Raw genomic sequence first — 57,671 nt, 5'->3', positions numbered from 1 at the left:
GAAGGCTTGCTGATTAAAGTACATAATTCAATTGAATTCGGTTGGCGTGTGCTTAAAATTTCTAAAACTTTGCTTAACGTGTTTCCAGAGTCGATAATATCTTCAATAATTAAGACATCTTTACCATGAATTTCGCCATCTAAATCTTTTAAGATTTTGACATCACGTGTAGATGTTATTCCGCCGCCATAGCTCGATACCGTCATGAAATCGAGCTCATGTTCTTTGCGAATTGCACGGCATAAATCTGCCATAAAAATGACTGAACCTCGTAATAAACCGATTAATACCAGCTCTTTGTCGCTATTGGCATAATGCGCGTCAATTTTTTTACCAAGTTCTTGAACTTTTGCATGAATTTCTTCCGCAGAAATCATCACTTTCATTTCAACAGTCATGGGAAATACCTAAAACTAAAATATCAAATTTCACAAATTAAAAAAGGTGTTGACGAGCAACACCTATAAAGTTAAATCAATTTTAAAACATATCAGACCAAGATGCATCTTTTTTGACATTAGAAAATGTAAAAGGTCTCTATTTTAATGTGCATCACGTTTTAATAGTAATGCACAAACCACAAATACAGTGCCCATCAAAATCAGTTTTTTCTTTGATTTTTTAGGCTTTGGGTTTGATTCAGAGGGTCTGCTCATAGACTTTATTCCCATAAATATAGGTGGCTTGAATATTGCGATCATCCCCCATCGTGAATAAAGCAAAAAGGGCATCTTCAATATTTTTAGTACGCTCTTGACGCAATTGTTGTAAAGCTGTGGCTTTCAGATTCAACACGATAAAATCGGCTTCTTTTCCAATATTAAAATTGCCCAATTTATCATCTAGATCTAAGGCTTTTGCACCACCAATCGTTGCGTGATACAGCGATTCAAATGCAGAGAGTTTATCCCCCTGTAATTGTTGGACTTTATACGCTTCATTTAATGTCTGTAAATGACAGAAGGATGTGCCTGCGCCAATGTCTGTTCCTAAACCTACTTTGACCTGTTTTTCCCACGTTTTATTTAATGGAAACAAACCGCTGCCTAGAAATAAGTTAGAGGTTGGGCAGAAAGCAATTGCAGAATTTGTATCGTGCATGCAATCCCATTCATGATCTTCCAAATGTACGCAATGCGCAAAAACAGAACGTTGCCCTGTTAAACCATAATGATGATAGACATCCAAATAGCCATTTTGCTCTGGGTATAATTCTTTTACCCATGCAATTTCATTTTTATTTTCACTCAAATGTGTATGCACATAGACATCTGGATATTCGGCTTTTAACTGCCCTGCTTTCTGCAGTTGTTCAGGTGTTGAGGTGGGCGCAAATCGTGGTGTAATGGCATACAGGTTACGCCCTTTGCCATGCCATTTTTCAATCAATGCTTTAGAGTCATTATAGGCACTCTGAGCCGTATCTGTCAGGGCTTCAGGTGCATGACGATCCATCATTACTTTGCCTGCAATGAGGCGCATTTGTAGCTGTTCTGCGGCTTCAAATAAAGCATCTACAGATTGAGGATGTACCGTACAGAATACCAACGCCGTGGTCGTACCATTTCTGAGTAATTCATTCACAAAAAACTGTGCAATTTTGTCCGCATAGCTTTTATCAGCAAATTGCATTTCAGTTGGAAAAGTATAGGTATTTAACCATTCCAATAATTGTTCACCATAAGCACCGACCATTTCTGTTTGTGGGAAATGGATATGGGTGTCAATAAAGCCTGGAACAATGAGCTGCTCAGGATAATGATTCACTTGAATATTGTCTGTGAGTTGCGTCTGTCCTTCTAACCATGAACCAAACCAAGTGATTTTTCCATTTTCAGAAATGAGCAAACCATCTTCGATATAACGAGTATGCTCTGGAATTTGAGCAGCTTGGGAGACAGTGTTTTGAATATCGAGAAAGCGACCACGAATCGCCATTTTCTGGGTAACAGAAGTCATGTAAAACCTATGATTTATACTTTTTTCAGTTGATTGTAGCTGAATTATGCAAAATGGTCTGAATTATTGTCAGATTAACGATGTTTGTAACCACAGTGGCATGGATGCTTTGTGTGCTACTAGTCATTCGTTACCTAAAGCATTCTTTAATGTGGGTGTCTCTATTAACTCATCCGTTTAAATAAGATTTTTGAACAAGTAAATGAGGTCAATGATGGGGCATGTTCATTAACAAATACGGATCAACTCGTTGTAAAAAGTCCAATTTTCAACTTGGGTCTTTTTCTTTATTAGGTAAAAGTTAGTCAATATTTTGAATAAAAATGATAAATATTGAGTAAATTCTATTTTCCATTTATTTAACTTAACAGATTATTTAAGTTACATTTTTTATGAATATTAATTTAATTTTAGCGGATAGACTGAATAAAAACCCATCAAAAGGTGTTGCATATGAAAGCATATTCATCGTTATTAAACTTAGATAATTATGTTGCAATTGTAACAGGAGGTGGCAATGGTATTGGCGCAGCGACTTGTAAATTATTAGCACAGCATGGCGCAAGTGTCGTTGTTGCAGATTTAAAATTAGATGCAGCACAAAAAGTTGCTGGTGAAATAAAAGCCCAAGGCGATCAGGCTATAGCGATAGAATGCAATGTATTGAAGGATGAAGATCTGGTTCGTTTAGTTGAAATGACGGTCAATCAGTATCATAAAATTAATATTTTAGTGAATAATGCGGGTGGTGGTGGTGCAGGTAGAGAAAGCCCAGAACATTTTAGCGTTGAACAGTTTGCCCGTACTTTTCAACTCAATGTTTTTAGTGGTTGGCGTTTATCTCAGCTATGCGCACCTTATATGAAGCAAGCTGGTTTAGGTTCTATCATTAATATTTCTTCGATGAGTTCAATTAATAAAAGTCCTGCAATTAGTGCATATGCATCATCTAAAGCCGCGATTAATCATATGACGGCTAATTTAGCCTTTGATTATGGCCCTGAAATACGCATTAATGCTGTCGCACCAGGAGCTATTCGTACGGATGCTTTAGCTTCAGTGTTAACGCCTGAAATAGAGAAACGAATGTTGTCTCATACTCCATTACAACGTTTAGGAGAAGCAGATGATATTGCAGGAGCTGTCTTATATTTTGCGGCACCAATATCAAAATGGGTCAGCGGACAGGTCTTATTTGTCAATGGTGGTGGTGTACAAACACTGGATTAAAATCACGTTTTAATTGAAGCCTGATTAAATCACTCAGTTTTTCTAAAAACATTATTTTAATGGTTTAGATCAAAGTGAATGATTGAATGAATATTGACCCTTTATACAGACATTTTTAGTTCTAGCAGATATAAAAAAGCCTTCCAATTGGAAGGCTTTCGGTTTTATGTGAAGGTCAATTCATCACTCAATTATAAAGTCGTTTCGTCATGTTTATTATTGTGACGAATAGACAACCAAGCAGTGATTGCTAAGGTAATAATAATAAAGCCTAAAGAGATCCAAATTGGCATGTGGAATACATCAAGTATTAACATTTTAAAACCAATGAACACAAGTATGATGCCTAGACCATAAGGCAAGTAATGCATTTTAGATGCTGCACCTGCCAATAAGAAGAACATTGCACGTAAACCTAAAATCGCCATTAAGTTTGCAGTTAATACAATGAACGGATCACTGGTCACCGCAAAAATTGCAGGAATAGAATCCACGGCGAAAATTACGTCTGAAGCTTCAACTAAAATGAGCACTAAAAATAAAGGGGTCGCCCATAACAGACCATTTTGACGAACAAAGAACTTCCCCTCTTCAAGATTTGGCGTGATACGCATATGTTTACGTAACCATTTTAAAATCGCCATATCTTCAATATTCGCGTCTTCTTCGTCTTGCCCTTTTAGGAATTTAAAGCCTGTATAAACAAGGAACGCACCGAAAATATAGAGAATCCATGAAAATTCTTGTACGAACCATGCGCCAATAAAGATGAAGATGGTACGCAGTACAATTGCGCCGAGTACGCCATAAAGCAGAATTTTACGTTGTAAAGCAGGTGGAATGGCAAATGCAGCGAAGATCATTAACCAAACAAATACGTTATCAATCGCTAAGGATTTCTCTAAGAGATAACCTGCGATATATTCCATTGTTTTGGTATTTGCAATTGCAACACCAGCAGTCTGTTGTAAGTAAAGCCATAAACCGCCAGCAAAAAGCATGGCTACAGAAACCCATGCAAGGCTCCAGTAGGCAGCAGTTCTAATTTTAACGTCTTGACCTTCTTTTTGTTTAAAACCCAAAAAGTCGATGATGAGCATAACTGCCACAATGGCAAAGAATGCGAGGTATAACCAAGGGTTACCAATGGATTCCATAAAATATCTCCAGATCTGGCAAGCAGGCATAAAAAAACCTTGACCTGTTGCCAGATGAATAAACATCTGTATCAACATGATCAAGGTCTTGCCCACATTATCTTATATTGATAATGCTCAGATACCGGCTTTTTTCAAAGCGTAATGACGATATTCTGATAGGAGGCTACTCCCCTTGTTCAACGAATTTGTTTTAAGAAATGAATGTTCTTTCTTAAGATGGTTTAAGAATCGCACAAAAACCATTAAAGAGCAAATATTAAGGCTATTTATTATTCAGCCTTTGGCTGATGGGATAAAATCTTGGCGTTGAACTAAAATTAAAGCTACAAATGTTCCCAATACGGCAAGGATACCGCCTGTCACACCAATAGAGTTGAGTCCATAACCCATTGTGACTAGACCACCAAGCAATGCGCCACCTCCAATACCGACATTGTATAACCCCGAATAGATTGCCATAGAGACATCGGTGGCATCTGAAGCGAGACTGAGTGTTTTGGCCTGCTGCGCTAAACTGAAACAGATAATAGCCATGCCCCAGAATAAACTGAGAATGCTGAAACTGACAAAACTGGTGGATAATGGCATCAGCAATAACATCGAAATGGCTAAAATTGTACAGCTTAATGGAATCGCTACTTTAGGATATTTCGTACCGAATTTTCCAAATAAATAAGACCCTAAAAAGCCTGCTGCGCCGTAAATTAACAATAATGTTGTGGTTTGAGATGAACTGAAATGGGCAATATTCAGCGCAAAAGGTTCAATGTAGCTATAAGCGGTAAATTGAGCAGTAATTACAATGACGGTGAGCGCAAATACAATCATCAGGCTTGGGCGCTTGATTAACACTTTTAAACTACTCAGTGATCCTGAGTTGACACTCGGTAATCGTGGCAATGTTTTGGCTAAAATCACACAGATCATTGCTGCACCCGCTGCGATTAAAGCAAAGGTATTACGCCATCCGTAAGCTTCACCAATCATTCGTCCAAATGGAATGCCGAGTACCATTGCCAATGCTGTACCTGTAGCGAGTAAACCAAGTGCTTGGAATCCTTTGCCTTTCGGTGCAACACGCACTGCCAAAGATGCTGTAATTGACCAAAATAATGCATGAGCAAATGCAATGCCGATACGGCTTGCCAAAAGAACATCAAAACTCCATGCAAAATAAGACAGTGCGTGGCTAACCACAAAAACAATAAACAGCGCAATGAGTAAAAAGCGCCGTTCGATATTTTTGGTTAGCAACATCATTGGCAAAGATACAGGTGCAACCACCCATGCGTAGATGGTGATCATGATACCGACATCGGTTGCAGGCATGGTAAAGCTTTGACCGATGTCGCTGAGTAATGCGACGGGAATAAATTCGGTGGTATTAAAAATAAAAGCAGCAAAAGCCAGACTAATAACGCTGATCCATTGCTGCGTTTCACTGGGTGATGGTTGTAGCGTTGCAGATTGAGGAGATAGAGATGACATGGTCAGTAATTTAAGAAACTAGCATTAAATTTTAGGCTGATTTGAATGACTTGTTAAGCAATAATTATTGAGCGAAAATTTAAACTGTCAGACAAAAATTAACAATATCTAAAGGGTGTTTGTGGCATTTTGGGTTTGCTTATATGCTGAGAGTAAAGAAAAATGTTAGAAATCAAACATAAAGATGATGGTGCAAAAGGCGAGTTTTATATTGGTGAAGATGGTTATCATTTAGCAGAAATGACGTATACATGGGCAGGGGAAGATAAATTTATTATTGACCATACTGTTGTGAGCGATGAATTACGCGGTGAAGGTGTCGGTCACAAATTATTGAACAATATAGTTGAATTTGCCCGTGAAAAGAATGTCTTGATTATTCCTTTATGCCCTTTTGCTAAGGCTGCTTTTGAGAAAGATTATAAAATCCGTGATGTGTTATTTACCTAATTTTGATTCAGTGTGTTCATGCTTTAGTAGGTGCTGAGTTGTGATTTGATGATGGGCTTTGCTACAGTGAGTTCATCATAAAATTTTTAAAATGAATGAGATTAATCATGCAATTTCAGCACGTGGACAACGCCCAAAACGGTGAATTTTATTTGGATGATGATTTAGGCAAACGTATCGCCGAGATCAGTTATATTTGGAATGGTGAGGATAAAATTATCGCTAATCATACGTGGGTAGATGACTCATTACGTGGGCAAGGTGTAGCACGTCAGTTATTGGATACTTTGGTTGATTTTGCACGTGAAAAGCAGTTAAAAATTGTTCCGACCTGTTCATATGTCGAAGTCATGTTTCGCCGTGAGAAAAGTTTTGCAGATATTGCTGCCTAAAAATAATTTTTTAAGTCTTTTAAATAAAATAATCAATAACCTAAAATAGTTAAGGTTAACATCATACAATTTAAAAAAAGTCAGTCAGTTATATATGCTTAAAAAAACCATAATCATGTTTTTATTGTTGATCAATTCATCGTCCAGTTTTGCAGCTACTTGTTTTGAATCTAATTTACAAACGTATAAATATCAACATGAAATTGAGCCTCGTTTAGCATTGATTGTTAAATCTAAACAAAGGGTTTATTTCTATTCTGCGCCACAAGAAATTTGTAAAATGGGTGATCAATTTATGATTCAAAATGATCAGGTGATTGCATATTCAAATTACAAAGACAAAGCACAACAAGAATGGTTATATGTCATGTATGCCAATAAAAATCATGATGCCGATGAAGAAGATAATTTGGTTGAAGGTTGGATAAAGTTGAAGGATTTTGATCAAAATATGGTGTTGTCATCTGAATAAAAAATTCAATAATTAAAATATGATGGATTTTGACCAATAAAAAAACCTGTACTAAGCAGGTTTTTTTATTATCTAAAATGACTTACTTCGCATTAAGTGCTGTAATCAATTTCTGATGCAATCCACCAAAACCACCATTGGACATAATCACCACAGCATCACCCTCACCTGCTTTTGCCACTACAGTATTAATAATGTCATCCAAAGTACGGGCAATCACAGCTTTATTCGGTGCAGCATCAATCACAGGTTGTAAATCCCAGTCCAGACCTTCTGGTTGATACCAAATGACTTCATCTGCCAAACGCGCAGAATGAGCTAAACCATCTTTATGCGAACCCATACGCATGGTATTGGAACGAGGCTCAATAATTGCCCATAACTTACGTTCAGCTAAACGCTTACGCGCGCCTTCAAGTGTGGTATCAATCGCAGTTGGGTGATGTGCAAAGTCATCATAAACCTCTATGCCATTTACAGTGCCAAGCAATTCCATGCGGCGTTTTACACCGCCAAAGTTTGACAATGCTTCACACGCAGTTTCAATGGATACACCGACATGTTCAGCTGCTACAATCGTTGCCAAAGCATTTGCCACACTGTGTTGCCCTGTCATATTCCATTGAACAGTGCCTTTAATTACGCCGTGTTGTAGCACTTTAAAATGTGAGCCATCGGCAGAAAGTTGCTCTGCATAGACTTGAGCTGTGTCATTGGCATCTAAAGATGTGCGAATGACAGGTGTCCAACAGCCCATTTCTAATACTTCATCAATATTGGTTTCTGTAATTGGCGCAATAATACGACCTTCACTTGGAATGGTACGGACTAAGTGGTGGAATTGTTTTTGAATGGCTGCAAGATCATCAAAAATATCGGCATGGTCAAATTCTAAATTATTTAAAATCGTAGTTTTAGGATGGTAATGCACGAACTTAGAGCGTTTGTCGAAGAATGCAGAATCGTATTCATCTGCTTCTACACAGAAGTATTGACCACCGCCTAAACGTGCGCTTTCACTGAAACCTAAAGGTACACCACCAATCAGAAAGCCTGGATTTAAACCTGCCTGATCAAGTACCCATGCGAGCATAGTCGTGGTGGTGGTTTTACCATGTGTACCTGCAACACCGAGGACATGTTTGCCTTGTAATACGTGATCTGCAAGGAACTGAGGACCTGAAATATACGGTAGACCTTCATTCAGCATATATTCCACAGCATCGATGCCACGTTTCATGGCATTACCCACGATGACTAAATCTGGATGTGGTTGTAAATGGCTGCGGTCGTAGCCTTGCATTAAAGTAATGCCTGCATTTTCCAACTGGGTGGACATAGGTGGATACACATTCGCATCTGAACCTGTCACCTTATGTCCTAAATCACGCGCCAATAACGCCAATGAACCCATAAAGGTGCCACAAATACCCAAAATATGCAGATGCATTCGTTCTAACTCCACTGCTTTTATAGACACATCACTTTATTGTTGTGGTGTCGTGGTTAATTCGATTTGAAAGCAACGATAGCAAGGGTTAGATTGAAAAGATAGTAAAAATTAGTTAGAAATAACTTTTCAATTTAAGAATAAATTTATGGCATCTTTCATATTTAAAGAAGTCTTGAATGACTTGATGGATTACTTTTTATTGAGTGACCTCAATAATTTATTGGCGTATAAAAGCGAACAGCATTTGTCTGATGATTTAATTCATGAATTTACAACAAACCAATCAGGTGATGATGTCGTTCAACAAGGCGTAATGATCGCTTTAGCTGGCATTGATAATTTGCCATACACTATTTTAGTTAAAACAGAAAATGAAAAATCTGAATTCACGGCTCAACAGCATCGTTTGATTCATTGTCAAAGTGGATATGTACTTCAAGTTAAACATAAACAAATTAGACTGTTTACGATGCCTTATTTAAAGAAATTTACAGTATTCACTCTAGATAAAATTGAACAATTGAAGACGGTAAAAATCAATTTGGAGAATGGTTGGTATACCGTAAATATTTATGCAGGATTTCTCCAAATAAGCGGTGAAGAGCAAGCTTGCATTGAATTTATTTTAGAGCATGTTGACCAACAACCATTATTTCAAGCAAACATCCAATATATGTATCACTTGGAAAATTAACAGCAGAGTTTGATCATGAGCATTTCCCTTCCCCTTCTATTACTCATAATCTCTAATTGTTTTATGACGCTCGCTTGGTATGGGCATCTCAAGTTTTTACATGGTGCGCCATTGTGGCAAGCGATACTTTTTGGATGGGTGGTTGCCCTACTCGAATATAGTTTCATGATTCCTGCAACGCGTATGCTCGATCAACATGGTTGGTCATTGGGACAGATGAAAATCACGCAAGAAGTCGTGACTTTACTGGTTTTTGTTCCTTTTATGATTTTCTTGTTTAAACAACCCTTTAAACTCGATTATTTATGGGCAGGCTTTTGTTTAATGGGCTGTGTGTTTTTTGTTTTTAGAAGTCAGTAAACCTGTATCAGGCAGATTTTTTTAAAAAATAATGAAAATATCACGTTGTATCATCTGTAAAATTTTATAGAGATGAAAAATCAGTCTATAATAGCGAGCTCTTATTCATTAAACCCTGATCTCTTCAGGATTTAAGCCTTCCTACTTCGTTTACGGAATATTTGCAATGAATGCGGCCGCTGTACAAGACGCTCCTCTAGTTGGAATTATCATGGGTTCTCAATCAGATTGGGCGACTCTCGAAAACACTGCCAATATGCTAAAACAGCTTGGTGTCCCTTTTGAAGCTGAAGTCGTTTCTGCACATCGTACGCCAGATCGTTTATTCGAATACGCTGAAACAGCACGTGAACGTGGTATTCAGGTGATTATTGCAGGTGCAGGTGGTGCAGCGCATTTACCAGGTATGTGTGCGGCAAAAACTGATTTACCTGTACTGGGTGTTCCAGTGAAATCGTCTATTTTAAATGGCGTAGATTCATTGCTTTCAATTGTACAAATGCCAGCAGGTATTGCTGTGGGTACTTTGGCAATTGGTCCTGCTGGTGCGACCAATGCAGCGATTATGGCAGCTCAGATTCTAGGTCTTACACGTCCTGAAATTGCAAAAAATGTTGCAGATTTCCGTGCGGCGCAAACCGATAAAGTTGCAAGTAAAAATATTCCAGGTCAAATCTAAAGTCAGGCTAAAACGGGACACACCTTATGAATAAAACCATCGGTATTTTTGGTGGTGGTCAGCTAGGCCGTATGATGGCGCAAGCAGCGCTACCGTTAAATATTCAATGTACTTTCTTTGAAGCCACTGCAGATTGTCCATCGGCAATACTAGGTCAAGTATTTTTAAACAAAACTGAAAATAGTTTGCAGGATTTCATTGCAAGCGCAGATGTATTCAGCCTTGAGTTTGAAAATACTCCACTGCTTGATGTAGATGTATTGACTAAGCAAAAAGATTTACATCCGCCACGTCAGGCATTGGCAATTGCACAGCATCGCCTGTCTGAAAAAGCCTTGTTTGATGAGCTGGATATTCCTGTTGCGCCGTATAAAGCTGTTACTTCGCTTGATGAATTAAAAGCATCAGTTGAGCAACTGGGTTTACCTATCGTACTAAAAACTTCCCGTGGTGGTTATGATGGTAAAGGTCAGTTCGTGTTGCGTTCAGTCGATCAGATCGATCAGGCTTGGACAGAACTTGCTCCTGCGGGTGAATTGATTGCAGAAAGTTTTGTGACTTTTTCGCGTGAAGTATCCATTATTGCAGTACGTGGTATCGATGGTGATGTGAAAACATGGCCATTGGCAGAAAACCATCACCATAACGGCATTCTTTCGCATTCGATTGTTCCTGCGCCAAACAGCACAGATTTGCAGCCTGTGGCACAAGATTACATCACCCGATTATTGAATCATTTAAACTATGTTGGTGTGTTGACGCTTGAATTGTTCGTAACCGAAAAAGGCTTATATGCCAATGAGATGGCACCACGTGTGCATAACTCTGGGCATTGGTCTATTGAAGGTGCAATCTGTTCACAGTTTGAAAATCACGTCCGTGCAGTGGCAGGTTTACCATTGGGTTCTACAGAAGTGGTTCGTCCAACGGTGATGGTGAATATCATCGGGCAGCATCCTAAATCTGAAGATGTTTTGGCTTTAACAGGTGCACATTTACACCTTTATAATAAGACAGAACGTGAAGGTCGTAAGATTGGTCACATTACGTTAATGCCGAATGATTCTACTGAATTGACTGCGTTATGCCGTCAATTGGCGAAAATTTTGCCGAATCCATTGGCATTAAGCGAAGATATGAGCATCTAAATGCAATATTGTTGGTAAAGAAAGCGGTCAGCATATTGACCGCTTTTTTATTGTTTTGAGTTCTGTATGATGGCTTTCGCTAATTTTATGGATCACAGAAACTATCAATCATCGACATTTACACAGATTAAATTAAATATTAAAGCAATAATTGTTATAAAAATATACAAATAAAAAGGAAAGAAAGACGCTAAAAGTCTAAAATAAAATGAATTCAAAGTTTATGTAGAATCTTTAAATTTAAAAATTATAATTAAAAAACATAAAAGTTATCCACATTTATTTTTGGTGATAGAGGATCTGATATTTTAAATTCAAAACTTTAAATTTAAAAATTCCTAAGCTTTGAATTTAAAAATCAACTCTGTGGGTAAGTTTTTTAAGCTTCACTTATTGGTAGGAATTGTGGATAAAAATAAAAGGTTTAGTGATATTTATTGTGGTTTTGAATTTAAAAGGTAGAGCTATATAATAAGTATCCGGTTTAAATTTGAATTCAAAATATAAGTATTGATGTTTTGTGGGTAACTTTTTTAAATTTAAAAATCGTTCCGTTGGGATTATGAATTTAAAATAGAACAATGAATTCAAAGTTTACGTTTTTACATCTGTCATTTTATTCACAGGCTGTTAAGGTAGTTACATAATTTAAATTTAAAACGATCTTGTGGATATTATGCGTTATTTATCATTATTTTGTGGATCTGCTTTACTGGCTATGTCTAACTCTAATGCTGAATTGATTCTAAACGGTCAATCCTCGGCAGGCGCTACAATGACAAAAATATCGAATCCTACATTTTCTCCCAATTCTAATTTTCAAAGTTGTATTGCCAATTTACGCTCACAAGCAATTTCTACGGGTGTTAGTGGATCAATATATGATCAATATACACAAAATTTGACGCCTGATTATTCTGTGATTGATAAATTAAATTATCAACCTGAATTTTCTACACCCATTTGGGATTATCTATCCGCTTTAGTGGATGATGAACGTGTTGAAAAGGGTCGCCAAATGCTCGCTCAGCATCGTGATGTTTTAAATCGTGTTTCAGCGGCTTACGGTGTTCCTGCGGAAACTGTTGTTGCTGTTTGGGGGGTAGAAAGTAATTTTGGTGATATTTCTGGAAAATATCCATTATTACAAGCGTTGGGAACCTTGAGTTGTGAAGGACGCCGTCAAAGCTATTTCCGTGGTGAGTTTTTTGCCACCATGCGTATTTTACAACGTGGTGATTTAAGAGAAGAGCAGCTCAAAGGTTCATGGGCTGGAGCTTTTGGGCATACCCAATTTATGCCATCCACTTATGAAGAACTTGCTGTCGATTTTGATGGCGATGGTCGCCGTGATTTGGTTTCTAGTACATCGGATGCTTTAGCATCGACTGCGAACTTTTTGAAAAAACGCGGTTGGCAAACAGGAATGCCATGGGGTTTTGAAGTCAATATTCCAGAAAGTGCATCTGTTGGTGGTGAAAGTCGTCGTAATAAAAAATCCTTGAGCTCATGGGTAAATCGTGGTTTTACTCGTATCGATGGAACACCAATTATTCAAGGTAATTTATCTGAAAACTCTCAAGCAGGTCTGATGACGCCAGCAGGTGCAAATGGCCCTGCATTTCTTGTATTTAAAAATTTTGATGCGATTTATAGCTATAACGCAGCTGAAAGCTATGCGTTGGCAATTGCTCACTTGTCCGATCGTATGCAAGGAAAAGGCGCGATTGTCACTGCATGGCCAACCAATGATGCAGGTACATCTCGAGCAGAACGCCGTGAAATTCAGAATTATTTATTGAAGAAAGGCTATGCGATTGGCGATGCAGATGGCTTGATTGGGGATAAATCTCGGGTTGCTATTCAGCAAGAGCAAATTAAATTAGGTCTGAGCCCAACAGGACGCGCAGGACAACAGATTTTAAAAGTATTTAGAAATGATCATGCGAAAAATCTAATGCAGTAAATTTGAGATTTTTGAATTTTGGATAGAAAAAGCTCGACTTCAGTTCGAGTTTTTTCTTTATGATGAAATAGATATTGTAGAAGGTAGCCATGTAACCATAATGAATAATGAGATTTTAATCAGACGATTGAGTAAAGTCGCTATAGAAACTGGAAACCACTAACAATCTATTCATAAGCTTTTAAATATGCTGTCTAGTTTTGAAAAAATTAGATTTACGCTTTCTGCACAAGTGTATGATCAGGTCTTAATATATTGCGATCAATAATTTAATTCATGATTTTTATAGAAGTACTTTAGATATAATAAAAATGTATGGGTGCATGTAGAACATGAACCGATATAGCTGAATTTTCCGCAACAGGATCATGATGCTGTTATTCAGCAATTAAAAAGGTCTGCGCCAGCCATTACTCACACAGACCTTTTCTATTTTCTCAGAATTTATTCAATTGCAGATTGATCAAGTTTAACCGCTTCTAATACATCTAAAATAACGGTTGTAACATCCTGTGTATGATCACGATCATTAAAAATTTCATAAGCCGTAATGGTCACATCTGTATCGCTAGGTAGTTGTTTTTGTTCTTCTTCAATCAGGTGTTGAATAGGTAATAAAGTCTGTTTAATTTCAAGGTGTAAGACATCTTTAAATTCAATGTTTTCATCTTCAAGTTCAATCATATGCTCATTGAAATAGGGCAATAGAACAGCATTGAGATAAGGCTGTAGTTCTGTAATATCGAAGATTGCAATATCACGAGTCTGTTCAATCGTGCTGATATGATCATTTACTTCTAAAAGAATATGATAATAGCTCATTGGAATCCCCTTAATTGCGTTATTTTACAGAAGAACAATAACATGATTTTCAATAGAAATGAGTTAAAAAAATTAAATACATAAATAAATTATGGGTTTAATTTAAAATAAAAACAGTAATATTCTGTTTATCTATTGTTTGAATTTAACATGGCTAAATCCGCAGCGGTTAAATGAAAATTTTGTAAATTCTGCTCTTTCATTGTCGGGAACATTAAGGCTTTTGGGTCTGTATTATGGTCTAAACCTAAAGCATGCCCAAGTTCATGGGCAATCGTAACACGTAGATCATCATCCGATTCAAATTCATAAACCTGTATCATTTTCCCATCAAATACGCCTTTATCAAATTGGCGTGGTTGGAAGCGATGATTAAATTGATCAACAGATTGGTTGAATTGCTGATTCACAGCATTTAATTGATTCACTTGTTGGTTGAGCGAATACACTTTTTGATTGTAGTCATCGAGCTGCTGTTTTAATTGAGCTTGTTCTATCACCAATTGATTTTTTTGTTGATCTAGTTCTAACCTAGCCGAAGCATTTAGGTTTTGCTGCGTTTGGTTTAAATTATTCACCAGTTGATTGAATTGATCTACTTTATTTTGATAATTAGATTTTTGTATATCTAGTTCACGGTTTGCTGTGTCTAATTCAGCATTAAGCTGTTGAATTTTCTGTTTTTCACTTTGTGTATATTGTTGGGTATTTTCCAGAATACGCATTTCTTGGTTTCGCGTTGTAGATTCAGCTTGGCGCTGGTCATAGATTAAATTAATACTTAACTGCGCATTGGGGTCATACACAAACAAGCTTTTCATTGTACCGACATGCCAAATATCGGCAGCTTGTTGTGCCAAGTTTTGTACTTGTTCTTTACTGAGATTAAAACGCGGATCTACTTCACCAATACGATAACGTAACCGTGTATCTAAAGGATGAGAGATTCGATCCACTACGGAATTGTGATTCAACTGTGGATACATCGTGCGTTGTATCGCAAAATATGCAGTAAAAACAATGAGGGTGAATAGAATCCAAAAGCGCATGGTTGATTTGAAAATAATTTTTGTTATCGATAATTTATCTGAAATTTAAACAATCACAAATGGTTAATCACATAATTATTGTCGTATCTAAATAAATGGCTATTTAAACAGATGATTTGGTGATATTTGAGCTGAATCTAACCATCCATAAAGTACAAAATAAATGTAACAATACTAAAAAACCTATTCATCCATTGCTATTTTTTAAATAATTTCATGTGGATATAGATTTTATTTAATCTTGGAATAAGGGTTGATATAGTGAAGGTGTCACTAAAATCATCAATAATATGCCTGAGCAAACGAATGCAAGGTCATTAAAAATTGCAGCATAGCTACTCATATAAATCCAATGCATATAAGGCATGAAATAAATCAGATATATTGGGAAAAAAGTATAAAGGTATGCTTTTCTTGCCCATTCTTTTTTGAAGCATAGCCCAATTACAATCACCAATAAGCTTAAGAGGACAATAGACATGAGGCTCAATTCCCACGTTTTCGGGTCTTGATATAGCACTTTATCGAGTAGTTCTAATTCAGGCGCTGTACTATACATATCAATGCTTGCAGCAATAATGGGCAATACAAATTGTGCAATGATCAGCGTGTAATAGACAGTCAAGGAAACCGCAGGAATATTTTTCATTTTGAAGCCCATTTTCTTTTGATTATACGGCTAGAATAAATTTCGTCCATAAAAAAACCGCGCTTTCGCGCGGTTTTTTCTCTTTCGAGTTTGGTTAAAGCGACAAATTATTTTTTGTCATCTTTAACTTCAGTGAACTCTGCATCTACAACGCCATCATCAGATTTTTGCTGTTGTTGACCTGCATCACCACCGAACTGGCTAGGATCGAAACCTTCAGCTCCGCCTTGACCTTGAGCAGCTTCATAAGCACGCTGAGAGATCGGCATGATGATGTTTTGTAAAGCTTCAGTTTTTGCTTTAATCACGTCAACATCATTTTCTTTAGTTGAAGCTTCAAGCTCAGTTACTGCAGTTTCAATCGCAGTTTTTTCATCAGCAGTCACTTGTTCACCAAGATCTTTCACTGCTTTTTGCGAGCTAGAAACTAAAGCATCAGCTTCGTTACGTGCTTTCGCAAGTTCTTCAAATTTACGATCTTCTTCAGCATTCGCTTCAGCATCTTTAATCATTGCTTCGATTTCAGCATCAGACAAACCTGAGTTTGCTTTAATCTGGATCGATTGCTCTTTACCAGTGCTCTTATCTTTAGCTGATACTTTTAAAATACCATCAGCGTTGATGTCGAAAGATACTTCAATTTGTGGCACACCACGTGGCGCAGGTGGAATGTCGCCCAATTGGAAGTTACCTAACAATTTGTTTTGCTGAGCCATTTTACGTTCACCTTGGAACACAGAAATGTCTACAGCAGGTTGGTTGTCAGCAGCAGTTGAGAATACTTGAGATTTCTTCGCAGGAATCGTCGTATTTTTCTCAATGATCGCAGTTAACACACCGCCCATTGTTTCAATACCAAGTGTCAATGGAGTCACATCAAGTAAAAGTACGTCAGTTTTGTCACCAGACAATACCGCACCTTGAATTGCAGCACCCATTGCAACAGCTTCGTCAGGGTTCACATCTTTACGCGGTTCTTTACCAAAGAATTCCTGTACTTTCTGTTGAACCATTGGCATACGTGACTGACCACCTACCAAGATTACGTCAGAGATGTCAGAAGTCGAAAGACCTGCATCTTTAAGCGCAATACGGCAAGGCTCAATCGTACGAGCAACTAAATCGGCAACTAAACCTTCAAGTTTCGCACGCGTTACGTTGATCACTAAGTGTTTAGGACCAGTCGCATCTGCCGTGATGTACGGAAGATTAATTTCAGTTGCATTCGAAGAAGAAAGCTCAATTTTTGCTTTTTCAGCTGCTTCTTTCAAACGTTGTAATGCAAGTGGATCTTGTTTCAAGTTGAAGTTTTGTTCTTTTTTGAACTCTTCAACAAGGTATTCAATCAATGCATTATCAAAGTCTTCACCACCAAGGAATGTATCACCATTGGTCGATAATACTTCGATCTGTTGATCGCCATCTAGGTCTGCGATTTCAATGATTGATACGTCAAAAGTACCACCACCTAAGTCATAAACCGCGATTTTACGATCGCCTTCTTTTTTGTCCATACCGAACGCAAGTGCAGCAGCAGTTGGTTCGTTGATGATACGTTTAACTTCTAAACCAGCGATTTTACCCGCATCTTTAGTTGCTTGACGTTGAGCATCATTGAAATAAGCAGGAACGGTAATAACCGCTTCTGTTACTGTTTCACCTAAATAATCTTCAGCTGTTTTTTTCATCTTTTTCAAGATTTCAGCTGAAATTTGTTGTGGTGCCAGTTTCTTATCGTTTACTTCAACCCAAGCATCACCATTGTCTGCTTTGATGATTTTGTACGGTACAAGACCGATGTCTTTTTGAACCGCTTGGTCTTGGTATTTACGACCAATTAAACGTTTGATTGCATACAATGTATTTTTAGGGTTAGTCACTGCTTGACGTTTCGCAGATTGACCAACCAAAATTTCACCATCTTTGTACGCAACAATAGATGGAGTTGTACGTGTACCTTCAGCGTTTTCAATTACTTTAACTTTATCGCCTTCAAGTACTGCTACGCATGAGTTAGTTGTACCTAAGTCAATACCGATAATTTTAGCCATGAATCTATTCCTCTCAATTCTTTTGAACCTTTTAATTCCCCATTTTGAAAAAGAGAAATTAAAAGTGATTTTCTTGTTATCCGATATGAGAGCCATTCAAAATTTTTCAAGTCATCATTTAAGAAAAATCAAGAAAATATTTGAAAAACTCTCGAATATAGAGTGTTTATGGATGGTGCTTATGCACCGACCAACACCATTGCAGGTCGTAGTAGACGACCATTTAAGCTATAACCTTTTTGCAAAACAGTACCAATTTGGTTCGCTGCTGCATTTGGATCGATACCCACAGCTTGATGAAGTTCAGCATTGAAACCATTGGTTGTATCTGCTTCGACTACACCAAATTTCTCTAAAGCAGCCAATAGCGATTTCAAAGTGAGTTTTACACCTTCAAGAACAGGCGTTTCTTCTTCACCCGCAGCTTGAATTGCACGCTCAAGATTATCGACAGAATCTAGTAATTCTTTGGCAAATTTTTCGAGCACAATATCTTTATGCTTTTCAGATTCGCGTTGAATACGTTCTACACTTTTCTGCGCTTCATAAACTGCATTTGCAGTACGTGCTTTTTCAAGTTTTAGGCTTTCTTCGAGTTTTTGAATTTGAGCTTGTAAATCTTCAACGGTCACTTCAGCTTGCTCTGTTTCAGCCTGAGTTTGCTGTTCGGCTTGCTCGTTTTGAAGATCTTGAGCGTCTTGGTTTTGCTCAGTCGCCATTGATTTACTCCGTTTAAATGGGTTCTTAAACATGTACAGTCCTTTTCGGCGTCAGATTCACTGCGTTAGCACTGAACTGCCATGATTGTTTAATTCATGAATACTTAAGAAGTATGGGCGAGTCGCTAAAATTCAAGCCATTGCAGTGCTTATTTAGAAAAAATTACTGATTTCTACTGTGATTTATTGAATAAAGTTGATATTTGGACAAAAGACTTGGCTTTTCGGTAGATCAACGAATAAAAATCTGAAATACGAAAATATAAAAAATAGTATTTTCTGCTACGGAATATCTTGGAAAAAGGGCAGTCATTTTATAAGTTTGATATATGTTTTTTTCAAGGTTTAAGTGTTAGTTGTATTGAATAGAGACTGTATAAAAATACAATTGAGCGATGATAAGTCTTAGATCCGAACATTGTTATTTATTATTATTCTAAATGTACTTTGATGGTTTAACCCATCTTCTCAGATAAAATTTTGTGTCTAAAACACTGCTTACAATGTAAATAATGTGAGTTTTGCTAGAGATAAATATATTTTTCATTTCATAATCATGAGCAAATTAATCTCAATATAATTTTAAAAAATGAATGAATATCATATAAATAGGCCGTTTATTCAGTTTGGTAAAAATAATACTTTGATTTAATAAAACATTGCAGAACTTATACCGCAACCCATTAAAAGTCTTACCAAGCTCTAACGAAGTATACGAAAAAATGAGAAATGATAGGCAACACGGCGACAGTGACGACGTTGCCGTTATTTTTTATTTTTTAAATTCGAGTGAAAAGGAATATATGATGAATAAGTCAGGTCTTATTTTTGGATTATTGGCAGGTGTTGCAGTATTAAATACAGCATGTACTTCAACGGAGTCAACACAATCACCTACAACTACACAAGTCGCACCGACAAGTACGGATGCTCAACAATCCTCAATAGTCGAACCCATTCAACAGGGTGCTGCTGCGCAAAGTGATGCAAGTATGCAACAAACACAGCCTACGCAAGCGACTGAAGCGCCGTATGTTGTAGATGAATCTGCTAATTAATAAGTTATAAATTTAAAAATCAGACAATATAATGGATGCCTTTATTGTCTGATTTTTATTATTTTAAATGAATACTGCCCAATCTTTTACTCACCTGATAATGAACATTCAAAGTTAGTACGGTCTACAGTACAACGCGCTCTTTTTAATACAGACATCATGGTTGGGTCGTAGACACCTTGTTTGGTTAAATCCATGCGTCCGTCACGTAACAGTTTTTGATATTTTTCTGTATCTGCTTTACTCAAATTCATACGGTATTTTGCAGGAATACTTTCTTCCAAGCGCTTAATCATATTGAATTGACGTGGTAGTTGTTTGATAAACCATGCTCTAGATTCGTTGCCAAATGCAGCAGGGAACTTTTGTGATCTATACACGAGGTCAGCAGTGACGTTTAATACTGGAAAATTCATCAAAGCACCTTTTGTACCTAGACCTTTCTCCATTTCCAAGGGTTTAAATGCATAAGCAGGAGCACCGACCATAGGCACTTCTCCTGTATTAAATTTTTTCACAAAATTAGAGATATCTGAAGGAACAGGAATCGCCCCTACACGTTCAACCATCGCAATTTGTGCTTTATCATAAGACAGTACCGCAAATTTTTTACCACGACCTTTTTCAATGGTATTAATAGCCCGATCATTAACAAAAATATAGGCTGGGCCAATTTGACCAATGCCGCCAATTTCTATTTCTTCACCATCGATGGTTGTTTTTAAACGTTTTACATTACGTTTATCCAGTACGAAGGTAATCGCCTTTAAAGCAATGGCGTTATTTGGAATCCCCCCAAGTGCATCAATTGAACCTGCAAATTTATTGTATTGGCGTGCACGCATGGTGGTGATATAAACCGCATCACACTTGCCACTTTTAAAATCTTTATCGGCAAGTTCTTCACTTTGGTAAGAAATCAATTGGACATCTGTATTCCAGTTTTTGGCTGCCAAAGCCCATTCTTCCATCATTTTATAGGACTCACCGGCTTTGCCTAATAAGTCAAAAACACAGATGGCTTGTTTTGCTTGAGTGGCACTTGATAATCCCAATAATACGAGCGTGCTAAGTGCAAGAAATTCCTTTTTCATTTTATATCCTTATACTTATGTCGAAACTATATGTTAGTTAATATAATTATCTTGTTATAATTTAAATAGAGTTTTTACTCTATTTACCGATAAGAGTAATATCACTAGTCTATAATTTGTATAATTAAATAGGTTTAAAAATGATTATTTTTATAACAATGCCTTATTTTATTATATCTCATGCTGATTTATCAATATTTCAATCTTGCAAAAAGCATGTTTATTTATCGTTATAATGTATAAATAAAATACAATAAAAATCATATCATTTGGGTGGATAACCGAGAGATTGATAGATATGATTTTTAATTATGAGATATAAAACACGTTTTCAAATGTAATAGAATGTGTATTCTATTCATATTACTTTGAACATATACAACTTTGAAAAATAAAATGTATAGCATTTTTAGAATAATTTGAGCTGAGTTTAAGTCGCATTAGCCTTTTGAATATTTAAAGTGAATATACGTTTTTGAAAAAACCGTTTTTAGATTAGTTTTATAATGACTGCAAATATCTCGATCAAAATATTCACGAAGCATTATTTTTAAAATGCTGCGGTGCAACACCCAAATGCTTTTTAAACATGGCACTAAATGCGCTAGAGTTTTGATAACCGAGTGTTTCTGCAATTCGTGAAATTGACTCACCGCGTGATAATTTTCCAAGTGCTAAGGCAATGTGCATTTGTTGAATCCATGCCCGATAGGCTAAACCAGTCTCTTTCTGGAATAGGCGAATCAGTGTTCGGCTACTGGTTGCGATCTGATCTGACCATGTATTTAAATTTTTAATATTATGTGGATTTTCAAGTAATTCTGAACAAATTGAAATGAGCCGTGGATCTTTTGGCCATGGAATAACGATGGGAAATGTTGAAGCTAGTTTGATTTCTTGGAAAATTAAAAGTTGTAATGATTTTTCTAATTCTTCATCAAGTGACGGCGGATTTTCACTCATTTCATTAAGTTGATTTAAACGTAGGACTAATTCACGTAAAAGATTGCTCATTCGCACTAAAAAACATTGATTTCCAATCGGTTGAGAGGCTTTTTCTTCCACTAAAGCGGTGCTTAGGCGAATGTCGCTTAAAGAAACCACACTATGCTCTACAAAAGCAGGAATCCACAAAGCACATTGTGGTGGAACGATCCAGACATTATCAGATGTATAGACCCGAATTGCGCCTTCAGAGGCATATAAAAGTTGAGCACGGTTATGATAATGAGGTTCAATGATGCTGCGATAAGGATGTTGAGACCCCATAGCAATCACCAGTTTTTGTGATTCTTCACTGTATTTTTCCATCAACTTGACTCAAAAAAGAAGCATAGGATTTTTTATCTTGTCACTTAGGCAATGATTATTGGAACATAGCTGTATAGATGACAAATTAACATAGCATACTCAAATGTAATTAGGGAGCGCTCAGCAATGCAAACATCTGCGCAAACACAGCAAGATACAGACAATGATCAAAATAAAAATCAAGGCATGGTGGTTTCAATCATCTGCGCAGTCGCAGTTGCACATTTATTGAATGATCTGATTCAAGCATCGTTACCTGCGATTTATCCCTTATTAAAAGATAATTTTGCACTAAGTTTTGCTCAAGTCGGACTAATTTCACTGGTTTATCAAATGACTGCATCGCTGTTACAACCGTGGATTGGGCTGTATACCGATAAGCACCCTAAACCGTACTTGTTGCCCCTTGGCATGATTGTGACGTTGTGTGGTATCGGATTATTAGCCATCGCCCCGAGTTTTACCGTCTTGTTAATGGCTGCGGCATTGATCGGGGTCGGTTCATCGACCTTTCATCCCGAAGCTTCTCGTGTAGCACGTGTTGCCTCAGGAGGGCGCTTTGGTACAGCTCAGTCAGCTTTTCAGGTGGGTGGAAATACAGGCTCTGCCATTGGCCCTCTGTTAGCTGCTGCGATTATTGTGCCCAATGGTCAAATTGCTTCGGCGTGGTTTATGCTTTTTGCTTTTATTGCCGTTTGTGTATTGTTTAAAGTGAGCCATTGGACGATTCATCATGCCCATAAATGGGTTAGTAACAGCGCAGCATCTACAGCCCATAAATTGCATGGTAAAACTTTGCTTCGAGCTTTGATTGTGATGTCATTGTTGATTTTGGCAAAGTTCACTTATATTGCAAGCTTAAGTAATTATTATACTTTTTACTTAATTGAAAAATTTCATGTGCCGTTACAGCATGCGCAATTGTATTTATTTGCTTTTTTAGCGGCTGTTGCGGTAGGCACATTTGCAGGTGGCCCTATTGGTGACCGTATTGGGCGTAAAGCCGTAATTTGGATTTCTTTTATTGGGATGGTGCCTTTTGCATTGATGATGCCATACGCCAATTTATTGTGGACAGTAATATTTACGATGCTGGCAGGAATGATTTTGTCTTCTGCATTTGCGGCAATGGTGGTTTATGCGCAAGAAGCAGTTCCTGGGCGTGTAGGCATGGTTGCAGGGATGATGTTTGGATTAATGTTCGGAATCAGTGGTATTGCAGCAGCAGCTTTAGGTGTGCTTGCAGATACTCATGGTCTTGAATGGGTCTTTAAGTTGTGTTCATTTATTCCACTTTTAGGATTGTTAACAGCATTTTTACCGAAGACCAATGGTAAAGCATGATTTGTGCTTTTATAAAGCAGCCTTGATTCGGCATCAGGACTGCTTTATTCATAACATTCTCATTTTTAAATCATACATTTATAACCCCCATTCTAACTCAGCATCAGTGATTTTATTGAGGACAGATTGATGTTCAAATTTTTTACAGGCACACCATAACTGCATAAAATCTGCACCAAAATATTGTTTAAATACAGGATGCTTTTCAAATAATTGCAGTGCTTCAGACTGATGTGTTGGTAACAAATGTTGTGAATTGATGGCTTTTACTTGTTGGATTGATTTAGGTAAATTTAATGGCGTATGCAAGCCATGCAATACACCTGTCAGAATGGTCGCCACACAGAGATAAGGATTGACATCTGCGCCTGCAACACGATATTCCAACCGTTGATTTTCTGAATCTGCGCAGGGGATTCGAACGGCAACATTACGATTATTGAAACCCCAATTGGCTTCTAGTGGCACATGGTTCCCAAATTGGAATCTACGGAATGAGTTAATATTGGGTGCTAAAACTGCTATTGATGCAGGCATTAAATCGAGTAAACCTGCAATGATTTTCTGCATGATTACATTTGGATTCTTAAATTGATCTATTTTAAAAATGTTGTCTTGCCATTGATTGAGTATGCTCATATGAAAATGCATGCCGCTACCTGCTTTTGCCATACTCGGTTTCGCCATAAAGCTGGCTTTTAAACCATATTGCATTGTAATTTGACGGATCATTCGCTTAATGATCATGATGTCATCACACAGTTTTAAAATGTTGTCACTGTGTTGAATATTCAATTCAAATTGTCCAGAAGCACTTTCAGCAACAACACCCGTTAAATCAATATTTTGTCGTTTTGCTTCAAATACAATCTGTTGGATGACTTTCTGGAAATTATGCGGTGTATCGACATCGAAACATTGCGTATGAAGCGGATCATGAGTGCGATCTTCGATATTTTCAGACAAATAAAATTCTATTTCAGCTGCCATGACTGGAAAATAATACATCTGATGCAGTGTAGATAAGATTTTTTTTAATATATTACGAGGCTCAAGTACACAATCAGAACCATCGTCAGACTTCATGGTTAAAAACAGTTGGGCATGTTGATTTGGCTGATCTGCGCAGGGTTTTAGACTCCCCAGTATCGGCATACACAAGTGATCGGGTTCACCAATATATTTCCCTAAACCGCTTTCTTCAACAACTTGACCATCTAAGTTCATCGCATAAATCGAAAGTGGAAAGTAGCATCCTTTTTGTAGTTGATGAAGTACGTTGACTTCAATGCGCTTACCGCGAATATGACCGTTCAAATCATGTAAGCAGATATCAATAAAATGCGTGTCTGGGTAATTTTCTAAATATTGTTGAGTTTCTTTGTAAAAATCATTCATGTCCTGATTTTCTAGGAGCAATGCTGTGGGGAATATTTTTGCAGAATCAGGAATCGACATATTCATTGTGAATAGATCCAAATGGGGTAAAAAAATTATAGAAAGCTTATTTCGTCTAGTAACGTAAAATGATCGTAAAATTTTTTCAGAGATTTTTATATAAAATAAGCAGCAATAAGCCTCAATTTTTTATTGAGCCTGTATTCAAAAATTCATGATTTTACCGCTACGATTGATGCTTTAACATTGCCACAGAAATAATGAGGTCGTGTGATGATTGGATTTGTTGTAGCTGTATTTGCGATTGCAGGAATGATTAAAGGTACGCTTGGCTTAGGTTTACCTGCGGTTGCAATGGGTTTGTTAACTTTAGTGATTAGCCCATTTCAGGCAGCTACTTTACTGATCATTCCTTCAATGGTCACCAATATTTGGCAACTTTTTGCTGAAGGTCATGTATGGCGTTTAGTGTGCCGTTTCTACCCATTATTGGTCGGTATTGTTATTGGTTCGATTTGGAGCATATTTCCAACTTTGGGACATGCCACGGGTCATTTTCATAGTGAAGCATTGCTAGGTGGTATGTTGGCTTTGTATGGACTGTATGGTTTATTTGCCAAGCGTATGCCGAATCTTGCACCACATGAAAAATGGCTATCTCCTATTATGGGATATTTAGGTGGCGCACTGACTGTTGCCACAGGTGTGGTGGTGATTCCAGTCGTACCATATTTACAATCTTTACAGTTAAAACGTGATGATTTAGTTCAGTCTTTGGGTTTGGCTTTTACTGTTTCTACGATTTGTTTGGCTGTATTTCTACATTTAAACCCTGTTGAAGATACACCAATAGATTATAAATTGTCTTTGATTGCGTTAATTCCAGCTTTACTTGGGATGTGGATGGGGACGAAGATCCGTTATCGCATACCTGAGCAAAAATTCCGTAAAGTTTTCTTCTGTGGCTTGGTTATTTTTGGAATGTATTCGGTCTTGCATCAATTTGGAGTGCTTTAAGTTTCAAAATTAATTGAGAGATTTAATCCAAAATCAATTTCGATTTCTGTGAAATTAAGAATTGAGCAAAGTGTTGGTACGCTGTAGGCAGTTGGTCAAAATCTTGTGCAGCTAAAAGTAACTGACGTTTTGCCCATTCTCCAACCAATTCAATTTGATGAAAATCGTATAGTGCGTTTAAACGCTGAGCCGCACGTTTCGGCATGATGGCTATACCAACACCGTTGGCGATGACTTGGGCGATTGCAGCAAAATTAGGAAGCCTTAAACGATATTGAATAGCGCAATTGAGCAATTTTGCTTGCGCTTCGATGGATTGTTGTAATGAGTGATATTGCATGAGCCCAACAAAAGGATAGCTTAAAGCATCTATTAATTTGAGTTCTGTATGTATTTTCAATTCATGATCAGTCGGACAAATCAGCACCAGTGGATCATCAAAAAATTCTAAAGTTTGTAGATCTTGTGAATTAAAAAAACTCGAAATTAAGCCAAGTTTGGCAGTACCTTTCTCAAGTGATTGAATAATATCCTGACTTTCCGCTTCTTTTAAATCAATTTGTAGATGTGGATTTTCCAGTAAATATTGTGGCAAAAGTACAGGTAAGTATTCGCTTTGCGCAGAGGAATTACACCATAACGTCATGTGTGCTGTTAAACCTTGCGCATAAGGTGACATGGCTTGTTCAAGTTGTTTTTGCTGTTGAATCAGCAATGCTGCTTGTTCTGCAAATGTTTGACCTGCAATGGTCAGTTTGACTCCAGAAGCATGACGAGTAAACAGGCTCACAGCGTATTGTTGTTCGAGTTTCTTTATCCGTTCACTGGCTGCTTGTAGTGAAATGGATGAGCGCTCAGCGCCTTTGGTTAAGCTGCCAGTGTCCACGATGTCGAGGAAGAGTTGTAGATCGAAGAAGTCTAGGCGCATGTTTATAAGATGAGTAATGATCTAGTTTGATTATAGCCGAATTATGATTCATACAGTCGATATAACAAAAAAGCTCCCTCAGGAGCTTTTTTTACATTTATTGATGAAATTACATCAATTTCACACCTTGCTGACCCGCAGGTGTTACTTTAAAAATTTCTACTTCAAAAGTAATGTTTTTACCTGCAAGTGGATGGTTAAAATCGACCTCGGTGAGGTCTTCACCCACTGTTTTAACCACACCGAATAAGCTTTGTTTGGCTTTGTCTTCAAACTCGATCATGTGACCTTCAATTGGACGCTGCTCAAATTTCACAGTATCAACTTGTTGCACATTTTCAGGGTTCCAAGGGCCGAAAGCATCTTCTGGAGGAAGACTTACAGTACGGCGGTCACCTGCACGTAAACCAAACAATGATTTTTCAAAGCCCGGAAGTAAACTTCCATCACCCATGACTAAGCTCACAGGCTCTTCACGGCTACGGGTATTGTCAATTTCCACACCACTTTCAATGGCAACAGAAAAGTGAAGCTCTACTTTTGATCCATTCGCAATACGCGTTTCATCGTTTGGATTAATAATTTGTTCAGTCATTTTGCGCTTCCGCATTTTGAATACGTTTCTTTTCTAAAAAGAAGGTATCAATTAACAATAAAATGGTACCCAAAGTGATCGCACTATCTGCAATGTTGAATGCAGGGAAGTGATGATTTTGGTAAAATACATGAATAAAATCGACGACATAACCTAGTGTTACACGGTCAATTAAATTACCAATTGCACCACCTAAAATTAAGGCAATCGCCATAGGTAAAACTATAGTGCTTTTAGGCATACGCATTAACCAAATCACAAAAATGATCGATACAACGCCTGCAAGCCCTGTGAATAAATAATGTTGCCATCCACCTGCATCAGACAAAAAGCTAAAGGCTGCGCCATAATTGTGTAGCAATGTCCAATTCAAAAAGGGTAATACAGGTACAGGATCTGCATAAGTCAGATGTGCACTTGCAATCGTTTTTGTCCATTGGTCAATCACAATGGCGAGGACAGAAAGTCCAAGCCAAAGTAAATTGTGTGGATAAAATTGGAATAAACCCTTTTTATTCTGTGGATTAGGCATATTTTCTCTCTTCGCCTTGACCTGTAGGAAGGTTGATAATACAACGTGCACATAAACCTAAATGTTCAAGATGTGTATTTACATCTGGAAGAACATGCCAGCAACGCACACATTTTTCGCCTTCAGCAGCAGAGACTTGAACACGTAAACCGTCAAGATCTGTAGCTTCACCTTGTGCAGCATCAAAATCTTTCACAAACACGGTCGATGTAATTAATACAAAACGTAGTTCATTGTCTAATAAATCAAGTGTCGTTTTAAGTTCAGGGTGTGCCCAAAGTTCTACTTTTGCAGAAAGATTTGAGCCGATCAATTTTGCATTACGTGCTACTTCAATTTGCTTATTCACTGCAGATTTCACAGTGATTAACGTCTGCCAATCCGCTTCTGAAATTAAGTTCGCAGTTGATGCAACAGGAATGTCATACCATTCTGTGGTAAATACATATTTTTCAGACTGTTCTGGAATCAAAGCCCAAGCTTCTTGTGCGGTAAAGCTCAAGATTGGTGACATCCAACGGACAAAAGCTTGTACCAAGTGATACAACGCCGTTTGTGCAGAAAGGCGTGCTTGTGAATCCGCTTTAGTGGTGTACTGACGGTCTTTGATGATATCTAAATAGAAACCACCCAAGTCATTGATACAGAAATTGGTTAAAGCATTGGTCACGATATGGAAGTTCATATCTTCATACGCTTGCTGAATCGTTTTCTGCACATCAGCAGCACGTTGCAAGATGTATTGATCAAGTGCGATCAATTGGTCTACTGGCAATGCATCAGTCGACGGTTTGAAACCATTCAAGTTTGCCAATAAAAAACGTAAAGTGTTACGAATACGACGGTAGCCATCCGATGCACGACTGAAAATTTCTTTACCTGCCGTCATTTCATAACGGTAATCCGCAGAAGCGATCCAGAAGCGTAAACCATCTGCACCCATGTCTTTAATGATGTCTTGTGGGGTGATGATATTCCCAATCGATTTAGACATCTTACGACCTTTCTCATCCACCACAAAACCGTGGGTGAGCAAGCCTTTGTATGGCGCACGTTTGTTAATCGCAACAGATGTTAATAATGAAGACTGGAACCAACCACGATGTTGGTCTGACCCTTCAAGATATAAATCTGCAGGATCGGTCAGTTCTTCACGTTCACGAAGCACTGCATAATGCGTTGTACCAGAGTCAAACCAAACGTCTAAAGTGTCACGAACAGCATTGTACTGTTCCGCATCTGCACCGATAAATTCGCTCGCATCACGGTTATACCAACCATCTATACCTTCTTGCTCAATCAGTTTTGCGACTTCTTGAACTAATTCAGGTGTACGTGGATGCAATTCGTTGGTGTCTTTATGCACGAAGAATGGGATTGGCACACCCCAAGTACGTTGGCGAGAAATACACCAGTCTGGACGACCTTCGATCATCGATTGGATACGGTTTTTACCCCAATCTGGAACAAAAGCAATGTCATTTTCAATGGCATTTAAGGCATCTTGACGCAAGCCTTTATTGTCCATGCTGATAAACCATTGCGGTGTTGCACGGAAAATAATCGGAGTTTTATGACGCCAGCAATGTGGATAGCTGTGCATAATTGGCACATGCGCCCAAAGCTTGCCTGAAGAGCCTAATGTTTCAATAATCTGTGGATTGGCTTTATAAATGTGCTCGCCTGCAAAAATTGGCGCAGTTGGTAAATAGACACCATTACCGCCAACAGGATTATCCACTTTTAAGTTATAAAGTAAGCCAACTTTATAATCGTCCACACCATGTCCAGGCGCAGTATGAACTGCACCAGTACCACTGGTTGCGATAACATGTTCGCCTAAAATTACTGGAACTTGGCGATCCGTGATTAATGGATGTTGTAGTTTTAAATTTTCAAGTTTCGTACCGACAAAATCTGCCAATACTTTTGGATTTTCAAGTTTGTAACGCTCACATGCAGACTCAACTAAATCTCTGGCTAAGATTAAGTTTTGTGTACCACGTTCAGATTGAATTTCAACTAATTGATATTCAATGTCAGCATGTAAAGCAACAGCTTGGTTGGCTGGAAGTGTCCAAGGTGTCGTTGTCCAGATCACGATATCTGTCGGGTGAGTGACAGTGACCCCCACTTTTTCAGACAAGTCAGCAAGATCAACAACGGCAAAACCGACATCAATTGCATCAGATTTTTTATCTTGATAATCGACTTCTGCTTCAGCAAGTGAAGAACCACAATCTAAACACCAGTTCACTGGTTTTAAACCAGGTTCGATATGACCTGCTTTGGCTATTTCACCTAAAGCACGGACAATATCGGCTTCTTGTTTGAAGTTCATGGTTAAGTAAGGATTATCCCAATCGCCAAACACACCCATACGCACGAAATCTTTTTTCTGTAATTCGATTTGCGTATTGGCATATTCACGGCAGGCTTTACGGAAGGTAGACGCATCTACTTTCACGCCAACTTTACCGATTTTTTCTTCAACTTTCAGTTCAATCGGCAGACCATGACAGTCCCAACCTGGAACGTATGGTGCATCAAAACCATCCATAACACGGCTTTTGATAATGATGTCTTTCAATACTTTATTGACTGCATGACCTAAATGGATTTGACCATTTGCATACGGAGGACCATCATGAAGGACATATTTTTTCTTACCAATACGCGATGTACGAATCTGCTGATAAATATTGTCTGCATACCACTCTTCTAACCATTTCGCTTCACGTACTGCGAGATTTGCTTTCATCGCAAAATCGGTACCCGGAAGGTTTAGTGTGGCTTTATAATCCACAGCATTTTCAGTAGTTTGCTTATCGCTCATGCAAGTTGTCATCCAATATTATCAGCACCATTGCTGACGCGTTTTACAAGAAAAAGAATTTGGTTTAAAACGGAAATTTTTGCGTGTTTTTACGAAACTCGAGCAGTTTCACAACATCATCATCAATTCCTGCTTGAAGTGCTTCAAGCGAAGGGTAATTTAATTCACCATGCAAAAAATCAAGAAAAGTTACCCGCATTAATAAGCCATACAGATTAGCAGAAACATCAGGAAAATGTACTTCTAATCGCCATTCTGGATGTTCTTGTTTAATGGCTGGTCGTGTACCCACATGACCTGCGCCGAATAAAGCATGTTCTTGATAACCGAGAACACCTGTTTTATTGGGATTTTCAGTTTTGACTTTTTCAGTCAATGAAGTACTTTCACAAATCACATCTACAGCATAAATACCGCTTAAACAGGGACGATGGCGACCAACACGTACATTAATCGTTGGGAAATTCAAAGTACGACCAATTTGGTCACCATATTGAACACGTCCGATCATGCTATACGGGCGACCTAAAAGTTTGGCTGCAAGTGATAAATTACCTGCTTGCAATACTTGGCGAATACGAGTGGAACTGACACGGTCGCCATTAAATTCAACAGTATGTAAATTGGTGACATTAAAACCATATTGTTTTAAAAATTCACTATTACCTTGGCGGTCTTTACCAAAATGGAAGTCATCACCGAGTATTAAATCTTGAGCATTGAGCTTATTTTTAAGCAGGTCGGCAAAATTTTCTGCACTTAAGCTACGAAATTGATTATCAAATTTTGCAATAGCAATGTAGTCCACACCTAACTCAGTCAAATATTCGACTTTTTCTCTGAGCGAAGTAATACGTGGCGGTGCTTCATAGCCTTTAAAAAATTCTAAAGGTTGCGGTTCAAAAATCATCACCAAAGTTTTGAGATGATGCTGTTGAGCGATATTTTTGAGTTGAGAAACCATGGCCTGATGTCCCAAATGGACACCATCAAAATTGCCAATCGTCACTGCGGTTTTGGGCAATTGAAAATTCGGTGCTAAAGCATTTAGACGTAACAGCTGCATGATTTCAAAATAAGCTTAAAATTTGAAAGATATATATTGCCATATTCTCATAGATTCGTCTTTGTTGTTGTGTTTTTACTCAAAAAAATATCGAGTTTTTAATTTACATATCAATAAAACTGATTCACTTAATGAAATTAAATCAATTTTATTTATAAATAATAGCTCGTATCATTAATTTATCTGCTGAAATAAGGATGAAGCGATGCAAAAGCCATTTTATCAACTTGAACAAACACGTGATGTGATTCGTCAGTTTACGCCGAATTGGTTCACCATGACTATGGGAACGGGGGTTGTTGCGTTGATTTTGCCTGAGTTTCCGTTTGCTCAAGCATTGTTATGGCAAGTTGCAACAGGATTATGGCAATTCAATATCATGGTGTTTAGTGCATTTATGATGCTGTATCTATTGCGTTGGTTGATTTATCCTCAGGAAGCGAAGCAAATTTTTTCCCATCCAAGCATGGCTTTATTTTTAGGTGCCATTCCAATGGGATTGGCAACGATTATCAATGGTTTTCTTAAATTTGGGATCATCCTTTATGGTGATGTTGCTATCCAAATTGCACAGTTATTGTGGTATATCGATGTGATTTTGGCAGTGGTTATTGCTGTGATTGTTCCATTTTTCATGTTCAGTAAACAAGACCACCAACTACATACCATGACGGCGATGTGGTTATTGCCGATTGTGGCTTGTGAGGTTGCTGCAACGTCAGGCGGTTTGTTATTGGCACATTTAGCAGCAGGGCAACAAGCGGTTGGGATTTTATTGAGCAGTTATATGTTGTGGGGAATGTCTGTACTTCCTGCATTTGGAATTTTGACTATTTTGATGTTGCGTTTAGCATTGCATCAATTACCCAGTAAAGAATTAGCTATTACGGGTTGGTTGGCTTTAGGCCCGATTGGTACAGGTGCGTTGGCGTTACTGGTTCTTGGGGCTCAAGCACCACACGTTTTGGCATTTATCCAGCAAGAAGCCTTAGGTATTTTTTTCCAAAATGCTGGAATAGTGGCAAGTTTTATCTTGCTTGGTTTTGGGCTGTGGTGGTTTGCGATTGCGGTATTAACCACACTTAAACATGCAGCTACTGATTTACCCTTTAACCTTGGTTGGTGGGGCTTGACCTTCCCTTTGGGCGTATTTACTTTGGCAATTTTAAATTTAGGTCACCAACTCCATATTAATTTTATTGTCGATACAGGTTTGGCTTTTGCAACGATTTTGATGATGCTTTGGGTCATAGTAATGTCGAAAACTTTACATGGAATATATCAAGGAAACTTATTCTTTTCTCCGTGTTTAAAAGCATTGTTGGAAAGGGAGCAGGGGTAATTGGTCATGATTTTAACCACAATAATCGGCACTTCATTTTGAATGGTTTTGTTGTTTTATTGATGATTTAAGCCAACTCGCAATTTAAAACATCATTACGTTTTTTCATCAAAAAAAGCAGCCTTTCGGCTGCTTAAAAATATTTTTAATTTATTATTCTGACAAATTCTATTAGGACTTATCTTTTAAGCTAAAGAACCAGTTTAAAATTAAGGCTGCAAAAGTAGCCGTACCAATTCCGCCTAAATTGAAATCACCAAATTGAAGTGCAAAGTCACCTGTACCTAAGATGATCGTTACAGCAGCCACCATAAGGTTTTTATTCTTAGAAAAATCGACTTTATTTTCAATCCAGATTTTCGCACCTGCAATAGTGATTAAACCAAATACCACGATTGAAGCACCTGTTAAAATTGCAGTTGGAATGGTATGAATGACCGCACCAAATTTAGGAGAAAGACCTAAGAAAATAGCGAACACACCTGCAACCACAAAAACAATCGTGGAATAAACACGCGTTACCGCCATCACACCAATGTTTTCGCCATAGGTGGTCATTCCTGGTGCACCTACGCTACCTGAAAGTGTTGTTGCAATACCATCTGCAACAAAAGCTTTACCAATTTGCGGGTCAAGATTTTCTCCAGTCATTGCGCTTACTGCTTTGATGTGACCTAAGTTTTCTGCAACCAAAATCAGAGCAATTGGGGCAATAATAAGCATTGCATTGGTATTAAATTCAGGTGAATAGAATGTTGGAACACCAAACCAAGCTGCTTGTTGAATAGGTACGAAATTGATTGGAGTACCATGTCCCATCACATTTGAAACAATGTAATAAATGAAATAAGCAGACAGTAAACCCACAAGCAGGAGTAGACGTTGCAATAAACCTTTGGTGAATACAGCAATTGAACCCATACATAGTACAGTGACCAATGCCATCCACATATTAAAGCTATTGCCTGCAACACCTTTTACAGTCACTGGTGCAAGGTTTAAACCAATAATCATCACCACTGCGCCAGTCACAACTGGTGGCATGAGTTTTTCAATCCATTTGGTTCCCGTTGCCATGACAATAAAACCAAAAACGGTATATAAAACACCACAGGCAATAATCCCGCCTGCTGCTAATGCCAGATTTGGATTCAGTGCACCAGTACCCGATGCGGTATAGCCTGTTGCAGCAATCACAACGCCAATAAATGCGAAGCTAGAACCTAAATAACTTGGAACACGACCACCTGTTATAAAAAAGAACAGAATGGTACAAACCCCTGACATGAGAATGGCAAGGTTTGGGTCAAAACCCATTAAAAATGGTGCTAATACGGTTGCACCGAACATGGCAAAAGCATGTTGAATGCCGAGCACCGCACTTTGTGCAGGTGGGAGATACTCATTCGTACCAACAGGGCGTGCATCTATACTGCCCTGATATGGACGCCATTTGGGAAACCAGTTGGACATAAATTGAGCGCTCAAAAAACAAATTGAGGACATCATACTCTTTCTTTTAATCAAATTTCATCTATTCAGTCAAACTAAGGGATTGTATTATTAAACTTATTTTTTACCAATTGGTAAAAATATGATTGTTTATGAATAAATAAAATCAAGGCATTAACAGGTTCATTCATGTTTAATGTAAAAAATAGGTATTTTGCAATTGCTTTTAAATTTAGGAATAAGTTTGAATACCGGAAAGGTCGTTCTACAAAATTTAAATTCTTGAATCATTCACTTTTAACAAAAATCAGGGCATAAAAAAGGGATACAAAAAGTATCCCTTTAAAAATTGAATGCTTAACCAGTATTACGTAAACCTGCGGCAATTCCTGCAATGCTCACCATTAATGCATGATCGACAGGTGTATGTTCTGCTTGCTGCTCCGCCAAGTAGGCGCGGCGGCGTTTCATTAACTCTGCTTGCAAAAGGTGTAGTGGTAATAAATAAGGTTTCCGGACTTTCATGGCTTGATCCAGCACATCATTCGAGCTTAAAAGTTTCGACTCACCTTTCATTGCCAATAAAGTTTGTACTGCATCATGTAAGCGTTGACGTAATTCTGCACCAAGCACTTTTAAATCTTCATCTTGGGTAAGATGTGATTCGTAGTACAAGGCAATATTGGAATCGGCTTTAGAAAGTACCATTTCAAGCATATCAATCAAAGTTTGGAAATATGGCCATTCGAGTAGCATTTCATCCAAAGTACCTTTTTGACCTTGGTCAATCACTTGGTTAATTGCCGCACCAGTACCTAACCATGCAGGTAACATTAAACGAATTTGTGTCCATGCAAATACCCATGGAATTGCACGTAAAGATTCAATGCCACCACTGATTTTACGTTTTGCAGGACGTGAACCTAAAGGCAACATTTGCAGTTCAAGCTCAGGTGTGACCGTACGTAAATATCTCACAAAATGTGGATTTTCACGCACAGTTTGACGATAAACCTGTACAGATAAATCGGTCATTTTATGCATTAAATCACGCCATTCTTGTTTTGGTTCAGGCGGTGGTAATAAGGTCGCTTCTAATGTTGCAGCAGTGTAAATTTCCAAGTTTTGTAATGCAATTTCTTCTAAACCAAACTTAAAACGAATCATTTCACCTTGTTCAGTCACACGAATAGCACCTGAAATAGACCCTGGTGGTTGTGAAAATAAAGCTTGCTGTGTTGGTGCACCACCACGGCTGATTGAACCACCACGACCATGGAAGAGTGTGAGTTGTACGCTATGATTTTTAGCAATCGCGGTTAATTCTTCCTGTGCACGATATTGTGCCCAATTGGCAGACATGAAACCCGCATCTTTGGCAGAGTCTGAATAGCCAATCATCACTTCATGTTTACCCTGAATATGCTGTTTATACCAATGTATATTAAATAAGGTATTCATGGTACTTGCTGCACCATCTAAATCTTTTAAGGTTTCAAATAATGGAACAACACGCAGTGAATGCTCAATGCCTGCTTCTTTTTGTAATAAGAGTACGGCAAGGACATCGCTCGGATATTCCGCCATCGAAATAATATATGCCCCTAAGCATTCTTTGGGCTGTTCTGCCAAAGTACGCATGGTTGCAAAAACTTCTTGTACATCGGGATCGTCAATCAAACTGCCCGCAGGTTCATCCAAATGTTTAGGCAGTAAAGGACGTTTGCTTTGTAATTCTTGCAGTAAAAAGTTTTGACGCGCTTGTTCCGTCCACGTTTCGAAATTTCCCAGCCCTAAATATTCAGTAATGGCAGAAATCGCTTGGCGATGACGGCTCGATTCTTGGCGAATATCCAGTTTGAGCAACTCAATGCCGAAACAATTCACACGGTAAATAAAATCAAGCAACTTACCATTGGCAATTTCAGGCAGGTTACATGCCATCAATGAACGGTAGCAGAGTAGAAGTGGCTGTAATAATTCATCTTTATGACGGAAGATTAAATTACGATCTACGTCTGAATGTTGTCCACGTAATTTATCTGCAAGCCATTGTCGTGTTGCTTTTAAGCGTTCACGTGTAGAGCGTAAATATTCACGATAAGGCTCAGGATGGCTATAACCCAATGCTTGCAGCAATTCATTTGAACATGCCTCTATAGAAAGTTCCCAACGTAGTTCTTCTATATCTCGCACATATAAATCAGATGCTTTCCAACGAGATAGCCACAAAACCTCTTGGGTAATATTGTGGGTAACGTTCGGATTACCATCACGGTCGCCGCCCATCCAAGAGGCAAAGCGGATCGGCGCAATATCAAGAGGTAAATTTTTCTGACAGTTGTCTTCAACTAATTCATTTAATTCACGAATGAATTTAGGCACTGCATTCCAAAGCGTTTGCTCAATGGTGGTGAAGCCCCATTTTGCTTCATCTACAGGTGTTGGGCGGTGTTGGCGAATTTCATCAGTTTGCCATGCAGAAGAGACCAACTGTTTTAAATCGTCAAGAACGGCATCACGCTGTTTTGGTGTTAATTTTTGCTGATCAAATTGAGATAAACAATCGTTAATTCCATCATATTTTTGAATAAGTGTACGGCGACTGACTTCTGTTGGATGCGCCGTAAGTACCAATTCAATTTTCAGTTCACAAATTTGTTTATAAAGTACTTCTGTTGAAATTTGTTGAGCTTGGAATTTTTTAAATAAGGGAACCAATACATTTGGTGATTCGGCAGTGACATCAAACTCACTTTGGCGACGACTACGTACCACATGATATTGTTCGGCAATATTGGAGAAGTTCAAAAAGTGTGAAAATGCACGAGTTAGTGGCAAAATCTCATCATCTTTTAAATTTAAAAACAGTTGTTCGAGTTGTTTTTCTGCTTCAACTTGACCATCTCGTGCGCCTTTGGCTAAAGCACGAATTTGTTCAATTTGATTAAACAAATCTTGTCCTGCATGTTCTTTTAAGGTTTCACCCAAAAGATTTCCGAGTAAGCGTACATCCTCACGCAGCGGAGCATCAATTTGTTGAATCATTTTGCCACTCTCCAGTTCTTGTTATCCCGAATATAACGCGATTCAATCACAATCCAAGAGACTCCCTACAAAAGTATGTAAGTGACTGTGCAAGAAGTCCGCATTCACGATGTGTGTCGGTCTTCAATCGAGTATGCCTGAAAGCAGAATAAGGCAATATTTAGTTTTTTAATAATGTCACGGTGCTTTATATCTCAACATAAATAAATCTATACTGTCTTCAATGATTTGCTGCTTTTCTGATGCTGTTGGTGTTAAGCGAATACCCAATAAAACTTCGTGATGACGGACACCCAGTAATAACGATAATATTAGGTTAGTTTGTTTACTAATATCATCTGCTTGAATAAATTTAAATTGTGTTGCTTGCCCCAAAAATTCTTGCCACACAACACACATTCTTTGGTGTGAAGAATTATAAAATTGCATCGCTAAAGGATTTTTTTCAGCGGCAAGTTCCAACAATAAATGCTCAAGTTTAATCGCTTCAGGTAGATTAATTACATTCATTGCCAATTCACAGGCTTGGTAAAAATGTGCATAAAAATCACTATTTTCATTTAAACCGAAAGGTCGGGCATTAATCGATGCTTCACAGGTTTCTTCAATCGCACAACTGAATAAAGTTTCTTTGTCTTTAAAATGGTTATAGACCGTAAGCTTGGTCACTCCTGCTTCTTTGGCGATCTGATTCATACTCGAACCGTGATAACCCAGTTTGAGAAACAGCATTTTTGCTGCCGCTACAATATGTTTACGCTTTTCTAAGTCCTTTGGACGTCCAACAGTTGTTTGCACGATTTTTTCCAAAAAAAGATAAATAAGTCATTTACACAGTACCTGATTTTCAATTACTGTACCATGCAGTATATTAATTAAAAATTAACCATATTAATATCACATTGCTATTTTGCCTGAAAAAATGCATTTGAATAAGAGCCTGCGTATGAGTATCTTGAAATCGGCTGTCATCAGCTTACTTATTGTATCGAGTGTGACGTTGTGGGGGTGCAGCAAACCTACCCCCGAAGCAGAACAAACTCCCTTTGTCATGGTGGTTCAACCAAAAACCTCACTTGAAGATCAAAAAAGCTATGCAGGTGATGTACAAGCTCGACAGCAAACGGCTTTGGCATTTCGTGTTAGTGGGCAAATTATAGAACGCTATGTCGATGTTGGAGATCGTGTCAAAATCGGTCAAGTGTTGGCAAAACTCGATGTGAAGGATGCACAATTACAACTGAACGCTGCTCAGGCTCAATTGGAAAGTGCACAATCGGCAGCCAAAATTGCCGCAGATGAATTTAAGCGTTTTCAGCAATTATTACCGATAAATGCAGTCAGTCGCTCCCAATATGACGCAGTTAAAAACCAATATGATTCTGCTCAAGCTGCATTAAAACAAGCACAGTCCAATTATGATGTTTCGTCGAATCAAACAGGTTATAACCAACTTGTTGCCAATAAAAATGGGGTGATTACGCAGCGTAATATCGAAGTCGGGCAGGTCATTTCAGCAGGGCAAGCAGCGTATCAATTGGCGATTGATGGCGATCGAGACGTAATTATAGGCGTTTCCGAACAGGCGATTTCAGAACTTAAAGTGGGGCAAAATGCTTGGATTACCTTATGGTCAAAGCCTCAAGATAAATTCGCTGCCTATGTCCGAGAGATTTCTCCTGCCGCAGATCAGTCACGTACTTTTAGTGTCAAAGTTGCACTGAAAGAAGGGCAATCTGTAATTCAATTGGGTCAAAGCGCACGTGTTTTCTTTAACCAAAATATTCAAAATGTATTGAGCGTTCCGCTTTCTAGTGTGTCATCGACCAACAATCAAGCCTTTGTTTGGGTGGTCAATCCAGATCAAACCATTCGTAAAGTTGCCGTGACTTTAGGTGCATATGGGCGTGATAGTGTCCCTATTCTCACTGGGCTACAAGCAGGGCAGTGGGTTGTTGTTGGTGGTGTACATTTACTGAGAGAAAAGCAAAAAATTCATCCAATTGATCATGACAATCGTGCGGTAAAAATGTCTACTGTTGCTGTTCAAGCTGGAGGTTAATCATGAATTTTAACCTTTCAGAATGGGCATTAAAAAATAAAGGCTTGGTTCTTTATTTTATGATTTTAATGGGAATTGTCGGGATTTATTCTTATGCGAAATTAGCTCAAAGCGAAGATCCTCCTTTTACCTTTAAAGTCATGGTGGTACAGACGTATTGGCCGGGTGCGACAGCAGAAGAAGTGTCTTTACAAGTCACCGATAAGATTGAAAAAGAGCTGATGAGTACTGGGCTATACGACAAAATTATGGCGTACTCGAGACCTGGTGAATCCATGGTCATGTTCATGGCGAGAGACTCATTAAAATCGAGTCAAATTCCAGATGTATGGTATCAAGTACGCAAGAAAGTTGGTGATATTAAACAGCAGCTTCCCTCAGGTGTACAAGGGCCATTTTTCAATGATGAGTTCGGCGATACGTTCGGTAATATTTATGTTCTAACAGGCGATGATTATGACTACGCCACATTAAAAGAATATGCAGATCGTTTACAACTACAACTACAACGTGTCAAAGATGTCAGTAAAGTCAATCTTATTGGATTACAAGATCAAAAAATTTGGATTGAACTTTCCAATACCAAAGCCGTACAACTGGGTGTTCCTGTTACAGCAATTCAAGAAGCACTTGCAAAACAGAATGCTATTACCAATTCAGGTTTTTTTGAAACAGGTTCAGATCGCATTCAAGTTCGTGTCAGTGGTGCACTCAAAAATGTAGAAGACTTGAAAAAAATGCCGTTATTGGTCGGTGATAAAACCATCCAATTGGGCGATGTCGCTGATGTATATCGTGGTTTTAGTGATCCTGCTCAGCCTCGTATGCGTTTTATGGGCGAAAATGGTATTGGGCTTGCTGTATCTATGCGCAAAGGTGGTGACATCATTGCCTTAGGGAAAAACTTAGAAACAGAATTCCAAAAAATGCAAAAAACCTTACCATTGGGTATGGAGTTGAAAAAGGTTTCAGATCAGCCTGTTGCCGTACAACGCAGTATTCATGAATTTGTCAAAGTCCTTGCAGAAGCAGTAATTATTGTTCTTTTAGTAAGTTTTTTCTCTTTAGGTTTCCGCACAGGTTTAGTTGTCGCATTTTCAATTCCATTGGTTTTGGCAATGACTTTTGCAGGAATGAGTTTTTTCGATGTCGGTCTGCATAAGATTTCACTCGGTGCATTAATTCTTGCTTTAGGTTTATTGGTCGATGATGCCATTATCGCTGTCGAAATGATGGCGATTAAAATGGAGCAAGGCTATAGCCGAATAAAGGCAGCAGGATTTGCATGGAAAACCACAGCATTTCCAATGCTGACAGGAACACTGATTACCGCCGCAGGTTTTTTACCGATTGCAACAGCAGCGTCGAGTACAGGTGAATACACTCGTTCTATTTTCCAAGTCGTGACCATTGCCTTAATTGTTTCGTGGGTCGCAGCGGTTATTTTTGTGCCTTATTTAGGTGATAAATTACTGCCTGATTTTACTAAAACTGCGCAACAAGCGCCGTGGTATGCACGTTTATGGGCAAGACTACGCAAGCAACCTGAACCACAACCTGTGGTGCATCATGCAGGTGAGCACTTTGATCCTTATCAAACTAAGTTCTATCAAAGCTTCCGCAAAATGGTCAACATTTGTGTGACGTATCGTAAGACTGTTATTGCAACAACGGTCGGGATTTTCGTACTGTCTGTGGTGATGTTTAAATTTGTTCCTCAACAATTCTTTCCACCTTCAAATCGTGCAGAAATTCTGGTGGATTTAAAATTGGAAGAAGGTGCTTCACTCACTGCAACTGAAAATGCGGTCAAAAAAGTTGAGAAATTTTTATCGCAACAAAAAGGTATCGATAACTATGTGGCGTATGTCGGTACAGGTACACCACGCTTTTATTTGCCTTTAGACCAACAAATGCCGCAAGCCAGTTTTGCCCAGTTTGTCGTTTTGGCATCGTCATTAGATGATCGTGACGAAATTCGTAAATCTTTAGATACGCAAATCCGCCAATTATTGCCTCAAGTGCGAACACGTGTGTCCTTGTTGGAAAATGGTCCACCTGTTGGTTATCCACTGCAATTCCGTGTTTCTGGTGAAGATGTTGCCATTGTTCGTCAGCAAGCACAGCACGTTGCCAAATTGCTCAGTGAAAATCCAAACACCACCAATGTACATCTAGATTGGGGCGAGCAAAGCAAAATTATTTCGCTAAATATTGACCAAGATCGTGCGCGCCAAATGGGTGTGACGTCGGAAGATTTAGCCAATTTTCTCAATAGTTCAATCACAGGGGCAGTGATCAATCAATATCGCGAAAAACGTGAGTTGATCGATATTCGTATTCGTGGGGATCAGGCTGAGCGAGTGAATGTGGCTTTATTGTCGAGTTTGGCTGTGCCAACAACCAAAGGAACGACTGTTCCATTGGCTCAGATTGCTAAACTGGAGTATAAGTTTGAAGATGGATTAATTTGGCATCGTAATCGTTTACCGACCATTACAGTACGTGCCGATATTCGTGGCAAATTGCAGCCTGCAACAGTCGTGAATCAAATGGCTGAAAAACTCGATCAATTACGTAGCACATTACCAAACGGATATTTGGTTGAAGTGGGTGGAACAGTTGAAGAGTCTGCAAGAGGACAATCTTCTGTGAATGCAGGCATGCCATTGTTTCTTGTCGTAGTCTTTACCTTACTTATGATTCAGTTAAAAAGTATTTCACGTTCATTTATTGTATTTTTGACCGCACCATTGGGTTTAATTGGCGTCGTACTATTTTTGCTACTGTTCAATAAACCATTTGGATTTGTTGCAATGCTCGGCACAATTGCGTTGTCAGGAATGATTATGCGTAATTCACTGATTCTCATCGATCAAATCGAACAGGATATTCGAGCGGGGCATAATCAGTGGGATGCAATTTTGGATGCTACAGTACGAAGAGCGCGCCCAATTATTCTGACAGCACTTGCAGCTGTACTTGCGATGATTCCTTTATCACGAAGTATTTTCTTTGGTCCAATGGCTGTAGCAATCATGGGTGGATTGATTATTGCGACACTTTTAACGTTGTTTTTCTTGCCTGCATTGTATGCAACGTGGTTTAAGGTTAAAAAAACTACAAATAGTGTATAATTTTTTGTGAATATTAGGTGCGAAATATTGAAAATTTCAATATAGTAGCACCAGATCTTTATAGAAAATAACACAGGAAATTTCATTGCATTAGAAATAAATGGACATGCAATGAATGTGAGGTTAGAAACACCCATGGGGCGAGACAATTTAGAAAAACACCGTCGTTACATTACCGGCTCCTACCTGTTCATGTTTCTTGCATTATTTACAGTCATTACTGCAGTAGTTGCTTATTGGCTAGCACGTAAAGTGACCAAGGTTGATAATGTGGAAGTATGGATGCACGCACAAGCATTATGGCTCATGCGTAATGCTGTCATTTTTTTAATACTCGCAATTTTTGCTTTGCTTTGGTTCATCCCGCTTATTTTCTTTTACTGGGACAGTTTTATTTGGGTTAAAGCGTGTACCGTGATTGGCGTGGTTTTTAGTGCCATTGCTTGGTTATTTTTACTCAATGTTTGGCTAAAAGGCTTTACCAAATATTTGCAGAAAAAAGCTGTATTTTAATTTTTTTTTAATTTCAAACTTGTAAAAGTTATTATTGCCCCCAATTTACTCTCCATAGAAATATTATCAAATTTTGTGGAGCATCGCCAACCATGGCTAAACGTGATTATTATGAGGTTTTAGCTATTGTTAAAACCGCTAGTGATGATGAAATTAAAAAAGCCTACCGTAAGATGGCGATGAAATATCATCCTGACCGCAATCCTGACAATTCAGAAGCTGAAGAAAAATTTAAAGAATGCGCAGAAGCATACGAAATTTTATCGGATAGTGAAAAGCGTAGTATGTACGACCGCATGGGTCATAACGCCTTTGAAGGTGGTATGGGCGGTGGTGGAGGCGGCTTCGGTGGCTTTAGTGCAGAAGATATTTTCAGTCAATTCGGTGATATTTTCGGTGGTGCTTTTGGCGGCGGTGGTCGTGGTCAACAACGTGCACGCCGTGGTTCCGACTTACGTTATGTGATGGAACTGACGCTTGAAGAAGCGGTTAAAGGCGTTAAGAAAACTGTTACATTTACTGCACCTGCACCATGTGATGTCTGTGATGGTAAAGGTTCAAAAAATCCAAATGATGTAGAAACGTGTAAGACCTGTCACGGTGCAGGTCAAGTGCGTATGCAACAGGGTTTCTTCTCTGTTCAGCAGACTTGTAGCACTTGTCGTGGACAAGGCAAAATGATTAAGAACCCATGTAATACTTGTCATGGTTCTGGTGTAAAAGATCGTCAACAAACCTTAGAAGTGACCATTCCTGCAGGCGTGGACAATGGCGATCGTGTACGCTTAACAGGTAAAGGCGAAGCAATTCGTGATGGTCAGTCTGGTGATTTATACGTTGAAGTCGTTGTTCGTGAACACGAAATTTTCCAACGTGATGGCGCAGACTTGTATATGGACGTTCCTGTTAGTATTGCAGATGCAGCTTTAGGTAAAGATCTTGAAATTCCAACACTGGATGGACGAGTGAGCTTGAAAGTTCCTGAGGGTACGCAAACAGGTAAAATGTTCCGTTTACGTGGTAAAGGTGTCAAACCTGTACGTAGTAGTATGCAAGGCGATTTACTCTGCCGTATTGTGATTGAAACACCAGTAAATTTAACGGCTCGTCAACGTGAATTGTTAAAAGAACTTCAAGTTACGATGGATGGAGAGGACAGTAAATCTTCACCGAAGAAAAAATCGTTCTTCGATCGTTTGTTTGATTAAACCAAAGAATAAATAGTTTGTAAAAATGGAGTCATGCTCAGCATGTCTCCATTTTTTATTGCTTTAAATTTTTATAAATTATTGGGTTTCAGCTTGGTCAAAATCGCCAAGGTCTAAGTCAACGGGTGCAGCGTCAATGTCAGTGCCATTCTCTTGTTGAACTGTAGTATCTGTATTTGTTGGTGTTTGTGCTTCTTCAGCCCAAACTTGTGTAAAGTTGATTGCTAAGATAAGGCCTACAACGATTCTTATTAAATTCATCTGATTACTTCCTTGATATTACTTTTTTATGATTGGTTATTGGCATTCTAAATGCATTTAGAACCTGCATATTCTAATAGAATTTACAAAAGAATGATCAATTTTTGAGATGATTATTTTCAATAATAGACAAGAATGAATTGAATCAATTTCGTTGTTTTTATTGTTTAATTTATTTCTAAGTATTTAGAAATAAAGGGATATTGATATATCCCTTTAAAACATAGCATGGGTAAAATTTACTCTAAAATAGGTGCATCGATATCTTCTACTTTGACTTCAACTTGTGGTTCTGAAGATGAAGCTGTGTTCGCTTGGACTGTCGCTTTCTCCTCAGTCATTACCGATGTTGTTGCAGGTGCAGATTCAGCCCATGCAGTCGACATCATCATTCCCAATACAACCGCAAAAACCACTTTATTCGAATGCATATAGATCTCCTTATAATCGCTATTGTTTTCATTCGTGGCATGTAGTCTGCTGAGTGTTTTTTGCACTTTGATGACGAAGGGGGTGATAAATGATTAATTTTTTGAAAATAAACGATTAAAAATGATAAGACCTCACTAAAAATACAGTCATTGACTGGAAATTCATTCTTAGATCAGCAACATTGGTTAAAAAGTTAGCAGTAATTTTAACAATCGATCTTAGTCTTAGAACCGAGATTTGTTATAGTAGCTGCAATTTAAAAATTTGATTTAGGAAGATGAAATGTCAACAGCTCCTCGTATTGGTATTTTAGGTGCAGGCGGCCGTATGGGTCGTACATTGATCCAAGCGGTACAACAAGCGGGTTATCAAATTGCGGCAGCAGTTGAACGCCCTGAAAGCTCGTTGATTGGTGCGGATGCAGGTGAGTTGGCAGGGATTGGCGCTGTAGGCGTTAAAGTGGTAGGAAGTTTAGAAGCAATTCTAAATGATGTGGATGTAGTCATTGATTTTACTGCGCCTGATGCAACTGAAAATAATTTAAAATTGTGTAGTGCTGCTGGGGTTGCCATGGTCATTGGAACGACAGGTTTTTCAGATGCACAAAAAGATGTATTGAACGATTCTGCAACTAAAACACCAGTCGTGTATGCAGCGAATTATTCGGTGGGTGTAAACGTATCGATTAAACTATTAGAACTTGCAGCGAAAGTATTTGCAGATACTGTCGATATTGAAATTATTGAAGCACATCATCGTCATAAAGTAGATGCGCCTTCTGGTACAGCATTGATGATGGGCGAAGCAATTGCAGATACGCTTGGTCGTGATTTGAAAAAAGTTGCAGTCTATGGTCGTGAAGGTCATACAGGTCCACGTGAACGTGAAACTATTGGTTTTGAAACGATTCGTGGTGGTGATATTGTGGGTGAGCATACTGTAATGTTTATTGGTGAAGGTGAGCGTGTAGAAGTAACGCACAAAGCCACCAGTCGCATGAACTTTGCTTCAGGTGCCGTACGTGCTGCAGCTTGGGTTGTGGGCAAAGATGCCAAAAAATATGATATGAAAGATGTTTTAGGCTTAAATGATATTTAAGCTTTGAACGTGATACGATAAAATAATAAAAATTGGTTAATTTATTGAATATAAAAATGAAAAAAACAATCATGTTAATAACTTGTGTGGTTAGTGCTTTATGCCTAACTGCACAAGCTGCTTTACCAAACAATGCCAAACTGAGCCTTGATAAAAACAATATTAAGGTTTGGACATATAAGGATGCGAGTAATCCAGTTCTGTCTTATAAGGCAGAGACGACTTTAGACATACCTATAGAAAAAGCAGTTGCTTTGATTTTGGATGTAAATAACACTTCAAAATGGGTGCCGAATGTTGCCAAAGCTGAATTATTATCCAGAGATGATAAAAAGGGCGAATTCCTCATTTATATGGTATTAGATTTTCCATTCCCTTTAAAAGATCGCGACATGGTTGTGAAAGGGAAAATGTCGAAAGATAGTCAAGGTGTGATTACGATTAAAAATTTTGCAATCCAACAGGGTAAAGCTTTAAATTCGAATTATATTCGTTTGAAGGATTATTCTGGAGATTGGACATTCCAAAAGCTGGCTGCAAATCAAGTCAAAGTAATCACTTCTGGACATGCCAACCCAGAAGGTTCAATTCCATCGAGTGTGACCAATATGTTGGTGGAGCAGCAACCGTATCAGATGTTGCAAAAAATGAAGGTTGAATTGGCGAAGAATAATAAATTACCTGCTTTACCTGAAATATTGAAATAACATTTGATGATTTAAAGAATAGAGATGAACAATGACTATTCTGAAATCTATTCTTGGTTAACTCCGCCATTTAACAATGGTGGGGTTTTGATATTCTGATCAGGAAGTATTTAAAAACATAAAATATTAATAACTGATGTTACGTACTTAAAAATATTAATCCGTTTTTTAAGTTTTTTGACGGAGTCTTAAGTCAATAGTTTTGATTTAGGGATTAGCCTTCGGTTTTGGGCACTTTTGTTTCGACAAGAGAACCCAAAACCATTGTCATCCGTAGAACTTGTCCACGTCCTTCAAATTATTTAATGTGTCGCAGAAACATTCCCAAATAGAATAAGTTTTGCCTCAAATAATTGCGGATGACTTTATCGCATATCCACATTCTTCGAGATGCAAAGTATGCTTTATATATTACTGCGTAACATCGGTGAATAATTAAACTACTTTTAACGCTTCAGAGTGATTCATCTTCATTTGGATAAAGACCAGAACCAATCCTAAAGCAGCCAAGAATGCACCAACAATTGAAACGGCGGCATAACTCATTCCCAGACTTAACACCGCTCCACCAGCTGCTGCACCTAGAGCATTGCCTAAGTTAAATGCACCGATATTTACAGATGATGCCAAGCCTGATGCTTCATGTGCAACAGACATAACGCGCATTTGTAAGGGCGGAACAACAGCAAATGTAGCAGTACCCCAAATGACCAAAGCGATTGCTGCACCAATCTGAGTTTGCGCTAGGATTGGGAAGATCAGCATCATCACTAAAATTAAGATGAGAAATCCTGTCAGGGTTTTCGTGAGAGAGCGGTCTGCAAATTTCCCACCCAAATGATTCCCAATTGAGAAACCAATACCTATTAGCACGAGCATACCGGTAATAAACATTGGGCTTGCATGGGTAATGTTTTGCAGCATGGGTGCAATATAAGTGTAAAGGGTAAACATTGCTCCAGAACTTAAGACCGTTGTAAGCAATGCCAGTAGTACAGGTTTACGTGTGAGCACTTGTAATTCGGCTTTGACGTTTGGACGTTGTCCTACAGTACCTTCAGGCAAGGCTTTCCACAGCGAGAACATGGTAATAATACCCAATATGGCGATTGCAGCGAAAGACATGCGCCAACCAATATTTTGCCCTACCCATGTGGCGAATGGCACCCCCCCAATATTCGCAATAGTCAGCCCCATGAACATTGTTGCTACAGCACTGGCTTGTTTGTCTTTTGGCACAACACTAATGGCAACGATTGAACCAATGCCGAAGAATACGCCATGATTCAAACTGGTGAGGATTCGTGCAGCCATTAACCCCCAATAGTTCGGTGCAATTGCAGCAAGAATATTGCCTATTGTAAAAATAGCCATTGCCAAAATGAGTGCTTTACGCCGTGAAAACTGTCCAAACCACAGCGTCATGATGGGTGCACCAATCATCACACCTAAAGCATAGGCTGTGATGAGCATACCTGCGGTGGGAATGGAGATGTTTAGATTTTCAGCAATTTGCGGCAAAAACCCCATTGGGGAAAATTCCGTTGTACCGATTGCAAATGCACCAATGGCTAAAGCAAGTAAGGGAAAGTTGATTTTCATGCTGATGTTTAATCCCACTCAGGTGCTAAATTTTCAGGATTGACCTCACGAGCATTTTGATCTAATGCAGCGATCATCTGCATTTCTTCAAAAGAAAGTTGAATGTCCTGTGCTTTCAAATTTGCAATTAAATTGTCACGTTTTGTTGATGATGGAATCACGGCATAACCGTTTTGCATTGCCCATGCTAATGCAATTTGTGCTGTGGAAGCTTGATGGTGATGTGCAATTTCTTTCAGTACATCATTATCCAGTACTTTGCCATATGCCAAAGTCATATAAGAGGTGACATCAATCTGCTGTGTATTTAAAAAATTGACCAATGGTTTATTTTGTAAATAAGGACTCAGTTCAATTTGATTTGTTGCAATATTTTCTAGACCGACAGCATCAATCGCCTGTCGGGTTAAGTCAATATTAAAGTTTGAAATACCAATGAGTTGCGTCAGTCCAAGCCTCTTCGCTTCGAGTAAATTCTGCATCATTTCTGCTACAGAAATATTTAAACTGGGTGCTGGCCAATGAATCAAAGTCAGATTTACGGCATCTGTCCCTAATTTTTGTAAGCTGTCTTTCAAGCTTGGAATCATTTTTTCAGCTGAGTAATTTTCTGTCCATATCTTTGTGGTGATAAATAAATCATCACGAGGAATATGACTTTCTTTAATTGCTTGTCCAACGTCGGCTTCATTGCCATAGATTTGTGCTGTATCGACGGCACGATAGCCAATATCTAGTGCATTTTTAACTGAATCAATTACCGTTTGACCTGTTAAACGGAATGTACCTACACCGAATTGTGGGATAATTTTAGTCATGGACTGAGCTTCATTCTTTAGATTGAGCGTATTTTGCAATATTTATTGTTGCTAAAAAATAGTGGAATATGCAAAATATTATTGACTATTAATCAATAATAAAAGGTTGTATGAATGATATGAAATCTACCTTAGAAGAATTACAAGCGTTTATTAGTATTGTTGATAGTGGTTCTATTGTTGCTGCGGCAGCATATCTTGAGCAGACTACCTCAGGGGTGAGCCGTGCATTGCAACGGCTTGAAAATAAACTGAATGTGACTTTATTAGAACGTACGACCCGCAAACTAAAATTAACCCAAGAAGGGCAGCTATTCTTAGAAAAAGCCCGAAAAATTGTTCATGATCTCAATGAGGCAGAAGATGCTTTGCTTAAATCTGACAGTGATACATCAGGTTTGATTCGCGTAGATTCAGCCACACCGTTTGTGTTGCATGTGATTGCACCGTTGATGAGTGAATTTATTCAACTTTATCCCAATATTGAAATTGAATTGAATTCTAATGATCAGATTATTGATTTACTTGAACATAAAACAGATGTTGCGATTCGATTCGGTGAACTGAATGACTCAAGTTTACATGCACGATTACTGTGTAAAAGTCGTTTATATATTGTTGCCAGTCCTGAATATTTGCAAATGAATGGCTACCCTAAAACACCGCAAGATATTCTCAATCATGCACAAATCGGGTTTAGTAAGGTGAACCATTTAAATACTTGGCCCATTTTTGTAAATGGTGAAAAGTTGACAGTTAAACCAAAAATTAAAGCATCTAATGGTGAAACTGTCCGTAAAATGGCGTTGAATGGATTGGGTATTACCTGTTTGTCGGCTTTTTTGGTGCTTCAAGATATTAAACAAAAACGACTGATTGCATTGTTCGAAGATCAAATCGAAATCTATGAGCAACGTATCCATGCGGTCTATTATCAGCAAGAGCATTTACCGAAACGGGTTCGTTTATTTATTGAGTTTTTAGCACAAAAGCTGTCAAATTATCGATAGTTTTTTGCGGTGGTAAATTTAAACTTAATAAAGTTGCTTGACTGTCAGACGGTAAATTGATCAATTTAATTTCAAAGTGCTGAGCAGAGTTTTGCTGACATTCAAACTTCAAATTTTGTTGTGTCGGCATGTTAATTTTCATTGCATGATCAGCGCTTGCTCGGTAAGTATATTCACGTATAGTCGCTGTTTGATGCAAAGTCGGCTGCAGATGATTGAGTTGATATTCACCTAAATTTTGCGTTTTTAAAAAGCCTTCAATCAATGATTTACAAATGAAATGTTGTTGTTGCGCAGCTTGATTAACCTGTTGTGGTTGGCATGCACTTAAAGCTAAAAGTACGCAAACGAATATCAATAGTTTCATTTTTTTCTCCTTTCACATCAATTGAATTGTAAATACTGGCTGTGAAAGAAGCATAAATCTGCTAAGTTATTAGATACAGATACAACAAATATTAAAAAATAGGTACAGATATGACTTTTCAGTATCAATCCCTTGCGCAGCAAATAGCCCAAAAAATTTATTGTGGTGAATTGCTTATGGGACAACGGCTGAGTTCATTACGCCAATTTGCAGAACAGCAAAAGATTAGTTTAAATACAGCAAAAAGCTGCTATGAATTGCTTGAGGCGCAAGGGCTTATTTACGTCAAAGAAAAATCAGGCTATTTTGTGCAATCTCAACAAAAAATTCAGCAAATCGCGGTACCTGATCATCCAGACTTTAAGTCCAGACCTCGTGAAGTCTCAAATTTAGAATTACAAATTCAGATTCATGAAGCTTCTATCAATAATAAATTGGTACATTTAGGATCAATCCAATTATCACCCAATTTAGTGCCTGTCGAAGCTTTGCGCCGTTCTATTCAGCGTGCTTTAAAACATTGTAAACCTGAAGATTTTTTATATAGTGATCGTCAAGGTCATCCACAATTACGGGAAGCACTTTCGGCACATTGGGCAGAAGATGGTTTTTTTATTCCCAAAGAAGATATTTACATCAGCAATGGTTGTATGCCTGCCTTATCTGTGATGATTCAAAGTGTGACCAATGAAGGTGATAGCATCATCATTCCCACCCCCAATTATAATGGTCAGTTGCAACTGTTGGCATTGCTTAAGCGACAAATTATTGAAATTCCTGCCAATACTGAAGGTTTTGATTTAGATCGTTTGGAACAAGCAATGCAAAATTCAGGTGCAAAAGCCTGTTTATTGACTGCAAATTTTCAAAATCCGTTAGGCTTTTGTCTGAGTAATTCGGATAAAGAAAAAATTGCTCAACTTGCAGAAAAATATCAATGTTATGTGATTGAAGATGATATTTATGCGGAATGTAGTTTTAATGCTAAGCGTCCATTGCCCATTAAATATTGGGATCAAGCAGGTTATGTCATTTATTGCAGTTCGATTTCTAAGTCTTTATCCACTTCGTATCGTGTAGGCTGGTTTTGTATTCCACCACGGTTGAAACATTTACATGCACGATTATTAACCCAGAATGTTTCGGTGAATACACCTTTGCAATTGGGGCTTGCCGATTTAATTTTTAGCCGTGCTTATCGGCAACATTTAAGTGAACTACGTCCAAAGTTAATGGCGCAAGTAGAGCAATATCGTCAATTCATTCATCAGGCTTTTCAGGGTGTTGAGATTCGATTAAATCATCCACAAGGCAGTTATGCGCTATGGTTACAGTTGCCTGAGCAGATTGATAGTTTGGCGATGTATTATCATGCACAGAAGTATAGTATCAATATTGTACCCGGACTGATTTTTGGTGAAGATCAGCGTTATAACAATTGTATCCGACTGAATGCAGGGCACGAGTTGTCGGATGAAATTCAAGATGCAATTGTGTTTTTGGCAGATTGGGTCAGGGATGAATTATCTGAGCAGAATGTGGCTTAAAATTCATTGAATAATATCCCAACCTCCCATTTTTAAAGGAGGGTTGGGATGAGTTTTGAATAAAAAATGATTTAAAAATCTGCTTTTAACACAATTCGATAGCGTGCTTTTCCAGAATGTAAGCGTTCTAAAGCATCGTTAATTTGAGACATAGGATACAGCTCAATTTGTGGCGCAATATTTTTACGCGCAGCAAATTGCAATAATTGACGTAATGCAAACGGAGAACCTGTTGGAGAACCTGTCACCGATTTTGCACCACCAATCAGTGCGCCCGTAGGAATTGCCAACGGTTCAATGACCATACCAAGCATATGTATTGTGCCGTTGGGTGCTAGGGCATTTAGATATAATTTCCAATCTAAAGAGACATTGACCGTACAGAGCAATAAATCGAATTTACCACATTGTGCTTTTAATTCACTTGCATCACGGCTATTGACCACATGGTCTGCCCCCATCGCTTTAAGTTCATCAGTCTTATCTAGGCTTGAGGTAAATGCTGTAATTTCACAACCCCATGCTTTAAGTAGTTTGATTGCCATATGACCCAAACCACCAATCCCAATTACACCGACATGATGAACGGCTTGAATTTGATGTTTTAAAATGGGGTCAAATACAGTAATTCCACCACAGAGTAATGGCCCCGCACTTTCTGGATCTAAATCTTCAGGAAGGGGGATAATCCACTGCCAGCCTGCACGAACTTTGTCAGCAAAACCACCTGCATGACCGACAATCGTCGCTTTCTTTTCACCAGTACACAGCACTTGTTGACCACTGACACAAGGGTCGCAGTATTGGCAACTTTCAGCAGTCCAACCGATACCGACACGCTGACCGATTTTTAAGCCTTTGGCTTCTGAACCGAGTTGGCTAATTATCCCGATAACCTCATGACCACCGACGACAGGAAAAACGGAGTTTCCCCATTCGTTATTAATGACTGAAACATCGGAATGACACAAACCACAGTATTCAACTTTTACTTCAACTTGATGTGGCTGTAATTCACCTGCATCAAATTCATAAGGAACAAGTGGTGTGCTCGCTTCTAAGGCTGCATAGGCATGAATCGTATCTTTAGACATTTGAATCCTTCCTGTTGTTTTTAACATCGATAGTTAATAGTTAACGAGATGAGCAATCATTTTCATGGTCATTGACCATACCCACAGCTTGCATAAACGCATAGCATGTCGTTGGCCCTACAAATTTAAAGCCATTTTTCTTCAGTGCTTTAGAGAGTTTTAGGCTAGTTTCCGTTTGTGCAGGTGCTTGTTTATAGTCTGGAACATCATTAGTTTGGACTTTTTGATCGACAAAATCCCAAAGCCAATCTGTCATATTAATATCTTGGGAATTCATGTTTTGCCATGCAATAGCATTGTCACGTATGGCGGTCAATTTTCCGATATGTCGAATTAAACCAGCATCTTGGCATTTTGTCGCCAAATCTTCATTGGTCAATTCAGCAATGGTTTGAATCGGATGATTAAAAAAGTGCGTTCGATAACCCTCACGTTTTTTTAATACGGTAATCCAAGATAATCCTGCTTGTTGTCCTTCTAGGCACAGCATTTCAAATAAATGTTGTTCATCACGATTAGCTTTGCCCCATTCATGATCATGGTAATGAATATAGATGGGATCATCTGAGCACCAACCACAGCGTTTATTTGACATGAGTGATGCTCCTATTTTGAATCACATTTTAAATTTGAAATATTGTCCATTGATCTGTTTTTGTATCCCAATATGACAGTTCTGCTTGGGCGAGATCTGTAAATTCAATCCAAAAATCTTTCCCAGCTTTATCTGCAAATCCAGTACTGATCAACAAGGAGTCTTCACCAATTTCCATGACCCAACCTTGGTGAGTTTGTCCATTTAAGACAATTTTTTGTTGATTGCCTGATTCGGCAAATTCAACTAAACGCTCAATCAAAGCTTCTGACATGAAATATTCCTAAAGTAACTGAAGTGTTTTAACAGTAAATCTGTTCACGTAGGTTGATCAATGATGTATCAACGCAAATAAGGGTAGGGGTTAACCGCACCACGACCTTTACCGTTTAAGTATAATCCATAGTGCAAGTGTGGGGCAGTATGACGTGCATTGCCCGTATTGCCTACATAACCAAGAAGATCGCCTTGCTGAACAAAGTCACCTTCTTGCAAACCACGTTTATGATCATTGAGATGTGCATAGTAATGGTAAGCACCACTTGGTCCAATTAGCCAAATGACCTTACCACCTAAATTATTACTTTTTAAGCTAGTGATCACACCGTCGGTGGTACTGTACACTTTTGTTCCACGTGAAGCCATGATATCAATTCCCTCATGCGCACGCCCAGAACTGCGTGAAGCACCCCATGTGTCTGTTAAATTTTTGCTTTTAATTCCATCCACAGGAATCGGTAGTCGATTTGGCATCGACATTGCTTTTAAACGATTCATTTGTGATTGTGGAAGAATCACGGGCTTAGTTATATGTGGTTTTTTAGGTGCAGTCGTACATGCGCTTAGAATAATGGTAATAAAAGTAAAAAAGCAGTATTGGACGCTACGTGACACAAGAAATCCTTATTTTTCAAGTTTAGGGCAAATTAAAATTGAAAATATGATGCGAATACCCATATTGGACTATGTCATACCTCTACAGCAGAGATCAATTTTTTCATGGCTGTAGGAATGCCCATTTGTGTAGCTTTTTGTGGCGTGAGCCATTCACCGCCCAGTTCCGCTTGTAAATATTCCTTTTGATCTTGCTCTATCTGGAAAATGTGTGCATTTAAGATCCACGTGAAGTGGGTGAAACTATGTGAAATTTGCACAGCTTCACGGTTCGAAATCAGTTTTAAGCTTTGGCACAGTTGGTTAAATTCAACATCATTTTCAATAATCGCCAAACTCCACAATCCGCCCCATAAACCACTATGTGGACGTTGTTGCCATAACCATTGCTCACCTGATTGTATTAACAATACTTTCGCTGTTCTCACAGGGACAGGCTTTTTCGGCTTTTTATACGGTAGTTCCGTTTCTAAACCTTGTTGGTGCGCTTGACAGTGTTGCTGCATTGGACAGTATAAACACAGTGGCTTTTTCGGAGCGCATATGGTTGCACCCAAGTCCATAATTGCTTGGGTATAGTCATGATTACGTTCTGTAGGGCAAAGGCTTTCAGCAGTTTTCCACATCGCACGTTCGTGAATAGGTTTACTCAGATCATCCTCAACTGCAAAAAAACGAGCCAGTACGCGTTTTACATTGCCATCCATAATAACGCCATATTGGCGTAAACCGAGTGACATCAGCGCACCACCAGTTGATGGTCCAATGCCTGGTAATTCAATCCATTCTGCTAAACTTTTAGGGAAATGGCCCTGTTGATGAACTATTGCTGCGGCTTTGTGTAAATTTCGTGCGCGAGCATAATAGCCCAAACCTGCCCAATAAGGCGCAACATCGTCCCATGTCGCTTTGCCTAAATCATCAACCGTAGGGAAACGCTGCATAAAACGATCAAAATATTGCAGAACGGTTTTGACTTGAGTTTGTTGCAACATGATTTCAGAGACCCAAACTTTGTAAGGATCATCTGCTATTTGCCACGGTAAGTCATGGCGTCCGTGCAGATCGAACCAAGTAAGGAGTGCTTCTGAAAAATTAAATTGCGGCATAATAATATAAGGTCTATGGATCAAGGGCTGATCAGTATGAAAAGCAGATGCTTAGTATAGCGAATCGTGTCTATATTTCGGGTGAATTTTCAAACTAAAAAAGACGCCGTAGCGTCTTTTCAAATCGGTATAGAAAAGTTTTTTGCTTAGCTCGTCACGCCCCAGCGTTGATCCAGTTTTAATGGTTCATTTTTATAACGTGGAATAATGTGAATGTGGAAATGTCCAGATTGTTCATCACCAAAAACTTTGCCATCATTAAATGCAATGTGAAAACCTTCAGGCTGATGACGAAGTTTCAATTCATTGCGTGCTAATTCAAGCAAACTTGATAAGCTTTTTCGTTCTTTTTCAGTGACATCAAAAAAAGAATCGATATGACGTAGAGGAATAATTACAGAATGTCCTTTGGACAATGGATTATGCTCAGGCAAAATTGCCCCAAATTCATTTTTATCAATAATATCGAATTCATCATATTCACAATATGGGCAGTTTTTTTCAGTCATTTTAAAACTCCTCTACAGTCATTTCGTTTATTAAATTTTCATCTAAAATTAAGCGAATTTTTCATCCAGTAATTCATACATCACAGCTAAACTTTTCTGTTCAGCTTTTGCGTCATAGCCTAAATCGACATTGTTGGCTTTGGCACGTTCATCTGCAAGTGGATTACTGAAACCGTGTTTTGCACCTTCAAATACAATCACTTCATGTACGACATGGGCTTCATTCATTTCTTTTTTGAATGCGGCTATGGCATCTAGTGAAAGCATACTATCCAATTCGCCATGTAGTACCAAAACTTCAGCTTTAATATTTTTTGCATCACCTTCGGTTCGTGGAGAAACATTTGCAGCATGGAAGGTCACCACAGCTTTTAAATCTGCTCCAGTACGTGCCAAATCAAGCACCACTTTACCACCGTAGCAGAAACCAATTGCAGCAAGACGTGAAGCATGTACTTCAGGCTGTGCAACCAATGTTGCAAGACCCGCAGCAGCTCGCTCTACAATCGTATTGGGATTTTGGAACGTTTGCGTCATCCATTCACTGGCTTGGGGTACATCTGTAGTCACTTTTTTATCGCCATACATATCGATAGCGAAAGCTGCATAACCATGTTCAGCCAACTCACGTGCACGTTGTTCGGTATATTCATTACGTCCCCACCATTCAGGAGCAACGATGACACCTGCAAGAGGCTGCGTAGATTCAGGCGCAGCAAAATAACCGATAAGTGTTGTGCCATCCTGTGCTTGGTATTGAATTTCACGCGTTTTTATTGTCAATGTCATCTGTTAAATCCTTGTATATTGGCGAGAATGAGGTTGATTAAAGCATAGATCAGCCAGATTCAAACGGCTAATTTGTGAAAATAAAGCGGAGAAATGTGAGAAATTATTATCGTATGGATCATTCCAATAACAGCTTAATCCAAACTAGAATTTAAGC

General features: G+C 38.4%; 54 protein-coding genes (1 of these 54 only partly in view). 21 read left to right on the top strand and 33 right to left on the bottom strand.

Going from position 1 to position 57,671, the window contains the following annotated elements:
• Both hpt and guaD read right to left on the bottom strand, forming a co-directional pair.
• Window positions 1-398 carry the 5' portion of a hypoxanthine phosphoribosyltransferase gene (gene hpt / locus ACG94X_RS09460; RefSeq protein WP_419383477.1) on the bottom strand. The gene continues 130 nt to the left of window position 1, outside the view, so 398 of the gene's 528 nt are visible here — the first part of the coding sequence; it begins with the start codon at window positions 396-398; its stop codon lies beyond the left edge, outside the window.
• Window positions 399-639: 241 nt separating this feature from the next.
• Window positions 640-1,959: a guanine deaminase gene (guaD, locus tag ACG94X_RS09455; protein ID WP_419383476.1), complete on the bottom strand. Its 1,320-nt coding sequence runs from the start codon at window positions 1,957-1,959 to the stop codon at window positions 640-642.
• Window positions 1,960-2,412: 453 nt separating this feature from the next.
• On the opposite strand from guaD, the gene ACG94X_RS09450 reads away from it, so the two are divergent.
• Window positions 2,413-3,189, top strand: a complete 777-nt coding sequence (locus ACG94X_RS09450; protein ID WP_419383475.1) for a glucose 1-dehydrogenase — start codon at window positions 2,413-2,415, stop codon at window positions 3,187-3,189.
• Window positions 3,190-3,380: 191 nt separating this feature from the next.
• On the opposite strand, the gene ACG94X_RS09445 is transcribed toward ACG94X_RS09450, so the two are convergent.
• Together ACG94X_RS09445 and ACG94X_RS09440 are read right to left on the bottom strand one after the other, a co-directional pair.
• Window positions 3,381-4,346, bottom strand: a complete 966-nt coding sequence (locus ACG94X_RS09445) for a TerC family protein (RefSeq protein ID WP_419383503.1) — start codon at window positions 4,344-4,346, stop codon at window positions 3,381-3,383.
• Between the two features lie 276 nt (window positions 4,347-4,622).
• Window positions 4,623-5,837: a sugar transporter gene (locus tag ACG94X_RS09440; protein ID WP_419383474.1), complete on the bottom strand. Its 1,215-nt coding sequence runs from the start codon at window positions 5,835-5,837 to the stop codon at window positions 4,623-4,625.
• Between the two features lie 162 nt (window positions 5,838-5,999).
• On the opposite strand from ACG94X_RS09440, the gene ACG94X_RS09435 reads away from it, so the two are divergent.
• The 3 genes from ACG94X_RS09435 to ACG94X_RS09425 all read left to right on the top strand — a co-directional run bounded on the left by ACG94X_RS09435 (window position 6,000) and on the right by ACG94X_RS09425 (window position 7,151).
• Window positions 6,000-6,287, top strand: a complete 288-nt coding sequence (locus ACG94X_RS09435) for a GNAT family N-acetyltransferase (protein WP_419383473.1) — start codon at window positions 6,000-6,002, stop codon at window positions 6,285-6,287.
• 107 nt (window positions 6,288-6,394) lie between these two features.
• Window positions 6,395-6,679 (top strand): GNAT family N-acetyltransferase, encoded by a 285-nt coding sequence (locus ACG94X_RS09430; protein WP_419383472.1) that lies wholly within the window; start codon window positions 6,395-6,397, stop codon window positions 6,677-6,679.
• 94 nt (window positions 6,680-6,773) lie between these two features.
• Window positions 6,774-7,151, top strand: coding sequence for a hypothetical protein (locus ACG94X_RS09425; protein ID WP_419383471.1), 378 nt, complete (start codon window positions 6,774-6,776; stop codon window positions 7,149-7,151).
• Window positions 7,152-7,233: 82 nt separating this feature from the next.
• Here ACG94X_RS09425 and mpl read toward each other — a convergent pair whose 3' ends face one another.
• Entirely contained in the window at window positions 7,234-8,601 is a 1,368-nt protein-coding gene (gene mpl / locus ACG94X_RS09420; protein ID WP_419383470.1) for a UDP-N-acetylmuramate:L-alanyl-gamma-D-glutamyl-meso-diaminopimelate ligase, read from the bottom strand.
• A 148-nt stretch (window positions 8,602-8,749) separates the two neighbouring features.
• On the opposite strand from mpl, the gene ACG94X_RS09415 reads away from it, so the two are divergent.
• The 5 genes from ACG94X_RS09415 (at window position 8,750) to ACG94X_RS09395 (ending at window position 13,451) form a co-directional block, all read left to right on the top strand.
• Entirely contained in the window at window positions 8,750-9,298 is a 549-nt protein-coding gene (locus tag ACG94X_RS09415) for a hypothetical protein (RefSeq protein ID WP_419383469.1), read from the top strand.
• Window positions 9,299-9,313: 15 nt separating this feature from the next.
• Complete coding sequence (locus ACG94X_RS09410; RefSeq protein WP_419383468.1) at window positions 9,314-9,658, top strand: DMT family protein; 345 nt, start codon at window positions 9,314-9,316, stop codon at window positions 9,656-9,658.
• A 166-nt stretch (window positions 9,659-9,824) separates the two neighbouring features.
• A complete protein-coding gene (purE, locus tag ACG94X_RS09405; protein ID WP_419383467.1) occupies window positions 9,825-10,337 on the top strand; it encodes a 5-(carboxyamino)imidazole ribonucleotide mutase in 513 nt (170 codons plus the stop codon).
• A 26-nt stretch (window positions 10,338-10,363) separates the two neighbouring features.
• Window positions 10,364-11,485 carry a 5-(carboxyamino)imidazole ribonucleotide synthase gene (locus ACG94X_RS09400; protein ID WP_419383466.1) on the top strand — a complete coding sequence of 374 codons (1,122 nt, stop codon included), beginning with the start codon at window positions 10,364-10,366 and terminating at the stop codon, window positions 11,483-11,485.
• A 676-nt stretch (window positions 11,486-12,161) separates the two neighbouring features.
• On the top strand, window positions 12,162-13,451 hold the full coding sequence (locus tag ACG94X_RS09395) for a lytic murein transglycosylase (RefSeq protein WP_419383465.1): 1,290 nt from the start codon (window positions 12,162-12,164) through the stop codon (window positions 13,449-13,451).
• Between the two features lie 444 nt (window positions 13,452-13,895).
• Here the strand turns inward: ACG94X_RS09395 and ACG94X_RS09390 are convergent, their stop codons facing one another.
• From ACG94X_RS09390 to grpE, 5 genes are all read right to left on the bottom strand, one after another.
• Window positions 13,896-14,273 carry a hypothetical protein gene (locus tag ACG94X_RS09390; RefSeq protein WP_419383464.1) on the bottom strand — a complete coding sequence of 126 codons (378 nt, stop codon included), beginning with the start codon at window positions 14,271-14,273 and terminating at the stop codon, window positions 13,896-13,898.
• 128 nt (window positions 14,274-14,401) lie between these two features.
• Window positions 14,402-15,322: a matrixin family metalloprotease gene (locus ACG94X_RS09385; protein WP_419383463.1), complete on the bottom strand. Its 921-nt coding sequence runs from the start codon at window positions 15,320-15,322 to the stop codon at window positions 14,402-14,404.
• A 235-nt stretch (window positions 15,323-15,557) separates the two neighbouring features.
• Window positions 15,558-15,971: a hypothetical protein gene (locus tag ACG94X_RS09380; RefSeq protein WP_419383462.1), complete on the bottom strand. Its 414-nt coding sequence runs from the start codon at window positions 15,969-15,971 to the stop codon at window positions 15,558-15,560.
• 107 nt (window positions 15,972-16,078) lie between these two features.
• Complete coding sequence (gene dnaK, locus ACG94X_RS09375; RefSeq protein ID WP_419383461.1) at window positions 16,079-18,022, bottom strand: molecular chaperone DnaK; 1,944 nt, start codon at window positions 18,020-18,022, stop codon at window positions 16,079-16,081.
• Window positions 18,023-18,201: 179 nt separating this feature from the next.
• A complete protein-coding gene (gene grpE / locus ACG94X_RS09370) occupies window positions 18,202-18,741 on the bottom strand; it encodes a nucleotide exchange factor GrpE (protein WP_419383502.1) in 540 nt (179 codons plus the stop codon).
• An 806-nt stretch (window positions 18,742-19,547) separates the two neighbouring features.
• On the opposite strand from grpE, the gene ACG94X_RS09365 reads away from it, so the two are divergent.
• Window positions 19,548-19,799, top strand: a complete 252-nt coding sequence (locus ACG94X_RS09365) for a hypothetical protein (RefSeq protein ID WP_419383460.1) — start codon at window positions 19,548-19,550, stop codon at window positions 19,797-19,799.
• An 86-nt stretch (window positions 19,800-19,885) separates the two neighbouring features.
• Here ACG94X_RS09365 and ACG94X_RS09360 read toward each other — a convergent pair whose 3' ends face one another.
• Both ACG94X_RS09360 and ACG94X_RS09355 read right to left on the bottom strand, forming a co-directional pair.
• Window positions 19,886-20,893 carry a putative solute-binding protein gene (locus ACG94X_RS09360; RefSeq protein WP_419383459.1) on the bottom strand — a complete coding sequence of 336 codons (1,008 nt, stop codon included), beginning with the start codon at window positions 20,891-20,893 and terminating at the stop codon, window positions 19,886-19,888.
• Between the two features lie 534 nt (window positions 20,894-21,427).
• Window positions 21,428-22,204 (bottom strand): AraC family transcriptional regulator, encoded by a 777-nt coding sequence (locus ACG94X_RS09355; RefSeq protein WP_419383458.1) that lies wholly within the window; start codon window positions 22,202-22,204, stop codon window positions 21,428-21,430.
• Window positions 22,205-22,330: 126 nt separating this feature from the next.
• On the opposite strand from ACG94X_RS09355, the gene ACG94X_RS09350 reads away from it, so the two are divergent.
• A complete protein-coding gene (locus ACG94X_RS09350) occupies window positions 22,331-23,548 on the top strand; it encodes an MFS transporter (protein ID WP_419383457.1) in 1,218 nt (405 codons plus the stop codon).
• 78 nt (window positions 23,549-23,626) lie between these two features.
• On the opposite strand, the gene ACG94X_RS09345 is transcribed toward ACG94X_RS09350, so the two are convergent.
• Complete coding sequence (locus ACG94X_RS09345; RefSeq protein WP_419383456.1) at window positions 23,627-25,012, bottom strand: glutamine synthetase family protein; 1,386 nt, start codon at window positions 25,010-25,012, stop codon at window positions 23,627-23,629.
• A gap of 207 nt (window positions 25,013-25,219) precedes the next feature.
• Between ACG94X_RS09345 and ACG94X_RS09340 the strand changes: the two genes are divergently transcribed.
• Window positions 25,220-25,963, top strand: coding sequence for a sulfite exporter TauE/SafE family protein (locus tag ACG94X_RS09340; RefSeq protein WP_419383455.1), 744 nt, complete (start codon window positions 25,220-25,222; stop codon window positions 25,961-25,963).
• 22 nt (window positions 25,964-25,985) lie between these two features.
• Here the strand turns inward: ACG94X_RS09340 and ACG94X_RS09335 are convergent, their stop codons facing one another.
• From ACG94X_RS09335 to ribF, 5 genes are all read right to left on the bottom strand, one after another.
• Window positions 25,986-26,891 carry a LysR family transcriptional regulator gene (locus ACG94X_RS09335; protein ID WP_419383454.1) on the bottom strand — a complete coding sequence of 302 codons (906 nt, stop codon included), beginning with the start codon at window positions 26,889-26,891 and terminating at the stop codon, window positions 25,986-25,988.
• Window positions 26,892-27,000: 109 nt separating this feature from the next.
• The gene (locus tag ACG94X_RS09330; RefSeq protein ID WP_419383453.1) at window positions 27,001-27,486 is read right to left on the bottom strand and encodes an FKBP-type peptidyl-prolyl cis-trans isomerase; all 486 of its coding nucleotides are present in this window, start codon (window positions 27,484-27,486) and stop codon (window positions 27,001-27,003) included.
• Entirely contained in the window at window positions 27,479-28,018 is a 540-nt protein-coding gene (gene lspA, locus ACG94X_RS09325; RefSeq protein ID WP_419383452.1) for a signal peptidase II, read from the bottom strand. Before lspA ends, ACG94X_RS09330 begins: the two co-directional genes overlap by 8 nt.
• Window positions 28,011-30,854 (bottom strand): isoleucine--tRNA ligase, encoded by a 2,844-nt coding sequence (gene ileS / locus ACG94X_RS09320; protein ID WP_419383451.1) that lies wholly within the window; start codon window positions 30,852-30,854, stop codon window positions 28,011-28,013. Before ileS ends, lspA begins: the two co-directional genes overlap by 8 nt.
• 64 nt (window positions 30,855-30,918) lie before the next feature.
• Entirely contained in the window at window positions 30,919-31,920 is a 1,002-nt protein-coding gene (gene ribF / locus ACG94X_RS09315) for a riboflavin biosynthesis protein RibF (RefSeq protein WP_419383450.1), read from the bottom strand.
• Between the two features lie 205 nt (window positions 31,921-32,125).
• Here ribF and ACG94X_RS09310 point away from each other — a divergent pair, with 205 nt between their 5' ends.
• Window positions 32,126-33,262, top strand: a complete 1,137-nt coding sequence (locus tag ACG94X_RS09310) for a TDT family transporter (protein ID WP_419383449.1) — start codon at window positions 32,126-32,128, stop codon at window positions 33,260-33,262.
• A 171-nt stretch (window positions 33,263-33,433) separates the two neighbouring features.
• Here ACG94X_RS09310 and ACG94X_RS09305 read toward each other — a convergent pair whose 3' ends face one another.
• The 3 genes from ACG94X_RS09305 to ACG94X_RS09295 all read right to left on the bottom strand — a co-directional run bounded on the left by ACG94X_RS09305 (window position 33,434) and on the right by ACG94X_RS09295 (window position 38,560).
• On the bottom strand, window positions 33,434-34,735 hold the full coding sequence (locus ACG94X_RS09305; protein WP_419383448.1) for a solute carrier family 23 protein: 1,302 nt from the start codon (window positions 34,733-34,735) through the stop codon (window positions 33,434-33,436).
• A 336-nt stretch (window positions 34,736-35,071) separates the two neighbouring features.
• Window positions 35,072-37,762 (bottom strand): phosphoenolpyruvate carboxylase, encoded by a 2,691-nt coding sequence (ppc, locus tag ACG94X_RS09300; RefSeq protein ID WP_419383447.1) that lies wholly within the window; start codon window positions 37,760-37,762, stop codon window positions 35,072-35,074.
• Window positions 37,763-37,939: 177 nt separating this feature from the next.
• Entirely contained in the window at window positions 37,940-38,560 is a 621-nt protein-coding gene (locus ACG94X_RS09295) for a TetR/AcrR family transcriptional regulator (RefSeq protein WP_419383446.1), read from the bottom strand.
• Between the two features lie 148 nt (window positions 38,561-38,708).
• Here ACG94X_RS09295 and ACG94X_RS09290 point away from each other — a divergent pair, with 148 nt between their 5' ends.
• From ACG94X_RS09290 to dnaJ, 4 genes are all read left to right on the top strand, one after another.
• The gene (locus ACG94X_RS09290; RefSeq protein ID WP_419383445.1) at window positions 38,709-39,824 is read left to right on the top strand and encodes an efflux RND transporter periplasmic adaptor subunit; all 1,116 of its coding nucleotides are present in this window, start codon (window positions 38,709-38,711) and stop codon (window positions 39,822-39,824) included.
• 2 nt (window positions 39,825-39,826) lie between these two features.
• Window positions 39,827-42,961 (top strand): efflux RND transporter permease subunit, encoded by a 3,135-nt coding sequence (locus tag ACG94X_RS09285; RefSeq protein ID WP_419383444.1) that lies wholly within the window; start codon window positions 39,827-39,829, stop codon window positions 42,959-42,961.
• Window positions 42,962-43,096: 135 nt separating this feature from the next.
• Window positions 43,097-43,474 (top strand): hypothetical protein, encoded by a 378-nt coding sequence (locus tag ACG94X_RS09280; protein ID WP_419383501.1) that lies wholly within the window; start codon window positions 43,097-43,099, stop codon window positions 43,472-43,474.
• 92 nt (window positions 43,475-43,566) lie between these two features.
• Window positions 43,567-44,682 (top strand): molecular chaperone DnaJ, encoded by a 1,116-nt coding sequence (gene dnaJ / locus ACG94X_RS09275; protein WP_419383443.1) that lies wholly within the window; start codon window positions 43,567-43,569, stop codon window positions 44,680-44,682.
• A gap of 78 nt (window positions 44,683-44,760) precedes the next feature.
• Here the strand turns inward: dnaJ and ACG94X_RS09270 are convergent, their stop codons facing one another.
• Both ACG94X_RS09270 and ACG94X_RS09265 read right to left on the bottom strand, forming a co-directional pair.
• Complete coding sequence (locus ACG94X_RS09270) at window positions 44,761-44,943, bottom strand: hypothetical protein (RefSeq protein WP_419383442.1); 183 nt, start codon at window positions 44,941-44,943, stop codon at window positions 44,761-44,763.
• A 239-nt stretch (window positions 44,944-45,182) separates the two neighbouring features.
• A complete protein-coding gene (locus ACG94X_RS09265; RefSeq protein ID WP_419383441.1) occupies window positions 45,183-45,374 on the bottom strand; it encodes a hypothetical protein in 192 nt (63 codons plus the stop codon).
• Between the two features lie 283 nt (window positions 45,375-45,657).
• Between ACG94X_RS09265 and dapB the strand changes: the two genes are divergently transcribed.
• Both dapB and ACG94X_RS09255 read left to right on the top strand, forming a co-directional pair.
• Window positions 45,658-46,473, top strand: a complete 816-nt coding sequence (dapB, locus tag ACG94X_RS09260) for a 4-hydroxy-tetrahydrodipicolinate reductase (protein ID WP_419383440.1) — start codon at window positions 45,658-45,660, stop codon at window positions 46,471-46,473.
• Window positions 46,474-46,529: 56 nt separating this feature from the next.
• Window positions 46,530-47,180 carry an START domain-containing protein gene (locus ACG94X_RS09255; protein ID WP_419383439.1) on the top strand — a complete coding sequence of 217 codons (651 nt, stop codon included), beginning with the start codon at window positions 46,530-46,532 and terminating at the stop codon, window positions 47,178-47,180.
• A gap of 435 nt (window positions 47,181-47,615) precedes the next feature.
• Here the strand turns inward: ACG94X_RS09255 and ACG94X_RS09250 are convergent, their stop codons facing one another.
• Together ACG94X_RS09250 and dkgB are read right to left on the bottom strand one after the other, a co-directional pair.
• Window positions 47,616-48,782, bottom strand: coding sequence for an MFS transporter (locus ACG94X_RS09250; RefSeq protein ID WP_419383438.1), 1,167 nt, complete (start codon window positions 48,780-48,782; stop codon window positions 47,616-47,618).
• An 8-nt stretch (window positions 48,783-48,790) separates the two neighbouring features.
• Window positions 48,791-49,600 (bottom strand): 2,5-didehydrogluconate reductase DkgB, encoded by an 810-nt coding sequence (gene dkgB / locus ACG94X_RS09245; RefSeq protein ID WP_419383437.1) that lies wholly within the window; start codon window positions 49,598-49,600, stop codon window positions 48,791-48,793.
• A gap of 119 nt (window positions 49,601-49,719) precedes the next feature.
• Between dkgB and ACG94X_RS09240 the strand changes: the two genes are divergently transcribed.
• Window positions 49,720-50,610, top strand: a complete 891-nt coding sequence (locus ACG94X_RS09240; protein WP_419383436.1) for a LysR substrate-binding domain-containing protein — start codon at window positions 49,720-49,722, stop codon at window positions 50,608-50,610.
• Here the strand turns inward: ACG94X_RS09240 and ACG94X_RS09235 are convergent.
• Window positions 50,570-50,977, bottom strand: coding sequence for a hypothetical protein (locus tag ACG94X_RS09235; RefSeq protein ID WP_419383435.1), 408 nt, complete (start codon window positions 50,975-50,977; stop codon window positions 50,570-50,572). The genes ACG94X_RS09240 and ACG94X_RS09235 overlap by 41 nt on opposite strands.
• A gap of 110 nt (window positions 50,978-51,087) precedes the next feature.
• Between ACG94X_RS09235 and ACG94X_RS09230 the strand changes: the two genes are divergently transcribed.
• Complete coding sequence (locus tag ACG94X_RS09230; RefSeq protein WP_419383434.1) at window positions 51,088-52,524, top strand: aminotransferase-like domain-containing protein; 1,437 nt, start codon at window positions 51,088-51,090, stop codon at window positions 52,522-52,524.
• 71 nt (window positions 52,525-52,595) lie between these two features.
• Here the strand turns inward: ACG94X_RS09230 and ahr are convergent, their stop codons facing one another.
• From ahr to ACG94X_RS09195, 7 genes are all read right to left on the bottom strand, one after another.
• The gene (gene ahr, locus ACG94X_RS09225; RefSeq protein WP_419383433.1) at window positions 52,596-53,618 is read right to left on the bottom strand and encodes an NADPH-dependent aldehyde reductase Ahr; all 1,023 of its coding nucleotides are present in this window, start codon (window positions 53,616-53,618) and stop codon (window positions 52,596-52,598) included.
• Between the two features lie 40 nt (window positions 53,619-53,658).
• Entirely contained in the window at window positions 53,659-54,213 is a 555-nt protein-coding gene (locus ACG94X_RS09220; protein WP_419383432.1) for a DNA-3-methyladenine glycosylase I, read from the bottom strand.
• Between the two features lie 28 nt (window positions 54,214-54,241).
• Entirely contained in the window at window positions 54,242-54,487 is a 246-nt protein-coding gene (locus tag ACG94X_RS09215) for a hypothetical protein (protein ID WP_419383431.1), read from the bottom strand.
• A 68-nt stretch (window positions 54,488-54,555) separates the two neighbouring features.
• Complete coding sequence (locus tag ACG94X_RS09210) at window positions 54,556-55,107, bottom strand: M23 family metallopeptidase (RefSeq protein ID WP_419383430.1); 552 nt, start codon at window positions 55,105-55,107, stop codon at window positions 54,556-54,558.
• 74 nt (window positions 55,108-55,181) lie between these two features.
• Window positions 55,182-56,216: an A/G-specific adenine glycosylase gene (gene mutY / locus ACG94X_RS09205; protein WP_419383429.1), complete on the bottom strand. Its 1,035-nt coding sequence runs from the start codon at window positions 56,214-56,216 to the stop codon at window positions 55,182-55,184.
• Between the two features lie 146 nt (window positions 56,217-56,362).
• On the bottom strand, window positions 56,363-56,725 hold the full coding sequence (locus ACG94X_RS09200) for an HIT family protein (protein WP_419383428.1): 363 nt from the start codon (window positions 56,723-56,725) through the stop codon (window positions 56,363-56,365).
• 48 nt (window positions 56,726-56,773) lie between these two features.
• The gene (locus tag ACG94X_RS09195) at window positions 56,774-57,514 is read right to left on the bottom strand and encodes a dienelactone hydrolase family protein (RefSeq protein ID WP_419383427.1); all 741 of its coding nucleotides are present in this window, start codon (window positions 57,512-57,514) and stop codon (window positions 56,774-56,776) included.
• Window positions 57,515-57,671: the final 157 nt, after the last annotated feature.

This window comes from Acinetobacter psychrotolerans, assembly GCF_048552595.1.
Classification (GTDB): Bacteria; Pseudomonadota; Gammaproteobacteria; order Pseudomonadales; family Moraxellaceae; genus Acinetobacter.
This window is presented reverse-complemented; position numbering and strand designations above follow the sequence as displayed.

Bases quoted from the DNA above. Each gene is read 5' to 3' on its own strand.
- ACG94X_RS09230 (WP_419383434.1), top strand. From the start codon at position 51,088: ATGACTTTTCAGTATCAATCCCTTGCGCAGCAAATAGCCCAAAAAATT.
- ACG94X_RS09355 (WP_419383458.1), bottom strand. From the start codon at position 22,204: ATGGAAAAATACAGTGAAGAATCACAAAAACTGGTGATTGCTATGGGG.
- ACG94X_RS09380 (WP_419383462.1), bottom strand. From the start codon at position 15,971: ATGAAAAATATTCCTGCGGTTTCCTTGACTGTCTATTACACGCTGATC.
- ACG94X_RS09425 (WP_419383471.1), top strand. From the start codon at position 6,774: ATGCTTAAAAAAACCATAATCATGTTTTTATTGTTGATCAATTCATCG.
- ACG94X_RS09435 (WP_419383473.1), top strand. From the start codon at position 6,000: ATGTTAGAAATCAAACATAAAGATGATGGTGCAAAAGGCGAGTTTTAT.
- ACG94X_RS09365 (WP_419383460.1), top strand. From the start codon at position 19,548: ATGAATAAGTCAGGTCTTATTTTTGGATTATTGGCAGGTGTTGCAGTA.
- ACG94X_RS09335 (WP_419383454.1), bottom strand. From the start codon at position 26,891: ATGCGCCTAGACTTCTTCGATCTACAACTCTTCCTCGACATCGTGGAC.
- ACG94X_RS09215 (WP_419383431.1), bottom strand. From the start codon at position 54,487: ATGTCAGAAGCTTTGATTGAGCGTTTAGTTGAATTTGCCGAATCAGGC.
- ACG94X_RS09235 (WP_419383435.1), bottom strand. From the start codon at position 50,977: ATGAAACTATTGATATTCGTTTGCGTACTTTTAGCTTTAAGTGCATGC.
- dnaJ (WP_419383443.1), top strand. From the start codon at position 43,567: ATGGCTAAACGTGATTATTATGAGGTTTTAGCTATTGTTAAAACCGCT.
- ACG94X_RS09410 (WP_419383468.1), top strand. From the start codon at position 9,314: ATGAGCATTTCCCTTCCCCTTCTATTACTCATAATCTCTAATTGTTTT.
- ACG94X_RS09360 (WP_419383459.1), bottom strand. From the start codon at position 20,893: ATGAAAAAGGAATTTCTTGCACTTAGCACGCTCGTATTATTGGGATTA.
- ACG94X_RS09220 (WP_419383432.1), bottom strand. From the start codon at position 54,213: ATGTCAAATAAACGCTGTGGTTGGTGCTCAGATGATCCCATCTATATT.
- ACG94X_RS09240 (WP_419383436.1), top strand. From the start codon at position 49,720: ATGAAATCTACCTTAGAAGAATTACAAGCGTTTATTAGTATTGTTGAT.
- ACG94X_RS09450 (WP_419383475.1), top strand. From the start codon at position 2,413: ATGAAAGCATATTCATCGTTATTAAACTTAGATAATTATGTTGCAATT.
- ACG94X_RS09285 (WP_419383444.1), top strand. From the start codon at position 39,827: ATGAATTTTAACCTTTCAGAATGGGCATTAAAAAATAAAGGCTTGGTT.
- ACG94X_RS09345 (WP_419383456.1), bottom strand. From the start codon at position 25,012: ATGAATATGTCGATTCCTGATTCTGCAAAAATATTCCCCACAGCATTG.
- ACG94X_RS09200 (WP_419383428.1), bottom strand. From the start codon at position 56,725: ATGACTGAAAAAAACTGCCCATATTGTGAATATGATGAATTCGATATT.
- ACG94X_RS09195 (WP_419383427.1), bottom strand. From the start codon at position 57,514: ATGACATTGACAATAAAAACGCGTGAAATTCAATACCAAGCACAGGAT.
- ACG94X_RS09290 (WP_419383445.1), top strand. From the start codon at position 38,709: ATGAGTATCTTGAAATCGGCTGTCATCAGCTTACTTATTGTATCGAGT.
- ACG94X_RS09430 (WP_419383472.1), top strand. From the start codon at position 6,395: ATGCAATTTCAGCACGTGGACAACGCCCAAAACGGTGAATTTTATTTG.
- ahr (WP_419383433.1), bottom strand. From the start codon at position 53,618: ATGTCTAAAGATACGATTCATGCCTATGCAGCCTTAGAAGCGAGCACA.
- ileS (WP_419383451.1), bottom strand. From the start codon at position 30,854: ATGAGCGATAAGCAAACTACTGAAAATGCTGTGGATTATAAAGCCACA.
- ACG94X_RS09400 (WP_419383466.1), top strand. From the start codon at position 10,364: ATGAATAAAACCATCGGTATTTTTGGTGGTGGTCAGCTAGGCCGTATG.
- purE (WP_419383467.1), top strand. From the start codon at position 9,825: ATGAATGCGGCCGCTGTACAAGACGCTCCTCTAGTTGGAATTATCATG.
- guaD (WP_419383476.1), bottom strand. From the start codon at position 1,959: ATGACTTCTGTTACCCAGAAAATGGCGATTCGTGGTCGCTTTCTCGAT.
- ACG94X_RS09280 (WP_419383501.1), top strand. From the start codon at position 43,097: ATGGGGCGAGACAATTTAGAAAAACACCGTCGTTACATTACCGGCTCC.
- ACG94X_RS09415 (WP_419383469.1), top strand. From the start codon at position 8,750: ATGGCATCTTTCATATTTAAAGAAGTCTTGAATGACTTGATGGATTAC.
- ACG94X_RS09305 (WP_419383448.1), bottom strand. From the start codon at position 34,735: ATGTCCAACTGGTTTCCCAAATGGCGTCCATATCAGGGCAGTATAGAT.
- ACG94X_RS09310 (WP_419383449.1), top strand. From the start codon at position 32,126: ATGCAAAAGCCATTTTATCAACTTGAACAAACACGTGATGTGATTCGT.
- ACG94X_RS09445 (WP_419383503.1), bottom strand. From the start codon at position 4,346: ATGGAATCCATTGGTAACCCTTGGTTATACCTCGCATTCTTTGCCATT.
- ACG94X_RS09390 (WP_419383464.1), bottom strand. From the start codon at position 14,273: ATGAGCTATTATCATATTCTTTTAGAAGTAAATGATCATATCAGCACG.
- ACG94X_RS09250 (WP_419383438.1), bottom strand. From the start codon at position 48,782: ATGAAAATCAACTTTCCCTTACTTGCTTTAGCCATTGGTGCATTTGCA.
- dnaK (WP_419383461.1), bottom strand. From the start codon at position 18,022: ATGGCTAAAATTATCGGTATTGACTTAGGTACAACTAACTCATGCGTA.
- mpl (WP_419383470.1), bottom strand. From the start codon at position 8,601: ATGCATCTGCATATTTTGGGTATTTGTGGCACCTTTATGGGTTCATTG.
- ACG94X_RS09340 (WP_419383455.1), top strand. From the start codon at position 25,220: ATGATTGGATTTGTTGTAGCTGTATTTGCGATTGCAGGAATGATTAAA.
- ACG94X_RS09350 (WP_419383457.1), top strand. From the start codon at position 22,331: ATGCAAACATCTGCGCAAACACAGCAAGATACAGACAATGATCAAAAT.
- ACG94X_RS09265 (WP_419383441.1), bottom strand. From the start codon at position 45,374: ATGCATTCGAATAAAGTGGTTTTTGCGGTTGTATTGGGAATGATGATG.
- ACG94X_RS09330 (WP_419383453.1), bottom strand. From the start codon at position 27,486: ATGACTGAACAAATTATTAATCCAAACGATGAAACGCGTATTGCGAAT.
- grpE (WP_419383502.1), bottom strand. From the start codon at position 18,741: ATGGCGACTGAGCAAAACCAAGACGCTCAAGATCTTCAAAACGAGCAA.
- ribF (WP_419383450.1), bottom strand. From the start codon at position 31,920: ATGCAGCTGTTACGTCTAAATGCTTTAGCACCGAATTTTCAATTGCCC.
- mutY (WP_419383429.1), bottom strand. From the start codon at position 56,216: ATGCCGCAATTTAATTTTTCAGAAGCACTCCTTACTTGGTTCGATCTG.
- dapB (WP_419383440.1), top strand. From the start codon at position 45,658: ATGTCAACAGCTCCTCGTATTGGTATTTTAGGTGCAGGCGGCCGTATG.
- ACG94X_RS09395 (WP_419383465.1), top strand. From the start codon at position 12,162: ATGCGTTATTTATCATTATTTTGTGGATCTGCTTTACTGGCTATGTCT.
- ACG94X_RS09385 (WP_419383463.1), bottom strand. From the start codon at position 15,322: ATGCGCTTTTGGATTCTATTCACCCTCATTGTTTTTACTGCATATTTT.
- dkgB (WP_419383437.1), bottom strand. From the start codon at position 49,600: ATGACTAAAATTATCCCACAATTCGGTGTAGGTACATTCCGTTTAACA.
- ppc (WP_419383447.1), bottom strand. From the start codon at position 37,762: ATGATTCAACAAATTGATGCTCCGCTGCGTGAGGATGTACGCTTACTC.
- ACG94X_RS09440 (WP_419383474.1), bottom strand. From the start codon at position 5,837: ATGTCATCTCTATCTCCTCAATCTGCAACGCTACAACCATCACCCAGT.
- lspA (WP_419383452.1), bottom strand. From the start codon at position 28,018: ATGCCTAATCCACAGAATAAAAAGGGTTTATTCCAATTTTATCCACAC.
- ACG94X_RS09270 (WP_419383442.1), bottom strand. From the start codon at position 44,943: ATGAATTTAATAAGAATCGTTGTAGGCCTTATCTTAGCAATCAACTTT.
- ACG94X_RS09255 (WP_419383439.1), top strand. From the start codon at position 46,530: ATGAAAAAAACAATCATGTTAATAACTTGTGTGGTTAGTGCTTTATGC.